Genomic DNA, 56,901 nt, shown 5'->3' with positions numbered 1-56,901 from the left:
GGCCCACGCTGTCCCCGCAGCAGTTCCTGCGTGAGCTGCTGGGGTCGACCAGGCGGCTCAAGGACGCCGGAGAGCAGGAGCTGTCACCTGACGAGCTCAAGCTGCTGTACCGGCCGGCGGCCCGGTACATCGGCGACGAGCCATGGACGGTCGAGGACGCGTTCCTCCTCCATGAGGTGCGCGCCCTGATCGGTGCTGACTACCAGCGGCGGTACGCGCACATCGTCGTCGATGAGGCGCAGGACCTCAGCGCAATGCAGCTGATGGCGCTGGAGCGGCTGTCCGAGAACGGGGCGATGACGCTGGTCGGTGACATCGCGCAGTCGACCGGTCCGTTCGCCCGTGACTCCTGGGATCCGATCATGACGGCGCTGCACCGCGACGGAATGCCCGCCTCCCGGCAGACGCTCAAGCACGTCTACCGCGTGCCGAGCGAGATCTTCGACGTGGCGAACGCACTGCAGGACGAGGTGGCACCGCACCTCGACCCACCGCAGTCGGTCCGCTCGACGGGCGTGCCGCCGACCGTCGTGAACGCGGACGCGGAGGTCGTCGCCCAAGGGGTGGCGAACCGCGCTCGCACGCATGCGGGCAGTGGGCTGATGGTCGGCGTTGTCGCGGCTGCCCCACTGCTTGCTCAGATCTCGGCCGTCCTCGACGCGGAAGGCGTGCGTCATTCGCTGCCCGAGAACGGCAGCCTCGGCACCAACATCAACCTGCTCGCACCCGATCAGGTGAAGGGCCTGGAATTCGACGCCGTGGTCATCGCGGATCCGGACGGGATCTATCGCACCGACGACGGCGCGCGGCTGCTGTACATCGCCCTGACTCGCGCCACCGCACGGCTCGACCTGGTGCTGGCCGAGAGCCGGGTCCCGGCCCCGCTGTCCGAGGTGCTCGCCGGATTCGAATGGACCGAGCTCCGGGCACCAGAGCCGCAGCCTGAGCTCGAGTCCGGGGCTGTCGCGGGTCCGGGGCCGGAGGTGCTGAATGAGAAGTTGCCGCCGGACCGAACTGCGGCAGAGGCGGACCATCCCGTCGTCGAATCGACCGCGGCGGCCGATGCCCACGGCGCTCCGCTCGCAATGACAGCATCGTCCGCTGTCCCCGCGAGCGAGCGCCGCGAGGAGGCTGGGCCCGGAGCCCTACTGCAAGAGCAGGAGCCCGGTCGCCGCGCGGTGCAGCACGAACCCGGCCTCAATACAGGAGGTGGGCAGCCCGTACCGGCAGCACCCTACCTGGCCGGGTCGCTCACCGATTCGATGGCCGATGCTGCCGCAGCACTGCTGATCCAGCAGGTGCAGAGCATGGTGGCCCCGGGCTTGGTGCTGCCGGTGGTCGAGCGGATGCTGGTGAAGCTCAGGGAGGAGCAGGTCGACAGGTGACGCCGGCGCTATGAGCGAGGAGCCATTGCCGGGGATCGCTCGTCCGACTCTGCGACCCCGGCGCCGGCGCCATCCCCAGGCTCGCCTGCAGGTGCCTGCGCCGTGGCTCGTTCTCTCATCACCGTCCGCACCTGGGACACGAACTCCTCGATGATGGCCCGGAAGTCGTCGTGGTTGCCGACCGGGTCCTCCGGGTGCCACTGCAGACCCAGGGCCCACCGCGCGCTGGTGTGCTCGACTCCCTCGACGGTCCCGTCGAGGGCACGGGCGACCACGCGCAGGTTCTGACCCGGTTCCTCGACCGCCTGGTGATGCCCCGAGCGGACCACCACCTCCCGCCGCCCCAGGATCCGCCCGATCTTCGACTCCGGATCGAGGTGGATCTCCTCGTCGACGAACATGGGTTCTCCCTTGGCGCCGTGGTGAAGGTCGCCGGGCACGAGGTCGGGGATCAGCGTGCCGCCGAGCGCCACGTTCATCACCTGGGATCCGCGGCAGACGGCCAGCAGCGGCGCGTCACGCTCCAGCGTCGCCCGGATACCGGCGACGCTGAACTCGTCGGACTCCCGATCAACTCCCGAGGACTTCGCCACCGCCTCGGCGTCGCCGCCGTACAGGCGCGGATCGATGTCGCCGCCGCCCAGGTACAGCACCCCATCGGCGCGTTCGATGTCCTCCAGGCGCCGCGTCTCCGGGTTGCCCGGATCGACGACCACCACCCTGGCACCCGCGGCATGCAGCGCGCTCACGGTGGAGGCAGCGTAATCCCGGATGAGCTCGTACTCCTCCTCGCCGAAGCCCGGATAGTACAGCGGCGCGACAACCGCGACCTCCGGCGCATCGGCGGGGAACTCGGGCATGTCCTCCGGGAACAGCTCGTGGAGCGACACCCGCCGATGGTCCCCGGTGCTCCCGGAACTCACCGCGTCGGCCGCCGCCTCGGCATCCCCGGTGCGGGCCGCCTCGGCCAGCCAGTCGAACAGCACCTGGTCGTCCCGGTCGGTCCGCGCCCGGTCCTCCGGATGCCACTGCACGGCGACCAGCGGAGCACCGGCGAGCTCCAGCGCCTCGATCGTGCCGTCGCTCGCCACCGCTGCCGGCAGCAGCCCCTCGCCGAGGCGCCCCGCCGCCTGGTGGTGGTACGAGGACACGTCGACGTTGGGCTTGCCGAGGATCCGGCGCACCAGGGTGCCGTCCTCGAGCTCCACCGGGTGGATCGAACCCACATGCTCGGAGCTCGTGTCGATGTGCTGGATCAGGTCACCGCCGAAGGCCACGTTGAGCAGCTGCATCCCGCGGCAGATCGCCAGCGTGGGCAGCCTGCGGTCGATGGCACCCCTGAGCATCGCCAGGTCGTACTCGTCCTGATAGTCGACGTCCGTGAGGGTCACGCCCTCGATCGGATCCTGACCGTACAGCCGGGGATTGATGTCCGACCCGCCGGGAACGACGAGCCCGTCGAGCCCCTCCCAGTGGTCGTCGGATGCGGGATCGCCGCCGGGGAAGAGGATCCGCGGCTCCGCCCCGGAGCGCACGATGGCCTCCAGGACCGCTGTCGCCACGACCGCGCCGGAGAAGCGCAGGCCGTTGATCGAGCTCGACACCATGCCGGTGACGCCGATGATCGGCTTGTCCAATTTCACTCCTTGCACAGAAGAATCAGCTTCAGGTCCATCAGGAGGTGCCGCCGCGCAGCGCTTCGGCGGGGAACGGCAGGTGCGGCATCCACTTCTTCCACACCTCTTCGAGCCGGCCATCCGCGATCACCCGGGCGAGCGCGCCGTCGATCTCCTCGAGCACCTCGGGCCGGTCCTTGGCGACGCCGACTCCCCAGGGGTTGCGCGTCTCCGCCGTGAACGCCAGGTCGAACTCCGGCTGGTCGCCCAGTGGGACGGTGACGACGTCGTCGTCGACCATCGCGTCGACGGTGCCGCTCCGGACCGCCTCGATCATGTCGGCGAACACGTCATCGCTCGACGCGAAGGGCACGAGCTCGACGTCCGGGAAGGTCTCCGCCAGGCGCATGTTCGCGCTGCCGGTGATCGCCGCCACCCTGTACCCTCGCAGGTCCTCCGGAGCCCGCGCGGGGTCGCCGGAGCGCACCAGCACGGACTCGTTGAACACCGCGTAGGGGCGGGTGAAGTCGACCTGCTCCTGGCGGGACGGAATGATCCCCTGCCCGCACCAGACGCCGTCGGCATCGCCGCGCTGGACCGCCGGGATCATCTCGTCCCACGGAACGATGACCCATTCGAGCGTCCGGCCCAGTTCGTCGGCGACCAGCTGCGCGGCCTCCGGCTCGAAGCCGGTGCGGGTCCGGCCGCCGTCGCCCGACAGGTCGAACAGCGGCGCGGCCGCGGAATCGATGCAGGAGAAGCGAATCGCTGCCATCAGGGGATCGCCTGCCAGTACTGGTCGTGCTCCCACTGAGTCAAGACTCCGCAGTACTGAGCCCACTCGTTCGCTTTCATCTCGAGGTAGACGTCCCCGAGCTCCTGCGGGAGGTTGGCGCGCACGAAGTCGCTCGCGCGGAACGTCTCCACCGCTTCTCCGAGGGTCCGCGGGAGGTCTGCTCCCAGCGCACCGGCCGGCGGCGGTTCGATCTGATTGCCGATGCCGTCGGCGATCGCCGCGATCAGCAGGGCATGCGAGAGGTACGGGTTGACCGATGCATCCGGCACTCGCACCTCCGCGCGGCCATTGCTGGAGATCCGGATCGACGACGCGCGGTCGTCGAGGCCCCAGTCGGCGCGTGCCGGTGCGAACTGACCCGGGTCCCAGAACCGCTTGTAGGAGTTCACGGTCGAGGCCATGATCAGCATCATGCCGGGGGAATGCTTGATGATTCCGCCCACCGCCCAGCGGCCCAGCTGCGACAGGTGCAGCTCCGTCTTCCCCGGCACGGCGAAGGTGTTGTTGCCGTCCTCGTCCCAGAGCGAGATGTTGTGGTGGCAGCCCGCACCCATCTCCCCGAGGAACGGCTTGGGCATGAAAGAGGCCTCGACACCGAACTCGCGGGCGACCTGCGAGCAGATCTGGCGGTAGGTGACGACGCGGTCGGCGGTGCGCTCGATCTCGTCGAACATCCAGTTGAGCTCGATCTGACCGCGGTCCTCGTAGTCGCCCTCGATCATGTCGAAGCCCAGCTGACCCGCGTACTCGTGAACGCGCTTGTAGATCGGCCGCATTCCCTCGAGGTATTCGACCTGGTAGGCCGGATTGTAGCCGGGAATGGTCCGGGGGGTGATGGATTCGCCGACCCACACCATCTCCGGCTCGGTGCCGGACCTCATCGTCAGGCCGAAGACATCCTTCAGGAGCTGGTGGGCCCGTCGCATATTCGCCCGGGAGTCGAGTGCATTGGGGCGGCCGCCGATCGCGCCCAGGTGCTCGGGCTCATAGGCGGTGCAGAAGATGCGGCCCACCTGGTTGTCCCAGGGAAGCGCGTCGAAGCTCTCCGGGTCCGGCATGGCGACGAACTCCTTGGCGTGGATGTCGGCGCCGATCGGGTTGCCGAACACATCGTTCTGGAAGTCCATCAGAGCGTTCCGGGTGAAGTTCACACCCTTCTCCAGATTGCGCACGATGTGCTTCGCCGGCACCATCTTGGCCACCGTGCGGGAGCGCAGGGTCGGCAGCATGTAGTAGAGGTACTCCACGCCCGAGCGCTCGATCTTCTCCTTGAGCTGCTCGACCGTGTCGTCGTCGAGGTTGCGCTCCCGGTGCCGGTTGAGGGCGTCGTTGTCATTGAGCGCCCCGCTGATGCGCCGCTGGTACAGCTCGGACAGATTGCAGCCGTGGGTGGTCGACTGCGCCTGCAGCTGGTCGAGGAACGGTTCGATGGCCGGTTCGGTCGTGGTGGGTTTGGTGATGGTCATGGCTTCGCCTTCTGTCGTCATTTCCCGACCTCGTCGCCGGGAAGATGTGGATCGTGCGGGAGGGGCTGTGTCAGCCCCGCTTGTCAAAGGTGATCGGGTAGCGGATGGGGCCGGTGTTGCCCGAGTCGGGCAGCCATTCGTCTCCTCCGGCGCTGCGGATGTTCGTCATGCGTGAGGCGAGCACCGGCAGCGCCTGGCTCATGTCGGCGCGGGCGATGTAGTGCCCGAGGCAGTGGTGGACGCCGCCGCCGAAGGTGAAATGAGGCTTCCGGTCCTCTGCGGTGATGTCGATCTCCGGATTCGGGTACGCCTCGGGGTCGGTGCCCGACGAGGCGGTGAAGAGGTGGACCGTGGTGCCGACCTCGAACTTCATCCCGTTGTACTCGAAGGGCTCGATGACTTCTCGGGTGACCCAGCGGGTCGTCGGGTTCACGCGCAGCACCTCCTCGAGCGCTGCCGAGGCCAGCTCCGGGTTCGCGGCGAGCTTCTCCCACTCGCCGGGATTGTGGATGAAGGTCTGGAGGCCCAGGCCGAGCTGGTTGCGCGTGGTGTCCATGCCGCCGAACAGCATGAGCACCAGAGCGTTGCGCAGCTCCTCGCCGGAGAGCTTGTCCCCGCCCTCGCTGAACTGCACGAGCCGGGAGATCACGTCCTTGCCCGGGTCCGCTCGCCGCTCCTCGATGAGCTCCTCGACGAAGTCGTAGAGCTCCTTGACGGCGACGTCGATGCGCTCGATGTCCTCCTTGATGCTGACGCTCAGCGCATAGCCGACGGTGTTGGCGCGGCTGGCGATGAACTGCCAGTGCTTGTGGTCGAGCCCCATCATGATGCACAGGGCCCGCGTCGCGAACGGCTCGGAGAAGTCGCGGACGAACTCGCATTCGCCGCGGTCGATGAACCCGTCGACGAGCTCCTCGGCGAGCGCTGCGAACTCCGGCTCCAGCTTGCGCGCCATCGAGGGCGAGAATGCCGGGTTGAGGAGCCGGCGGATGCGGTGGTGCTCGTCGCCCTCGAGCACGAGCAGGTTCTTGCTCCACCACTCGTAGAAGATTCCGGTGTGCACGCCGTGGTGCTCGGGCCACTTCGCGCTGCCCTGGGACAGCTTCGGGTTCTTGAGCAGCTGTGACACCTCCTCGTAGCGGAGCACGGCGTAGCCGTAGTTGGTGCGGGCGATCCACGACTTCTCGCGAGCCTCGCGCACAGCTTCCGACTGCATCGCGAAAGAGGGATCGGCAATGTCGAAGTACGGCAGGTCGGTTGTCGGGGTGGTGGCGCTCATCGGCATCCCTTCGGGCAAATCCTCGTTGATTGCTCAAGCGGTCTCTTAAACCTTCGTTGGTGAATGAATCCAAGCACAGCTCGGGTGCTCGCGCAAGACCCAGATCACATCACCGGGGGCGGCGGAGCAGGAGAAGGGCGTCCTCGGCCTGAAGAATCCGGGGTTCTCAGGAAATCGGGACTTGCCGCGCGGCATGATCATCGGTAATCATTGAGAAACAGATCTTTTAGCGATCCGGACCTCCTGCAGCGAAGCAGTGCGAGTCCGCCACATCGTTCCAGGCCGCTGTATCAGTGAACCTGGCGGAAGGATATGCAGATGAGCACTCCCACCTCAGTGCAGAGTACGGACCAGCCGGAGCAGTCGCCGCGGCCGGCGCAGTCGCCGCAGTCGGCTCTGCAGCCGACACCGCAGCATATTGCGATCGTCGGCAGCGGTCCCAGCGGCTGCTTCATCGCGCAGGCGCTGCGGCGGGCCTGGCGCGATGCCGAGATCACCGTCTTCGATCGCCTCGCCGTGCCGTACGGACTCATTCGCTACGGCGTCGCCGCCGACCACCAGCACACCAAGGCGATCACCCGGCAGTTCGATCGCGCCTTCATGGGCGGAGACGTGCGGTTCGCCGGCAATGTCGAGATCGGCAACGACCTGAGCCTCGAGGAACTGCGCTCGTGCTTCGACCTGGTCGTCCTGGCCAGCGGCCGGTGGCGGGACCGGCGGCTCACCGTCCCCGGCGCGCGGCTGCCCGGCGTCGTGCCCTCGGGCGACATCATCAACGCCCTCAACGCCGTCCCGCGGCCCGGCCTCCCGATGCCGGAGATCGGCGAACGTGTCGTCGTCGTGGGAGGAGGCAACGTCGCTATCGACATCGTCCGGTTCCTCGCGAAGAGGGCCGAGGACTACGCCGGAAGCGACGTCGCCTCCACCGCGCTCGACCGGTATCTCGTCGCACCCGCTAGGCAGGTGACCGTCCTCAGCCGTTCACCGATCGCATCCGCGAAATCGGATGTCGCGATGGTCAAGGAGCTGGGACGGATCCCGCGCGTTCGCTACACGTACTCCAACTCGAGCCGCGCCTCCGAGGACAACACCCTCGGCCGGAAGCGCGAGGAGGCGTTCGCAGCGCTCGCCGCGCTGGAGGCGCCGGATCCGCGGCTGCACGTGCACTTCGTCTTCGGCGCCGTCCCGGACCGCATCACCGGTGACCAGCGCGTCGAGGCCGTGCGCCTCGCCGCCGCCCCGGCCGGAGAGCCCGGCACGGTCCCGGCGGATACGGTGATCTCGGCGATCGGATTCGACGTCAACGCGCCCGGCCACAACCACTATGCGGAGCACCTGGACTTCTCGCCATCGGAGGACAGCGGGCGGATCGAGCCCGGGCTTTACCGCGCCGGGTGGCTCAAGCGCGGCCCGGTGGGAGCCATCCCCGCCAATCGTGCCGATTCGAACGAGGTGGCCAAGGAGATCATCGCCGACGTCGAGTCCGGTCTCACCCCGCTCACCGGTGACAAGCACGGCTTCGCGTCGCTCCCGGCCCGGGTCCGGGAGCAGGCCGTGTCGTTCGAGGCGTGGCAGCGGATCGACGAGGCCGAACGAGCCGCTGCCCCCGAGGACCGCGTGCGTCACAAGCTCGTCGACCATGACGCCATGGTCGCGATCGCCCTCGCCGAGGCGGCAGGCGCCTCGGTCCGGGCCGGCACCGAAGCCGGCGTGCCGGCTGCCACCGCCCACTGACCCCTGACCTTCACCGAGAAAGAGACCACCATGCGCATCACAGTTCTGTACGGAACCGAGTCCGGCAACTCCGAGCTCATCGCCCAGGACCTGGGCGACGAGCTGCAGAAGGAGCACGACTCCGAGGTGTTCGATCTGCAGGACTTCGATCCCGAGCAGATCACGCCCGAGAGCTTCTACATCATCGTGTGCTCGACCCACGGCGAAGGCGACCTGCCCAACACCGCCATCCCGTTCTTCGAGAAGTTCCAGCAGTTCGACGGGGACCTCTCCGGGGTGCGCTACGCGATGTTCGGGTTGGGAGACACCTTCTACGAGGAGACCTACAGCCAGGGCAGCGAGCACATCGACCGCAGGTTCGCCGAGCTCGGCGCCACCCGGGTCGGCGAGTACGGGCGGCACGACGCCTCCTCGTGGGACCTGCCGAGCGACGTCGCACTCGAATGGCTGCCGGGCGTGCTCGCGGCCGCGACAGAGCTCGAGCCCGCGGGTGGCCAGTAGAATCGCCGCACCCGGGCGGATCGCGCCGGGTAGGATCGTCCTGACGCCGACGCGGAGGGACCCTGCATTGACCCAGCAGTTTCCGTTCATATCCGACGGAGTGAGCCGCACCGTGCCATTCGGCTACGGTGACCCGCTCGCCGACCAGATCGTGTCTGCGATCGCGCTCGGTTCGATCTCGGTCGGCGAGCGGCTCCCCTCGGAGAGCGAGCTGGCACGTCACTTCGGCGTCGCGGTGGCCACCCTGCGCAAGAGCCTCGCGGTGCTGCGCGCCAACGGAATCGTGGAGACGCGGCGCGGCCGGGGCGGCGGGACCTTCATAGTGAAGGTCCCGTTTCCCAGTGACGAGCAGATCAGAACTTACCTGTCCCGACTCACGATCGTGCAGATCCGCGACTACGGGGATGAGCACACCGCCGTGTCCACGGGCATCGCCCGGCTCGCCTGTCAGCGCGCACATGACCAGGCTGTCGAACAGCTCCGCCACGCCGCCGACCGCCTGGCACGGGCGGAGTCTCCCGCGGAATCGGCGAGCGCGGACAGTCGCTTCCATCTCCAGGTCGCCATCACCTCCCAGTCGCCGCGGCTGCTGCGCACGGAGATGCGCCTCCAGAGCGAGATCCTCTCGCTGAAATGGTCGCGGGCCGGCGCCGCTGTCGCGTCCGAGGATGTGCACCACGATCACCTCACCATCATCGACGCCATTGCGGCAGGGGATGCGGAGCGCGCCGAGCAGGCGACGGAGAACCACATCAAGAGCACCGTGTACCGCCTGATCGACGTCAAGCTCACGCTGGAGACCATCGGCGCGGATTAGACTGCAGTCGGGATCGGCGTCAGGGTTTGAGCTCCGGGCCGGTGGGAGAACCGACTTCTGCAGAAGGTGGATCGTGACACGCAGCGAGGCAGTGGAAGCGTCCCAGGTGATTGCGGCATGGCTCGACTCTCTCTTCGAGCGGCTCGAAGCTCTGGGCGATGCGCTCACTGCTGAGCTCGCGGAGTGCTTCGCCGGGGAGCCGCCCTACGAGGTCAGCCGCAAGGCGAGATCCCAGCTCGAAGTCAGGGTCGGCGAGTTCCTCAAGGAGAATCCGCACCTCGACGGCGCGGGGCTCATCTTCCAGCTCGCCCTCCTCAAGCCGAGCAAGGCCAAGCTCGAGTGGTGGGTGCGGGACGGCGACAGCTACTCGCGCCAGGACTTCATCCTCGACCCGGACTCCGAGCGGTTCTACGACTACGAATACCTCGAGTGGTTCCGTGGCGGCTTCAACTCGGAGGTGCGCACCATCGCCGGTCCCTACATCGACCACCTCGGAATCGACGACTACGTGGTGACGATGACCGTGCCCGCCTACGTGGCGGGGGAGAAGGTCGGAGTCGCCGGCATGGACATGCTCATGCGCGACGTGGAGAGCACGCTGCTGCGAATGCTGGCCCCCCTGGGGCAGGGTGCGGCCGTCCTGAGCCGCCACAACCAGGTCCTCGTGGGCACCTCGGGCGAATTCAGCAGCGGGGTGCGGGTCTCGGCCGTTCCCGAGGGCTATGGCCGGATCCCGATCAAGGCCGATCAGCTCGGCTTGAGCCTGCTCTACCGCACCTAGAGCGGTCCTCGCGCACGCCGCGCCTCGACGGCAGTGCGGGACCGAGGCGGCCGCGGGCACCGGGAGCACGCAGGAACTCCCCGGGGATCAGCCGTTCGGCTCGCTCCCCGGGGAGTCGTCATGAGGGGGCGCTCCGCCTCGCCCTCGGAGTGGTGATCAGTGGCGCGGACCCTGGTCCCGCGGTCCCTGATTGTGCGGGTAGAGATGTGGCTTGCCGCCGTCGAGCCGAACGGCCATGTCGACGATCTCCTCAGTCGGCGCGATCGGGGACGAGTACACCAGGTCAGCGCCATTGGAGGTGGCATCTCCGGCAGCGCCCCCGCCTTTCTCGTGGGGCCGGGCGGCGAACAGGTAGATCACTCCGGTGCCGACCACCAGCAGGCCCATGAGGGCGACGAGCCACGCTTCGTACCACGGTGCTCCCGCGACCGGCCAGGCCACGATGACCATGGCGAACAGCTGATAGGCGAACGCCGCGATCGCCACGACCCAGCCCCAGTTGCCCAGGCTGAACTCGCCGCCCGGCTTCCAGCCGAGTGCACGAGCTCGGATCGCCGCCAGCACCACCGAGGAGAAGGCCAGGTAGATGCCGAACGATGCGAACGAGATGATCGCGATGAGCGCGTTCTCGCTCAGCAGCGAGATGAGCACCACGATCGCCGGCAGGACTCCCGCAGCGAGCAGGGCGTACGGCGGGACGGCGCGCTTGGCGCTGAAGAGCTTGAGGAACCGGGCCCCCGGCAGCTGGTTGTCGCGGCCCATCGAGAACATCAGACGCGATGCCGCTGCCTGCAGCGAGATGGTGCACGACAGGAACGAGATCAGCACGATGGCCATGACGAGCTTGAAGCCCACGGGTCCGAACGCCTCAAGGAAGATCGCGGAGATCGGATCCGGGATGGTGCCGTTCATGATGTCCTCGAAGCTGCCGACGGCCAGGATCAGGCCGAGCGCGATGAACATCGAGGCCAGGCCGCCGATGTAGATCGTCATCCGCATCGCCTTGGGGATGACGCGTCCGGGGTTGCGGACCTCCTCGGCCACGTCACCGTTGGCCTCGAAGCCGTAGTACAGGTAGATGCCCATGATCGCCGCTCCCAGGAACGCCACCGCGAACGGGGTGCTGTCCTGCAGCTCGGCGGGGCGGAAGTCCTGGAACAGGACCGAGAGGTCATGCTTGCGGACTGTGAGCAGCAGCCAGACGCCGATCACCGCTGAGGCGATGATCTCGACGACGAAACCGACGAACGCGACGTTGGCCAGGAACTTGGTGCCGGCGAGGTTGGCGAGCGTAGCGAGCAGGATGATTCCGAGCGCCAGCATCACGTTCGCGCCGGCGCTCATCTCGAGCCCGAGCAGCGCGCCGAGGAACGGACCCGCACCATAGGCGACGGACGCAATCGTGGCGTTGATCGCGATCATGTAGGTCCAGCCGCTGATCCATCCCCACTTCTTGCCCCACAGGCGTCGGTTCCACGGGTAGATGCCGCCCGCGACGGGGTACTGGGACACGACCTCGCCGAACACGGTTGCGACGAGCAGCTGCCCTGCTCCCGCGATGATGAGCATCCAGAATGCCGGTGGGCCGGCGATCGCGAGGGCGGCCGCGAAGGTCGCGTACACGCCGACGACCGGCGAGAGATAGGTGAATCCGAGGGCGAGGTTTCCCCAGAACCCCATGTCACGTTTGAATTCGGTGGCGTGCGCTTCTCGGCCTGCGGCCGGCCGTTCGGCCGCCGGGCGGGTGGCCTCCGTACGCTTCATGTTGATGTCCTTCGAAAGAGAGCGGGGACGGCCGCGGGAGTCAGCAGCGTTGCCGCATCCGAACCGTCGCTGGAGCCGATAACCTTCATAAACTGATGATTGATTTCGGCGAAAAGAATGACTGGACTGTATTGACTGGAGTTGCTGGAGCGCCGAGGTTGTCAGTCAGATCAGTGACTGACTCGCTCTGTGCTCCGATCTCGGGTGTGGATCACCGGTGATCACCGAGCCCGAGCGCGTGAAAAGAATACTAGCAATGTTAGATGTTTAGTCAATGGTGTTTTTCCACTGAGTTCCGGATCTGCGGTCGCGACTGCGGAGTCCAGCACGTGATCGAACTGAGCGCGGTCAGTTGCCGATCGGCGGCGGGGCGACATCGCGGCGCTCCGGCCGCTGCGACTCGGGCTCCACCTCCACCTTCTTGTCGCGCGGCACGGTGAGGATGATCGAGGCGATTGCGACGGCAACCATGAAGACGTTGAACAGGAGGCCGATCGCACCGCCGAAGCGCAGTGCCACGTTGTCCTGTCTGCCGATGAACAGACCCCACGACTGGATGAGGTCGGGGTCGACGGTCTGGCCGGCCACGTAGAGCGCCGCGGAGATGGCCACTCCGATCGCATTGCCGAGCGAGGACGCCATCTTGTAGATTCCGGACGCGGCTCCCACCTGGTTGTCGGGCACGTTCGACAGGGCCGCATCCGTCGACGGGGTGGCGTAGAAGCCCAATCCGATGCCGAACAGGGTGAAGCCGATGACGGCGAGGACGATGTACTGCTCGAGCAGCAGGAACGTGGGGGAACACAGCAGGATGCCGATCCCGGTGATCGTGCTGCCCCACAGCATGGGCTTGCGCGGACCGAACTTCTGCAGCAGCTTCTCGCCCACACGGATCGTGGCGAGGATCGCGACCAGATAGCCGATGGTGAGCAGTCCGGACTGCAGGGCGCTCATGCCACCGGCGACCTGCACGAGGCCCAGTGCCACGATGAGAGTGCCTGCGGCGCCGTTGAGCAGGAAGTTCGACAGCGTCGCGCCGGTGAAGGTGCCGTTGGCGAACAGCTTGAGGTCGATGAAGGAGAATTTCCGATGGGTCTCGATCTGCAGGAACAGCAGGCCGGAGACGACCGTGACGAGGATCAGCAGCAGACCCGGCAAGCTCAGCCAGCCAATGTTCGGGCCCTGGGAGATGTAGACATTGATGGCGAGCAGTGCGATGACGAAGGTTGCCAGACCGCCCCAGTCGAAGCCGTGTGCTGCCGCCTCGGGATCCCGCTCGGCCTTCGACTCAGGAGTGCCGCGCAGCAGGAACAGGGAGAGCACGGCCAGCACGATCGATATCCAGAAGATCGAGCGCCAGCCCAGGAACGTGGTGGCCATGAAGCCGCCGAACAGTGAGCACAGACCGGAACCGCCCCACGAGCCGATCGACCAGAAGGAGAGGGCTCGCTGTCGCTCAGCTCCGTCGTAGAAGGTCTTGATGAGCGCCATCGACGAGGGCATGATGCACGCGGCCGACAGTCCCTGGACAACGCGACCGCCCAGGAGCATGGCCGAGGTCAGCCCGCCCATGTTCTCCGGCGTCAGAGCGATGAGCAGTGAGCCGACGATGCTGAGGATGATGCCGATGTACAGGATCCGCACTCGGCCGATCCGGTCGGCCAGTCCGCCGGCGACGACGATGAAGATGCCGGAGAACAGCGAGGTGATGGACACGGCGAGGTTGGCCACCGTCGGCGCGACGCCGAGTTCGCCCTGAATGCCGGGAATGACGTTGAGCAGCGTCTGGGCGAACAGCCAGAACGTCACGACTGCGAGAACGACGCCCAGCAGCCACTTGTCGGTGGGCTTCCAGTCGGTCCGTGCAGGAACCGGGGCGGCGGTTGCCATGGCTACTCCTCAGATGATGCCGGATCCAGCGGGCCGGCGTGGATGGATCGGATCGGTTCGGGGGCCGTCCGGGGTGCAGCAGATGCCGAGTCGGACGCAGGACTCAGTGGCGAGTCAGGGTCGGGCCCGGCCGCCCAGGTACGCCACGGCCGCCACCACATGGGCCCGCGTCGCGGTCTCCAGGGTGGGATCGATCGCCGGGGCGAAGAACGGGGAATGGTTGGCCGGAATGTCCTGGGCGACGGTGCCGCGCTCGAGCGCAGTGCGGTACTTCTCCGCGGGCACCGAGCCCACGGTCCAGTACGTGTAGGGGACGCCGAACGCATCCGGGATCCGGCTGAAGTCCTCCGACGCGGTGACCGGCGTCGCCTCGTACACGCGTTCGGCGCCGAAGTGCTCGGTGAACGCAGCCGTGACCGTGTCAGTCACCTCGGCGTCGTTGCGCGTCAGCGGGAACTGGTCGTAGTACTCGAATTCGGGCTCGTGGGGCGAGCCCGCCGCCTCGCATTCACCGCGCACGATCCTCTCGATCGATGCGAGTACGCGCTCGCGCACTGCATCGTCGTAGGTCCGGACATTGAGCAGCAGCTCGGCTCGGTCGGGGATGATGTTGGACTTGAAACCCGCATTCGAGGCGCCGACCGTCACCACGGCGAACTCGCCGGGCTGGGTCTCGCGGGAGACGATGGTCTGCAGTCGCAGCACGATCGATGCCGCCAGCACCACCGGGTCGACCGCGTTGTGCGGCATCGAGCCGTGGGCACCGCGGCCGTGGACCGTGATCCTCACCGAATCGCCGGCCGACAGCACGGGCCCGACGACCGTCCCGATCGTGCCTGCCTCGGTGGGCATGACGTGCTGGGAGAGCGCCACGTCGGGCGCGGGCAGCTTCTCCGTCAGCCCGTCATCGACCATCGCCTGGGCGCCGGCGGCCGTCTCCTCGCCGGGCTGGAACAGCGCGATGTACGTGCCCGACCATGCGGCCCGGTTCTCGGCGAGCGCGGCCGCCGCCCCGAGCAGGGCGACGGTATGCATGTCGTGGGCGCAGGCGTGCATGACCCCGTCGACCTCGGAGGAGTAGTCGAGACCGGTGTTCTCGGAGACCGGCAGCGCGTCGATGTCCGCGCGGGCCAGCACGGTGGGGCCGTCGCCGTTCTCGATCACTGCGACCACCCCGGTGCCGCCGATCCGCTGGCACGTGAGCCCGAGGCGTGCGATCTCACCCTCGATGCGTTCGGCCGTCCGGTGCTCCTCCATGCTGAGTTCGGGTGTGCGATGCAGCTCCATGTACAGCTCGCGCTGTGCTTGAAGCTGCCGGTCCAGGCTCTCGAAGATCTCCGTGGCCAAGGGGGTTCCTCTCAGCGGGTTCCCGGTGGGGAACGCCTGATTACTGCCTCTTCACATGACTTTAATGACTCACGGCGATATGTCGAGAGGAGATGGGGTGCTTTCGCGGCTGGAACGAGGGAATTCGGTCTCGGCTGCCGTGGGGCTACCGTGGGGGTTCCAGGCAGCATCCGCCCTCGGGTGGCGCCAAGCATGCTTCGAGGAAGCGGGAGAGTCATGAGGATCTGCGTCGTCGGAGCGGGAGTGCTGGGGCTGACTGCAGCATATGAGCTGGTCAGCCGGGGTCATCAGGCCACGCTGGTCGACCGGGAAGGCCCGCTCGCCGGTGCGAGCCACCGTTCATTCGCGTGGCTCAACGCCAACAACAAGTTCCCGTCGTCATATCACCGGCTCAATGCGTTCGGCATCGAGGAGCACGATCGACTGCAGGAACGCCTCCCCGACGCGACGGCCTGGCTGCACCTGAACGGCAGCATCCTGGCCGACTTCTCGGACGCCCGGAGGGACACCTACGCCACGCGGCTGGAGTCCGCGCAGGCCGAGGGCTACCCGGTCCGCGAAGCTCATCGTGAGGACCTGGCTGCGCTGGAGCCGAGCATCGGGTGGCCGCAGGAGCTCGACGGCGGCCTGTACTACCCCGGCGAGGGCTATCTCGACACCGACATCTTCGCCGAGGAGTTGGTCCGGGCGCTGGCGGCGGCGGGTGCACACCTCGAGCGGCGGGAGGTGGAGCGGGTCGAGAGCAGCGCCGCGGGTGCAGTGGTAGTCACCACCGACGGTGAGCGCGGAAGCTTCGACCGCGTGGTCCTCGCAGCCGGCGCCTGGTCGCGTCAGCTCGGCGAGAATTCGGAGTTCACGATCCCGGTGGCCGATCTGAGTGCGGCCAGCACCCGCACGCACAGCCTCCTGGGGCTGACTGTCCCGACAGACATCGGTCTGCGGCGGGTGCTGATCTCGGACCGGATCAACGTCCGGCCGCGGCACGACGGGCGGATGTGGGTGCAGGTGCCGCACGTGGAGCAGCGGGTTGCGGAAGGGGAGTCCCCGCGGCTGCTGGCCGAGGTCGCCGCGACGATGAAGGGCGAGCTGGAGTGGCTGTTCGAAAGGCCGGTGCCCGTCGAGAAGGTGTGGTTCAGCGGGCGCAGCCTCCCTGAGGACGGGTTGTCGATCATGGGCTTCGTCGACGAGGAGCAGAAGGTCTACTGCATGGTGACGCACAGCGGTATGACCCTGGCCGCGCTCTTGGGCCGGCTCGCTGCGGAGGAGCTTGCAGGGCAGGCCTCCGAACTCCTCGGCGATTTTCGGCCCGCGCGGTTCAAGGACGGGATCCCGGAGTTCGCGGACTGCGACTTCATCGGCAGGCAGTGACAGTCGGAAGCGGTCGCGCCGCCTCCGCATGTGGCCGACATCAGCCGCCCGAGGTGAAGATCGGCTTCCCGTCCTCGCCGTAGGTGATGGTGTCGCCGTGCTCGCGCGCGATCCGCACGCGATCAGCCTCGCTCAGCTCCGGGTTCTTCTTGGCGCGGTCGGCGTCCGTGCCGCGGTTCGCCGGGCCGAGGATTCTGAAGACGAACCTGTCGATCATGTCGATGAAGCGGTAGCCGCTGGAGTCCGTTCTCCTGACGTCCGGTCGCTGGGTGTCCACTGCGATCACCTCGTTTGTTGCTTCCATTGTTCTGTGCTAGTCTACGCGACTCCTGTGGGAAATGCCTCTGCTGACCCTGCCCCGCGGAGTCATGCCGATCGACCTTCGTGCGGGCCGCTGCAAGCCTGCTTGCTAGAATCACCTGGTGGCCTCGCAGGATGCGGTGGCTGGACGACGCAGCGCTCATCGGAGAGTGCTGGGAGGTGAAAGTGGAGAATCTGCTGACCGAGGCGCTGGAGATCCTCGGCGATACCGATGCCGACGATTCCACCGCAGAGGCACGCGGACGGCGGGCGCATGCCCGCGTCCTCGCGATGGTCGAGATGACGAACGAGGCGGCCCTGGCGCGGCGTGAGCAGCGGATTGCGAATCTCCTGGCGTTGGCACAGCTGGACAAGAAGGATTCGGCGTGGGCGCTCAAGGAGGCCCGCGAGATGCTCAGTGACAGCACGGCGGCCGCCCCGCTGTCGGTCGTGTCCTAGACGCCCGGCCGCGGGCGGAGCCGTTCAGCGCTCGTCGGAGATGGCGATCGGGTTGCCGTCCGCGTCAGTCGAGGGCGTGTCACCATGCTCTCGGGCGACCTGTTGCCGGTCGCCCTCCTGCATCGGCCGACCTTCGTGGTCCTGCTGCGCGCGCTCCTCGTCGGTGCCGCGGTCGGCGGGACCGAGCACCTTCTTGGCCGCTTCGTTGAGCTTGTCGAGGGGGCCGACACCGCTGGATTCGGACTGCTCGCTGTTCATGGTTCTCCTCTGTACGGCCGTCTGCTCGAGAGGCCGGCTGGGTTGCTGTGTGCTGTGGACCCACCCTACAAGTCCGAACGTTATCCGTCAGGGTGCCTTTCCAGAATTTTTGCCGCTGACCCTGTTCAGCGGCCCTGCTCTCTCCCTAGGCTGGAGCCATGACAGATAACGCGAGCAATGAACAGGCATCCGTCCGTCACGATCAGCTGCAGGCCATCTTCGACCGCGTGCAGTCCTGGCAGGAGAGCGCCCCGGACTCGACCGTCCGGGACGAGCTGAAGAAGGCGATCGACGAGTCCGGCTTCGACAACCTCGACGATCAGTCCTTCGATGCGATGGTCGATCACATCGAGAACGAACGCGGCCCGGCCGATGTCGCGACCGTGGTCAACAGCGAGGTGCTTCGATGAGCGCGGAGACCGACGCCACCGCACTGGCCCAGGCCGCCAAGGACATCCGCATGTGCATGTTCACCACGCTGGACGAGAACGATCGGATCGTGTCCCGGCCGATGGCGGTCATGGACGTCGACGACGCGAACCACTTCTGGTTCCTGACGGCAGCGAACTCCCCGAAGGTCGAGGATCTCCTCGACAATCGGGAGGTCAATCTGGCGTTCGCCGGCAAGCAGGACTGGATCTCGATCGCGGGCCGCGCGCTGCTCCATCGCGATGCGAAGAAGAAGGAAGAGCTGTGGGGGCTCGGGGCCGACGCGTGGTTCGACCAAGGACCCGAGGACCCCTCCGTGCTGGTGCTGGAGGTCGTCCCCGACACAGCTGAGTACTGGACCTCGCCGGGCAGGGCCGCGACTGCGGTGTCGATGCTGAAGGCAGCGACCATCGGCGGGGAGCCGAAGGCGGGCGAGAGCGGCGAAGTCAGGATGTGACACGCCAAACCCCGGATCGCAGCTGATCTGAGCACAGCCGGCCGAGCCGCCGGCTGTGCTCAGTCGTTCTCCCGTCGTGCCCCGTGTCCGTGGTCTGCGCAAGAATGATGACGACCGGTCACCCGCGCGCAGAGGAGCGGCATGAAGCGCACAGTTGCAGGCATCACCATCTCCCCGTCGGACGTGTGCTCCTGGATGGACTGCCAATGGGCAGTCATCCGCCATCTCGACGGCATTCTCGGGCTGACCGATCCCGTGGGGACAGATGCGGATGCCATGCTCGAGCGCACCGCACGCCTGGGCGCTCAGCACGAAGCGCGCTACCGTGCGCAGCTCCGACGCGAGCACCCCGGCAGCATGATCGAGTTCACCCGGGACAACCCGGGCAGCCGTGCTGCGACCATGGACGCCTTCGAATCCGGCGCCCGCGTCATCTATCAGCCAGTCTTCTCCTCGTCGGGATTCGAGGGCAGACCGGACTTCCTCGTCCTCGACGATGACGATCGGTACCGGGTCCTCGACACTAAGCTCGCGCTCTCCGCCAAGGTCTCTGCGCTCATCCAGGTCGCAGCCTACGTCGATTGGCTTGAGCAGGCCGGGATCCCGGTCTCGCCGTGGGCGGTCCTCGTCCTCGGCGACGGAACCGAATCCGCCCATGACACCCGCCGGATCGCTCCGGTCTACCGCTCGCAGCGAGCGGCGCTGCGCGACGCGATCACTCTGCGGCAGACCGCCTCGGCTCCGGTGGAGTGGGGCGACGAGCAGTTCGCCGCCTGCGGGCGGTGCTCACTGTGCGCGTCCGCCGCGGAGGAGCACCGCGATCTCGTCCTCGTCGCCAGACTCCGTGTCTCCCAGCGCGCCGCCTTCCGCGCCGCCGGCATCCCGACGATCGACGCGCTCGCGGCAGCCGGTCCGGAGCAGCTCGACCGCGTGCGCGGGATCGGCCGGGACACGGTGCAGAACCTCCACCGTCAGGCGCGTCTGCAGATCGCCTCGGAGAATGCTGCGGGAGGCGGTGTCGGCGGATCGCCCGGTGCCGGGGAGGCCGCCGGGGGCTCACCGGTCGCGGTCCCGCCCGTCTTCGAGGTCATCGACCCGGAGCACTTCCGGCTGCTGCCCCAGCCGGACCCCGGCGACATCTTCTTCGACTTCGAAGGCGACCCCCTGTATCAGGAACGGGGCCAATGGGGCCTCGACTACCTGTTCGGCTACGTCGACACCCAAGAGCGATTCACCTCCTACTGGGCTCACGACCTGGATGAGGAGCGGCAGGCGCTGATCGACTTCCTCGCGGACGTCGAACGCAGGCTGCAGGCCAATCCGAATCTGCACATCTACCACTACGCCCCCTATGAGAAGACGCATCTGCTCTCGCTGGCAGGCCGGCACGAGTACGGCGAGGACATGGTCGACGACCTGCTGCGCCGGGGCGTGCTCGTCGACCTCTACCCGGTGGTGCGGCAGGCGCTGCGGGTGGGATCGCGCAGTTATTCGATCAAGAAGCTCGAACCGCTGTACATGGGCGCCGACCTCCGCGACGAGGACGGCGTGACGGACGCCGCCGCGAGCATCGACGCCTACGCGGAGGCCATGCTCGTGCGCAGCGCCGGGGACACCGCCCGGGCCGGGAAGATGCTGGCGGAGATCGCCGACTACAACGAGTACGACTGCCGGTCCACGCTGCGGCTGCGCGATTGGCTGCTCGACCTGGCCCGGGACGCGGGCGTCCCCCCGCAACTGCCCGAGCAGGCGACAGAGGCGGCGGCCGCGCAGGAGGCCGCCCGGGAAAGCGCGAACGAGGAGAATCAGGCGCTGCTCGCCGGCTTCGATTCCGCGCTCGCCGGCACGGACCCGCTCAATCGCACGGCGGAGGAGACGGCATTGGCACTGGGCCGGGCGTCGCTCCTGTACTACGAGCGGGAGGCCAAGACCTTCTGGCAGGAGCACTTCTCACGGCTGACTGCGCCCATCGACGACTGGGCGGACGCCCGCGACGTCTTCACCGCCGCGCACGCCGAGGTCGTCGAGGACTGGCATCCGGTCAAGAAATCGCAGGCGCGCACGCTGCGGCTCACGGGGCAGTTCGGTCCGGGCAGCAAGCTGTCGCCGGGCACGGCGATGTACGCGATCTTCGACCCGTCCGCCTCCACCGCGCTGTGGTCTCCTGTCCCGGGCGGCCGCGCAGCCTGCAAGGCGACGGTGCTTGACATCGGCCACGCGGTCGCCGACACCCAGCTGCTCGTGGAGGTCAAGGTCGGCCCCAAGAAGGAGCCGTTCGAGGACCTGCCGGTGGCGCTGACGCCCACCGAGGGGCCGTCCGCTCAGGCGAAACTCGCGGCGATCCAGCAGCGCTGGGCACCGAAGATCCTCGGCATGCCGACAGCCGACATCAGGGACCCCGCCTTCGATCTTCTGGTCCGGCGCCCTCCGCGCGGCGCCATCGCACCGGCCGGCGCGGACGGCGCCGCCGAGGCGATCCTCACCACCCTGCGCTCGTTGGACAACTCCTACCTCGCGGTTCAGGGCCCACCCGGAACGGGCAAGACCTTCACCGGCTCGCACGTCATCGCCGCGCTCATCGCAGCCGGCTGGACGGTGGCGGTCACCGGACAGTCGAACGCGGTGGCGGAGAACTTCCTGGCCGCAGTCGCCAAGCGCGGGGTGCCGGCGGAGAAGCTGCTCAAGAAGACGAGCGATCCCGACCTCCAGGGGACCAATCACTGCGGCTGGACAGGATTCGCCGACTGGAAGAAGCTGTGGGCCCACGTCGATGAGCAGCCCGGCGGATGCCTCGTCGGCGGCACCTCGTGGATGGCCGGGCAGGACCGCGACTTCGACCTCGTGGTGATCGACGAGGCCGGCCAGTACGCCCTGCCGGACATGATCGCCATCTCCACCCTCGCCCCGCGGCTGCTGCTGCTCGGCGATCCCCAGCAGCTGCCCAATGTCACTCAGGCAGCCCATCCGGAACCGGTCGACCGCTCAGCGCTCGGCTGGCTGTCGGACGGCCACGACGTGCTCCCGCCGGAGTTCGGGTACTTCCTGCCGCGCAGCTACCGCATGCATTCGGAGGTCACCCACCCGGTGTCGCGGCTGTCCTACGAATCCCGGCTGGACTCCTGCGCCCCCGCGCGCACCGTCGAAGGAGTCGCCCCGGGCCTCCACGTCATCGACGTCGAGCATTTCGGCAGCACGACCCTGTCCGAGGAGGAGGCCGCCGCGGTCGTGGCCATCGTCAGGAACGCCGTCGGCCGCAGGTTCGCCGAGGTCACCGACACCGGGGTGGCCGAACGGCTCCTCGAACCCGCGGACATCATCGTCGTCGCTCCCTTCAACGCACAGGTCAATACCATCCGCGAGGAGCTCGATGCCGCAGGTCTGAGAGCGACTCCCGTCGGCACCGTCGACAAGTTCCAGGGCCAGGAGGCCGCCATCGCCATCATGTCGATGACGACCTCGGCTGCGTCGGAGGTTCCGCGCGGACTCGACTTCCTGTTCTCCCGCAACCGACTCAACGTGGCGATCTCGCGGGCGCAGTGCGCGGCCTTCCTCGTCCAGTCGCCCCAGTTGGAGCTGGCCGTGCCGTCGAGCGTGAAGACTCTCGACCTCGTCTCCGGCTACATCGGCCTGCTGGAGTCGGCGTCCTCACGCTCGGCGCTCCTCCCCGACGACGACGCGCTCGCCCTGCGCTGACCGGGTGTTACGTTGGATCGGACGCGACACCAGTCGCCTGGTCTTGATCGGAGGATTACGTGAACGGTGCAGAAAGCCTGCTGGAGACCCTCGAACACAACGGGATCGACGTCTGCTTCGCCAACCCGGGCACCTCGGAGATGCACTTCGTCGCGGCCCTCGACCGCAGCCCCGGCGTGCGCGGAGTCCTCGGGCTCTTCGAAGGAGTCGTCACCGGTGCCGCAGACGGCTACGCGCGCATGACCGACAGGCCGGCTGCCACCCTGCTGCACTTGGGCCCGGGGATGGCCAACGGCCTGTCCAGCATGCACAACGCGCTGCGGGCACGCTCCTCGATGGTCAACATCATCGGCGATCACGCCGGCTACCACCGAGCGCTCAACGCCCCGCTGACCTCGGACATCGAGGGTGCGGCGCGGCCGTTCAGCCACTGGGTGCGCACCTCGCCGTCGGCGAACACGATCGCCCAGGACGCCGCTGACGCGATCGGTGTCAGCCGGCCCGGGCGCATCGCCTCGCTCATCCTCCCCGCGGATACCGCGTGGAGCACCGCCGCCGCCTACACCACCCCTCCGACCGCTCAGCCGCTGCCGGAGATCGCCATCGATGAATGCGTCATCGAGGCCGCCGCGCGGAACCTGCGGATCAACGGGAAGCGGACGGCGATCCTGCTGGGCGGGCGCGCCCTGCGCGCCGAACAGCTCGCGCTGGCCGGGAAGATCGCTCAGGCGACCGGTGCCACCCTGCTCTCGGACACCTTCGCCCCGCGCACGGAACGGGGTGCCGGCCGCCACGCGACCATGCGTGTCCCCTATCCGGTCGACGCTGCCCAGCAGCTCCTGAGTCGGTTCGACGCGCTCGTGATCGTCGACTCCAAGGCGCCGGTGGCGTTCTTCGCCTACCCGGACAAATCGAGCGTGCTCACCGCAGCCGGCACCACCTTCTACGAGGTGAGCAAGCCGGAGGCCGACTCCGTGGCGGCCCTGGAGGCGCTGTGCTCGGCAGTCCTGGGGGAAGGCGCTGCTGCCGCGCCGTCGACTCCCTCCCGGTTGGCGCCGCCGGCCCTGCCGACCGGCACGATCACCGCCGACAAGCTGGCGGCCTGGCTGGGCAGCGCGATCCCGGAGAACGGGATCGTGCTCGACGAGTCCGTCACCACCGGCAGGAGCTTCTTCGAGGCCACGATGAACGCTCAGCCGCACGACTACTTCACCCCGACCGGCGGTGCGATCGGCTGGGCGCTGCCGTTGGCCGCAGGAGCGGCGATCGCGTGCCCCGATCGCAAGGTCATCGCCCTGGAGAGCGATGGCTCCGGCATGTACATGCCGCAGGCGCTGTGGACGATGGCACGGGAAGGACTCGACGTCGTCAGCCTGATCTTCGCGAACCGGAAGTACCAGATCCTGCGCAACGAGATGCACAACGTCGGCGTGCACGACTTCGGCGCCAAGGCCGAATCGCTGCTCGACATCGGCAGCCCCGTGATCGACTGGGTCGCGGTGTCGCAGGGAATGGGAGTGCCGGCTCAGCGAGTGGAGACGATCGAGGAGCTGTCGAAGGCGTTCGAAGCCGCACTGAGCGACAGCGGCCCGCGCCTCATCGAAGTGGTGCTCTGAGCGGCTTCGCACCTCATCCCAGCAGGCGCCGGACGAACTGCGAACTCGGATCGCCGAGCACCGCGTCGACCGACCCTGTCTGCGCGATGCGGCCCCTGCTCATCACCGCGATGTGGTCGCAGAGGGCCCACAGGTCGCCCGCCTGATGCGACACCAGGACGACGGTGTGCCCGGCCAGGGCCCGGCGCACCGTCTCCCGGAACTCCGCAACCGCCTCGGCGTCCACCGCGGCGAACGGCTCGTCGAGCAGGATGACGTCCGGTCCGGCCGCGACCGCGCGGGCGATCGCGGTGCGCGCCTGCTGGCCTCCCGACATCTGGTGGGGCTTGCGGTCGGCCAGCTGAGCGATGCCCATGTCGGCGAGCAGCTCGGAGGCCCGGTCGCGCGCCGCGGCCTTCCGCAACCCCGCTGCCCGCAGGCCGAACGCCACGTTGTCACGGGCGGTCATCGAGGGGAACAGGGCAGGGTCCTGCAGCAGCTGGGAGACGCCCCGCCGGTGCGGAGGCACGAACACCCGCCTCGCTCCCGCGTCACGGGGCACCCGCGTGAGAATGCGAGCACCCACGCTGACCTCGCCGGCAGCGGGGATGAGCAGTCCCGATATCACCTGCAGCACCGTCGACTTCCCGACCCCGTTCGGCCCCACCAGGCCCAGAATGGTGCCGGCCGGCACCGTGAGGTCCGCGGCGACGTCCCGCTCGGGCACCTCGGCGAACACTCGCAGGTCGGCTGCTGACGCCTGCTCGGATGGGGGCGCCTGCTTGGCTGCTGACGCCTGCTCGGCTGCGGGCGCCTGCTCGGACGCGGGCACGGTTCCCTCCGGCTTCCGCGGGTGCCCCTGGCCCCGGCTCATGGCCGCAGACCCCGGTAGCGGGCGGGCAGGCGGTAGACGGACGCGACGATGACCACTGCGATGAGCACCAGCAGCACCGACAGCGCGATCGCCGCATCCGGATCCGCCTCCCTCTGCAGGTAGATCTCGAGCGGCAGTGTGCGGGTCACCCCCTGCAGGGATCCGGCGAAGGTGATGGTGGCGCCGAACTCGCCCAGGGAACGCGCGAACGCGAGGATCCCGCCGGACAGGATCGCCGGCATGAGCGACGGTACGGTGACCATGAGGAGCGAGCGCCACGGCGAGGCGCCCAGGCTCGCCGCGGCGATCTCGTACTTGGTGCCCATCGACAGCAGCGCGCTCTCGATCGTGATGACGACGAACGGCATCGAGACGAAGATCTGCGCCAGCACCACCGCGATCGTGCTGAAGGCGATGTCGATCCCCACCGCCGAGAGCGGTGCGCCCACCACCCCCCGCCTGCCGAAGGTGTACAGCAGGGCCAGGCCGCCCACGACCGGTGGCAGCACGAGAGGCAGCAGCACGAACGCGCGCGCAAGCTGCCTGCCGGGGAACTCGATGCGGACCAGTGTCACCGCCAGGGGAACTCCGAGGAGCACGCAGAGCACGGCCGCCGAGCTCGCGGTGATGAGGGACAGCCGCAGCGCCTCGAGCGAGGGGACCGAGGTGATGAGGGAGAGGAACTGGCCCATCGGAAGGCGTGCGAGCATGCCGACCAGCGGCAGCAGCACCACGGCCGCGGCCACCACGGCAATCGGAATCAGCCACGCCGGAACGCCCGGCTGATAGGTCTGCGAGCTCCTCACGGGACGCCGAAGCCTGCCTCGTCGAAGACTCCGCGAGCGGAGTCCGCCAGGATGAAGTCGACGAATTCGGCGGCGGCCTCCGGGTCGGCTGCAGCCTGCAGCGCGGAGATCGGGTAGCGGTTGAGCACTGAGGCGGACTCGGGGAGATCGACGGCCTGAACGCCCGAGCCCTCGGCGGCCGCGTCGGTGGTGTAGACCAGGCCCGCGTCCGCCTGGCCCGTCGCGACCTTGGAGAGCACCCCGGTCACGGCGTTCTCCTCGCTGACCGGAGACACCTCCACCCCCGCCCTGTCGAGGAGCTGAGCCGAGGCGGTGCCGCAGGGGACCTGGACCGCGCAGACCACGGTCGTGATGTCTTCGGCGGCGAGGTCGGACAGTCCGCTGATGCCCAGCGGGTTCCCCGGGGCCACGGCGATCGTCAGGGAGTTGGTGACGAAGACCTGCGGCGCCTCGGCGAGCAGATCCTCGTCGGTGAGCCGGGTCATGTTCGGCTCGTCGGCCGTGGCGATGACGTCAGCGGGCGCTCCCTCCTGGATCTGGGAGACGAGATCCGAGGAACCCGCGAAGTTCAGTTCGACCGTCGTGCCCGGGTTCTCCTGCTCGTAGACGTCGGCGAGTTCGGTGAAGGTCGCGGTGAGGGAGGCCGCCGCGAAGACTCGGAGGGCGGAGTGGCTGTCCCCTGATCCCCTGTCGGCAGCGTTTCCACTGCCGCCGCACCCGGAGGCTCCTGCGAGCAGCAGAGCCGCGGCGGTGAGTGCGGGCCAGCGCTTCATGGTGCTCCTTCGGATGGCGGATCGGCACCTCGGTTTGCGCGGAAGCCGGTGCCGGCCAACCGGCGTCAAGCGAGCTGCCACTCGCCGGCGTTCCGCATCTGAGTCGTCGTCTGCAGTTTAGCTGCGCATCTGCGGAAGAACCACCGGTTCTCGGTCGTGCTGCGCGACCTGTTCAGGTGGTCCACGGGAGTCGGAGACAGCTGACGCTTCCGCGGGGCGCAACCGGCGACGCCGGCAGCACCACGAGCCCGTCGGCATGGGACAGCCCGCGCAGCATGTTGGGACCGGTCTTGTCGCACAGCTCCCACGCTCCACTTGCTGCGCCGGTCTGGTCGGTTCCGGCAGCACCGGCATCGCCAAGGGTCACGCCCGGCCGACCGCTGCGCCGCGCCGGGGTGAGGCGCTGGACCCGCGCCCCTGGCGCGCCATCGGCCAGGCGCACCGTCTCGATCACCTCGGGGGGCAGGCCGCGCAGTGTGCGCATGAAGGGCTGGACGACCACCCGCATCGCCACCATCGCCGCCAGCGGATTGCCGGGCAGCCCCACCTGCCAGCAGGCCGCCCCCGGCAGCCGGGTGAACATCGTCGGATGCCCCGGCCGCATGTCGAGCTCGCCGAACAGCACCTCGTCCGCCAGCGCCTCGACCTCCCGGCGCACATGGTCGGCCGCGGACCGCCCGGTGCCTCCCGTCGTCAGCACCAGGTCCACCGCGTTGCCGCCCGACACCGCCTCGATCGCGGCTCGGGTCTGGGCGGCATCGTCGCCGATCCGGACCTGCGAGACCACATCGCCGCCCAGCAGCCGGACATATGCGGGAAGCTGGGGGCCGAAGGCGTCGCGCACCTCGCCGGCAGCCGGAATGCCGGTTCCTCGCACCTCGTCCCCGGTCTGGATCACCGCCACCCGTGCCCGGCGCCGAACCGGGAGGGTGTCGAAGCCTGCCACCGCGGCGTAGGCGATGTGTGCGGGAGTGAGCACAGTTCCGGCCGTGGCGACCGCCTCGCCGAGCGCGGATTCGCGGCCCGCCCGCCGGATGTGGCGCCCGGTTTCCAGCTCCGTGTCGGGGCAGCCGGCGATCAGGTCCAGGCGATCACCGGTGGCCTGCGCATACTCTCGGCGGACGATGCCGGAGGCGCCGGCCGGCACCGGCCCGCCGGTCACGATCACCCTGGCCCGGCCTGCTCCGAGAGCCGGCACCTCCGCTCTCGCCATCGACCCGGTTTCAGTGGGCAGCTCGTTCTCGAGCGTCCACGGCGGTGGTCCTGCGACCGCGAAGCCGTCCATCGCAGAGGAATCGAAGTGCGGGATCGGGATCGGCGTATGGACTGTGCGGGCGAGCACCTCACCGGGGCATTCGGCAAGCGGCGCCTCGACGATCGGCAGGGGAGCGGGCTGGGCGGCCGCGATGGCCATCGCCTGCTCCCAATCGGGGCTGCCGCAGCGGTGCACGGCCTCGCGGCTCACCCGTGCCTCTCCTGCGACTGCTCGCCCTGCACCTGCTCCGTGTCCTGCGCCTGCTTCTCCTGCGGCGAGTGCAGCCCCAGCCGTTCGGCGTCCGCCCACGTGTCGACGTCCGCCGCCGCGCCTGCGGGGAGATCGACATGGGCGACGGTGAGCCGCGACAGCAGGGCGCGGACGGACATCCCCTCCGGGTCCAGCCCGCGCAGCGCGTCGGCCAGTGCCGAGGCGCGGTGCAGGCTCATGAGGTTCTCCACCCGTTCCTCCTCGCCGGGCGCGGATGCCCGGGACACGCCGACCCACGCCTCGGGTGCGGGTGGGGAAGCCGGACCAGCCGCGGCAGCGGCGTCCAGGAGGGCGCGAACCCCCGGCTCCAGGTTCGGCATGTCGCAGGCGAGCGTGAGCACGAACTCCAGGTGACCGCGCTGCCCGCCGCGGGCGGCCGCCATGCCGGACAGCGCCACGTCCGCGGCGAGCGCCTCGAACCCGGCGGCGATGCCAGCGACCGGACCGGCGAACGGCGGGTCCTCGCGGACTACGGTCAGGTCCCGGAACCCGGAGCCGGTGAGGACATTCGGCGGGCCGACCACGACGATCCGGTCCGCCGCCACGCCGATGTCGGTCAGCGCTCGCAGCGTCAGTCCGAGCAGCGTGGTGTCACCACCGCGCAGCAGCGGCTTGGGGAATTCGTCGAGCCTGCGCGAGCGACCGCCGGCGAGCACGACCGCACCCACCGTGGACAGGAACGCCACCTCAGCCGCCGGAGAACGGGGGGAGGACGTCGACGACGGCTCCCGGCTCGACCGTGGTGCCCGGTCGCATCGCGACCCCGCTGACGAGCAGGCTGCTCTGGGCGAGCACGGTGGACAGCGCCGGTTCGCCGGCCGGCGCCTCGGGATGGCGTTCGACGAGCACCCGGATGAGATCGTCGCGGTCCAGCGGCGAGCTGATCGGGATCTCCTCGGTCTGCCGGCTGGTGGCCGCGCGGGCGGCCGCGAAGTATCGAACGGTGAGCATCTCAACCCCCAATGGCGCTCATCGAACGCTTCGGCTGCACATAGTCCTCGCTGTCGAGCCCGGGATGGCCCATCCCGTGGGCCTTCGGCTTGAGCCACATCGCCTGCCGCCACGCCTGCCCGATCTCCTCGTCGGTGGCGCTCGACCGCAGCAGCGCTCCGAGGTCGAACTCCTCGTGCGAGAACAGGCACGAGCGGACCTTGCCCTCGGCGGTGATGCGGGTGCGGGTGCAGGCGGCGCAGAACGGCTCCGTGACCGAGGCGATGACGCCCACCCGGCCCAGGCGCTCACCTGCCGGCGACTCGACGATGTAACGCTCGGCGGGCGCCCCGTTCCGGGGTTCCTCGTCGGGACGCAGGCGGAAGCGGGTGGACAGCGCCTCGCGGATCTCCGCCGCCGTGACCATGTTCGTGCGCGTCCAGCCGTGGGCTCCGTCGAGCGGCATCTGCTCGATGAACCGAAGCTCGAGCCCGTGCTGCAGCGCGAACTCGAGGAGATCGGGGGCCTGGTCGTCGTTGACGCCGCGCATCAGCACCGCGTTGATCTTGACCGGGCTCAGTCCGACGGCCTGGGCGGCCGTGATGCCGTCGAGCACCTGCTGCAGGCGGTTGCGGCGGGCGAGCGCGGCGTAGGTGTCGGCATCGATGGTGTCGAGTGAGATGTTGATGCGGGTCAGGCCCGCAGCGGCGAGCTTCGCGGCGCGGCGGTCGAGGCCGATGCCGTTGGTGGTGATCGAGATCGGCAGCTGAGGGTGATGCTCCCGCAGCAGGCCGATGATGACCTCGAGGTCGGGGCGGATGAGCGGCTCACCGCCGGTCAGGCGCAGCTCCCGGATGCCGAGGTCGCGGACGGCGATCGTCACCAGGCGCAGCACCTCGGCGGGGGTGAGCAGGGAGTCCTGCGGCATCCAGGGCATGCCCTCGGCGGGCATGCAGTAGGTGCAGCGAAGATTGCACTTGTCGGTCAGCGAGATCCGCAGATCCTCGCCCACGCGGCCGAACTGGTCGAGCAGCGGACCCGAGCGCGGCGCCTTCGCCGCCCGGTTCCCGAGCTCCTTCTGCACAGCGCGGGCCACGGACTCCGGATCGCCTTCGCCCGGTCGCACTGAGGGGATGCCCAGTTGTACCGACATGTCAGCGAGTCTACAGGTGTCTCTGCCGCAAATCAGCCGAATATACGGAACCACGAAAGTTAAAGTTTCCGAAAAATTAACTATTCAAACATCAAGCAGTTTATGCTCAGAAGGTTCCCAGGTGATTGCCGGGTACTCCCTTTTCTACTTCGAACCAATCAGGAGCTTCGATGTCCGTTCCCCCCGCTACAAACCAGCAGAGCCCAGGCGGCTACCCGCAGTACAACCCCGGTCCTCCCCAGAATTCTCCGAAGAACGGGCTCGGCATCGCTGCCCTGGTGCTCGGACTGGTTGGGATCGCTCTCGCATTCATTCCGTTTGTGGGCCTCTTTCTCTCGATTCCGCTGGGGCTTATCGGTGCCGTCCTCGCGATCTTCGGTCTCGTCCGGGTCTCCAAGGGAGTAGCAACCAATAAGGTGATGTCCATCTTCGGCCTCGTCACCTCGATTCTGGCGATCGTCATCGCAATCACTTCGTCTGTTGCGACCGGTGCGTTCATCGGCGCTGTGGCGGAATCCGTTGAATCCGGATCGTCCTCCGATGGCGCCGCGATGGATGAGCAGGGTGAAGGTTCTGCTGTCGAGAACGAGCAGTTCCCGGGACAGCAGGAAAGCGACATCGTCGGCCAGGCGGGTGACACGCTTGAGGCTCGCGGCGTGGTCGTGACCGCTGGAGCCCTGGAAGAGGAATCCGATGACTTCGGCACCTACCTGTGCTCCAACGTGAAGTACGAGAACAACGGCGATGAGCGACTGAGCTACAACACCATGGACTGGTCCCTGCAGGAGCCGGGTGGCAACATTCAAATGACTACGATCATGGGTGGCGACGAAGAGCTTTCGGCCGGCGAGCTCGCTCCCGGTGGCTCCACCGAGGGATTGGTGTGCTTCGAGACGACAGATGCAACCGGCACCCATGTCTTGCTTTTCGAGGGCTTCCTTAGCCTCGACACTTCGCGTGCAGTCTGGATCAACGAGCTCTGAGCTCAAAGAGTTGAGCTGGTGGATGAGTGGGTCAGTGATCCTGTGTTCGTCCTCGTCTCCCAGGTCCTGCCCCTGTCGGCGATCATCCGATCGTTGGCAGGAGCAGGGCTTCTGCTTTCCCGAACCATTGACGCTCGACGGGTGAGCGTCGCGTAAGACAATGGGGAACGTCACAAGTAAACTCTCGTATATCGGCGTGATTCGCAAACAATGAATCTGATGCCCAGAAAGGCCTGGGCAATCATGCAGCCTCAATCTCCACTGGAGTTCCTATGTCACACCCACAGCCGCCCTACTCCCACGGACCGTCCCAATATCCTCAGTACGGGTTCAACGGATCGGGGTACTCGACTGGACCCATTCCGACAGCACCCAAGAACGGGTTCGGAATTGCGGCGCTGGTGCTTGGGCTGATCGGTCTTGCACTCGCTTTCATCCCATTCCTCGGGCTGTTCTTCTCGATCCCTTTGGGGATTGTCGGTGCGATACTCGGCATCCTCGGTCTGGTCAGGGTTTCGAAGGGCGTCGCGAACAATCAGGTGATGACCGTCATCGGTCTTGTTGCTTCTGCTCTCGCCATCATCTTGTCAATTACCTCGTCAGTTGTGACAGGAATCTTGATTGGCGGTGGGTCTGATTCTTCCGGTGCCTCGTCAAGCACCACCGACGACGCCGTTGCCTTCAAGCAAGAGCCGGAGGATGGAGATGGAGGCGATGAACCGGCGTCGACTCCAGCTGACGACGAAGCGGCGGAGCCTTCGACCGATGATGAACCGGAGCCAGTGGAGACTGAGGACGAACAGCGATTCTCGGGGCAACAGGATGATGACATCGTGGGTGACCCAGGGGACACTCTCGAGGCCCGCGGTGTCACGGTGGCTGCAAGCGAATTGGAAGAACGCAGCGGCTTTCTCGGTGAGTACCTGTGCTCCATCGTCGAGCTCGAAAACAACAGCGACGAAAGGGTCAGCTACAACTCGCTCGATTGGTCCCTGCAATATCCCGATGGCAACATCCAGATGGCGACCTTCTCAGGTGAGGACGACGAACTGTCTGCTGGTGATCTGGCTCCTGGCGGGACTACCGAAGGTGCAGTCTGTTTCGAACATTCGAGCGAGAGCGGAATGTACGTTCTCCTGTTTGAAGGCTTTTTAAGCTTCGACAATTCGCGGGCCGCTTGGATCAACGAGCGCTGAGCGTGAGGCGCAACACTCTAGCTCGGGTAGCTCTGGTCGATTCGGCCGTCGCCACCAAAGTCTTCTTTCAGCCGTCGCACGAATAACCCACTCCCACTAGAATTTGTCTAGCAAGTCGCACTCGCGCACTCCGTGCCGTGCGCGGTCCAAATCGAATTCCGGAGTGCAGGCTCTGTCATCGTCGAACTATCGTCTGCAACTCTCGATCCGCGCACCCGCTTGTTGGTCGGAGGACCGCCGGGGTTCTCCCCGCCGATCCTTCAGCCTCATACTGCAGTCATGCCGATGACGCTGATACGCGGTGGTCCGACCGCCCTCACCCGCGCCGAGCTGCTCCGGCTGCGGATGCGCAGCCAGGGCCTCGTCCGGTCTGCCGGCGGCAAGGAATCCCAACGCGGTGCGCCGGCGCTGGGCACTCCTGCAGCCGCGGCAGAGCGGCTGTTCGCCTGGCAGGGGCAGGACCTCGGCAGTGCTCTGTGGGCGCTGGGCGTCCGCGCCCCGGGTACCACTCGCGAGGAGGTGCGGGCTGCGTTCACCGCAGGCCGCCTCGTCCGCAGCTGGCCCTTCCGCGGCACCCTGCACGCCCTCGCGGCAGCCGACCTGCCGTGGATTCTTGAGCTCACCGGGCCGCGCACCCTGGGAGGCCTGACCCGACGCAACGCGGAACTCGGGATCACCGAGGCGACCGTCGATTCCGCCCGGGCGCTCGCCTCCGAGCTCCTGCGTGGGAGGAAGCACGCCTCCCGTCGTCGGCTCCTCGACGCCTTCGAGGACGGCGGACTGGCCACCGCCGGCCGCGGTTCTCATCTCATCAGCCGCCTCGCGCTCGAAGGCACCCTCGTCTTCGGTCCGTTCGCCGGCGGCGAGCACCAGCTGGTGCTGGTGGATGAGTGGATCACCGAGTCCCGGCGCTTCGACACCGAGGGTGCCGTCCGCGAGATCGTGCGGCGCTATCTGGCCGGGCGCGGACCAGCAGCGCTCAGCGACCTGGCGTGGTGGGCCAAGCTTCCGGTGCGCTGGATCCGCTCCGCGGCCATGGAGCTCGGCGACGAGCTCACGACCTTCGACTACCAGGGAACCGAACTCTGGGGGCATGCACCCGCCCTGGATTCGACGACCGGGCTGGCGCCTCGGCAGGTGCTGCTCCCGGCGGGATTCGACGAGGTCCTGCTCGGCTACGCGGACCGGTCCGCAGTCCTGCCCGCGGAGCACGCCGGCAAGGTGGTGCCCGGCGGGAACGGGATCTTCAAGCCCGCGGTCCTGGTCCGGGGGCGGGCGATCGGCACCTGGCGGGCCAAGCCGGGCGCTCGGCAGGTCAGCGTCGCCGTGATCCCGTTCGAACGGCCGCCGGCGGATCGGATCGTCACAGCGATCCGCACGCAGGCACGGGCGTACGCCGCCTACCTCGGGCTCGACCTCGCCGAGCTGGTGATCGAGCACTAGGCTGATCGTATGTCGATACCGAACGTGGACAGGCGGTCGCAGGACCAGTCGTGGGACGGCCCGCGGACCCTGGCGGAGCACCGCGGGCAGGTGCTCGACGTCCTCGCCGTCCGTTCGCCCGGCGCCGAGGTGACGGTCCGTCTGGCCGAGGCGCACTCGCGCGTGCTCGCCTCCGAGGTCCGCGCCGACATCGACCTGCCGCCGTTCGCCAACTCGCAGATGGACGGTTTCGCAGTCGCGGCCGCATCCACCCCGGGCACGCTCCCGGTCGGCCCCACCGTTCCCGCCGGTGTCTGGCCGGAGCCGCTCGCGCCGGGGACTGCAGTCCCGATCATGACCGGCGCCCCGATCCCGCCCGGCGCCGACACCGTCGTCCCCATCGAGGAGACACCCGAGCGCAGCTTCGACGCCGCGACCGTGACCCTGTCCGAGGCGCCCGCCGGTCGCTTCGTCCGCCCCCAGGGCAGCGACCTGACCGCCGGCGAGGTGCTCCTGTCGGCAGGTTCCCGGCTGAGCGCCGTGGCACTCGGGGCGCTCGCCGCCGCGGGACTGCCCGCCGTGGCAGTGCGGCCGCGACCGCGCGTCCTCATCTACACCGGCGGTGACGAGGTCGTCCTGCCCGGCAGCGACCGAGGGCCCGGCCAGATCTACGACGCCAACGGGGCCATCCTCTCCGGCTTCCTCGCCAGGGTCGGCGCCGAGGTCGTGGGCGTGCGCCTCATCGACGACACCCCCGCCGCCTTCGCCGGCCACCTGCAGCAGGACCTCGCCGAGCTCGACCCCGACCTCGTCCTCACCTCCGGCGGCATCAGCGCAGGTCGCTTCGAGGTTGTGCGGACCGCGCTCACCTCGGACCAGCTGCCCGGCGCGGAGGTGAGCTTCGGCTCCGTCGCCATGCAGCCGGGCGGCCCGCAGGGGCTGGGCGTGCTCGGCGGGACGGTCCCGGTCGTCTGCCTGCCCGGCAACCCGGTCAGCACCTGGGTCAGTGCCGTGATCTTCCTCCAGCCCGCGCTGGCGGCGCAGTGGCAGACGCTGCCGCCGCAGACCGTTCCGGTGCGGCTCACCGAGGAGGTCGCGCCGCTGCCTGTGAAGGTGCAGGTGCGACGCGGCGTCTACGGCTCGGGAGCCCGGGATGCCGAGGCGACGGGCGCCTCGGGAGTCGCCTCCGCCTCGGGAGCCTCCCTCGCGTCGGGAGCCTCCCTCGCGTCGGGAGCTGCCCTCGCCTCGGGAGCCGCCCCCGTCTCGGGAGCCCCGTACGATGTCCGCCTGCTGCCGGGCACCAGCTCGCACCTGCTCGCCGAGGCGGCCCGCGCCGAGGTGCTCGTCCCCGTTCCGGCAGGGGAGCAGCCGCTGCCGGCCGGCACCGTCCTCGAAGGGATCCAGCTATGACGACCGGCGACCGAACAGGTCACACCGACGCCCGCGTCGAAGGGCGACTGACGCACGTGCGCGCCGACGGCTCGGCGCACATGGTCGACGTCAGCGACAAGCCCGTCACCGCCCGCACCGCGACGGCCGAGTCGACGGTGGCCACCCGGCCGGAGGTCGTGGCCCAGATCTTCGACGGCGACCTGCCCAAGGGAGACGCGCTCGCAGTCGCCCGCGTCGCCGGGATCATGGCCGCCAAGAAGACCCCGGAGCTCGTGCCGCTGTGCCACCCGCTGCCGATCAGCGGCGTCACCGTCGACTTCGCGCGGCCGGCTGATCGCGACGACGCCGTGCACATCCGCGCCACGGTCAGGACGACGGGCGTGACCGGGGTGGAGATGGAGGCGCTGACGGCCGCCTCGGTCGCGGCGCTGACCGTCTACGACATGATCAAGGCGCTCGACCGCGGCGCGCAGATCACCGCCACGCGGGTGGTCGAGAAGGCCGGCGGCGTGTCCGGGGACTGGAGCCGAGGATGACCGCGAACTGGCCGAATCAGCAGGCCGACTTCGGGGCGGGCCGCAGCGCCGCCGTCATCGTCGCCTCGACGAGTGCCGCCGCCGGCCGGGCCGACGACGTGACCGGACCCCTCCTCGTCGACTGGCTGTCGGGACGCGGCTACGACTGCCCGGCCCCCATCGTCGTCGCCGACGGCCCACCCGTTGCCGAGGCGCTGTTCCACCTGCTCCTGGAGCTGCCCGAGGACGACCGGCCGCGGATCGTCGTCACCACCGGCGGGACGGGGCTCAACCCGGACGACCGGACCCCGCAGGTCACGCAGCCGCTGCTCGACTACCCGACGCCGGGCATCATGCACGCCCTGTGGAGCGAAGGCCTCAAACACGTTCCCACTGCCGTGATGAGCAGAGGCGTCGCCGGGGTCCGCGGCAGGACCTTCATCGTCAACCTGCCCGGCTCCAAGGGCGGCGTCCGTGACGGGATTGCCGTGCTCGACCCGATCATCCACCACATCCAGGCGCAGATCGAGGACGTTCGCGACCACCCGCCGCGCCTCCTGACGGAAGCCGCCGTGACGGAGCGCCGGGACGAGGATGAGGACGGCGGCCCGGTGACGTACCACCCGGCAGCCGACCGGAAGCAGGCCGCCACCCCCACCCCCGCATCCGCCACCCGCGGCAGCGATACCGTCACCCGCGGCCCCGCCTCCGCCGCGCAGCCCGTCACCCGCCCCGGGGAGAACATCCCGCGGCCCTTCGTCCACGCCGCCATCACCACCGAGGCGATCGACGTCGGGGCCGTCCAAGCCGCAGTCACCACCCCGGAGACCGGCGCCGCGGTCGTGTTCCGCGGCATCATCCGCAACCACGACGAGGGCCGCACCGACGTCATCGCCCTCGACTACACCAGCCATCCCGACGCCGAGGCGATCATGCGGCGCGTCGTCAGCGGTGTCGCGGCCGACCATCTCGAGGTGCGCATCGTGGCCGTCCACCGGATCGGTCCGCTGGCCATCGGCGAGGACGCGCTGGTGGTGGCGACCGCCTCGGCGCACCGCGCGGAGGCCTTCGCATGCGCGGCGGAGGCAGTCGATGCGATCAAGGCCGAGGTGCCGATCTGGAAGCAGCAGCGCTACGCCGCCGGCGACCACTCCTGGGTGGGACTCGCCGATGAGTGACCGCTACGTCCGCCAGACCTCGGTGCCGGGAGTCGGCGCGGAGGGACAGGAGCGGCTCGCCGCCGCCCGGGTGCTGTGCATCGGCGCGGGCGGGCTCGGCGCGCCGGCCGCGCTGTACCTCGCCGGAGCCGGGATCGGCACGCTCGGCATCGTCGACGACGACACCGTCGAGCTGTCCAACCTCCACCGCCAGGTCATCCACCGGACGGCCGACATCGGCACCGCCAAGGTCGATTCGGCCCAGCGGGCGCTCACCGCCCTCAACCCGGAGATCACCGTCCGGACCCACCGCACGCGGCTGACCCGCGACACCGTGCTCGAGGTGTTCCGCGACTACGACATCATCGTCGACGGGTCCGACAACTTCGACACCCGCTACATCACCTCGGACGCGTGCACGCTGCTGGGCATCCCGCACGTGTGGGCCTCCGTGCTCGGGTCCGGGGGACAGCTCAGCGTCTTCGACTCCACCCGCGGACCCGTCTACCGCGACCTCTACCCGGACGTCCCGGCGCCCGGCAGCGTCCCCTCGTGCGCAGAGGGCGGCGTGCTCGGAGTCGTGCCCGGGATCCTCGGCGTCGCGATGGCCGCCGAGGTGCTCAAGCTCGTCCTCGGCTACGGCACCCCGCTCATCGGGACGGTGCTCATCTACGACATGACGACCGCCGCGTGGGAGCAGGTGCCGGTGGCCCCGAACCCGGACGTGTACCGGCCGCAGTCCGAGTCCGACATCGGGGCGGGGCTGCGCTCCACCGTCACCGTCCGCGAGCTCACCGAGGCGCTGGCCGACCGCGCCCGAGGCGCCCGCGAGTTCCAGCTCATCGACGTCCGCGAGCCGTGGGAGGCCGAGGTGGCCGCGATCCCGGGTTCGCGGCTGGTCCCGCTGGGCCAGCTGCTCGACGGCTCCGCCGAGGTGCCGGCGGGCGCCGATGTCTACGTCTACTGCAAGGCCGGCGGCCGCTCCGCCCGGGCCGCCGCGGCCCTGAGCCGGCGCGGCATCACCGTGCACGATGTCGTCGGCGGGATCGACGCATGGGCCAGGCAGATCGAGCCGGACATGCCGCGGTACTGACATGCCGCGCTACTGAAATGCAGGAGTGCTGAGATGCGGAGGTGCTGAGAGATGGTCCGGAAGACCGTGCGCACGCGGGTGCGCCGCTTCGACGCCACCGGCGAGGTCACGGCCCGCGCGGACAAGCTCGCCGGCGAGGAGCCGCTCGAGGTGCAGCTCGACGGCGACCAGTTCACCGTCACCATGCGCACGCCGGGCAACGACGTCGAACTCGTCGCCGGCTTCCTGCTCTCCGAGGCGGTGATCACCTCGAAGGCCGACATCGTCACGATCGACTTCGCCTCGGGTCTGGATCCCGATGGCAGCCGCAACTACAACGTCGCCCGGGTGGAGCTGGTCCCCGGCGTGTGGAACCGCGAGCAGTACGGCGCCCGTCAGGTCTACACCTCGAGCGCCTGCGGGATCTGCGGGACCGCCTCGATCGAATCGGTCCGCAAGGAGACCCGGCACCCGGTCGGGCCCCCGGAGCCGCTGATCTCCCCGCGCGCGGTGCTCGGGCTGCCGGACGCGCTGCGCGAGCAGCAGCAGCTGTTCACCGCCACCGGCGGCGTCCATGCTGCGGCGGTGTTCGCGGTGGCCGACGACGGGGCTGAGGCAGAGCTGCTGGCGGTGCGAGAAGATGTCGGTCGCCACAATGCGGTGGACAAGGTGCTGGGCTGGGCGCTGCTGGAGGACAGGCTGCCGTTGCGCCGGACCGTGCTGCAGGTGTCGGGCCGGGCATCCTTCGAGCTCGTGCAGAAGGCGGCGATGGCCGGGATTACGGTGCTGTCGGCGGTGAGCGCGCCGTCCGGGCTCGCCGTCGACCTGGGCCGGGACACCGGGGTGACCGTCATCGGCTTCAACCGCGGCACCACCTTCAACGCCTACAGTCACCCGAGTCGCATCTTCGGCGCCGCCGACGACGGCCAGTAGCTACTCCGTCACCCGCTTCCGGCCAGCCGGTCGGCAGCTACCCCGTCACGCGCTTCCATGCCCGGCCCAGGCGGACGGCGCCCTCCTCCAGGTCGGTCACGCTCGGCGCGGCGAAGGTCAGGCGCAGGCAGCCGCTGGTGCGGGCCGGTTCGCCGACTCCGAACCATTCGCCGCGCTGGTACACCAGGCCTTCGTCCTGCGCGGCGTCGTACAGCCGGGCGAAGTCGGCGTCCTGCTCCCGGAAGCGCGCCCACAGGAAGAACCCGCCCTGCGGCTCGATGATCTCCAGCTGCCCGGGCAGCTCGCGGTGCAGCGCATTCGTCAGCGTCCGCGCCTTCTGCGCGTAGGCGGCTCCGGCCGCCCGGGTGACTTGCGCGAACTCCGGCCGGGTGATGATCCGCTGCGCGAGCTCCTGCAGCACGCCACTCGTCTGCCCTTCGATCCGGTTGCGCATCTTCACGTACTGCCCGCTCAGATGCGTCGGCACGACGAGCCAGCCCAGGCGCAGCGCGGGGCCCAGCGTCTTGGCGAAGGTGTGGATGCCCATGACATGCTCGCTGTCGCGGACCCAGGTGTGCTCCGGCACCTCGACACCGGGGAACGCGAGCTCCTGATAGGGGTCGTCGGCGAACACGATGAAGCCGTACTTCTCCGCCAGCTCCGTCAGGTGTCGGGACTTCTCCAGCGACAGCACCGCCCCGCTCGGATTGTGGAAGGTCGGCACCGTGAACACGGCCTTCGGCCGCAGCCCCCGAGCCAGCTTCGCCTCGAGCTCGTCGACGTCGAACCCGTCGGCCTCCACCCCCACCGACTCGATCGTGACCCCGGTCAGCAGGTCCAGGGTGCGCAGGAACAGCGGGTAGACCGGGTCGTCGACGACGATCGTGTCACCGGGATCCAGCGTGCCGAGCACGGCCAGCGCCAGCCCGTGGGCGCCGCCGTTGGTGACGATGATGCGCTCGAGGTCCACACCCTCCCGCTCAGCGAGGGTGGCACGCAGCGAAGCGATCCCGGGAGCGGGAACGTAGCCGAGGGTGGAGGCGTACCCGGCGCCCTCGAAGTAGTCGCGCGCGGCCTCGCGGTGGAGCTCGGCTGGCAGCAGCGAGGTGTCGGGATTGCCCCCGCTGAGATCGATCGCACCCTCGCCGGCCGTGACGAGGCTCGCGTCGCCGAAGCCCTGTCGCCCGGGCAGCCTGCTCAGCAGGGAGCTGGCCCCGCCGAGGCGCCCGCCGGCTCCCACGGCCCCGCCGGCTCCCGCCGCTGCGCCGGTGCCGATGTCCTCGGCATTCATGCCGCTGTCGTTGCTCATGCGATTCCCTCCCTGACCGGGCTCCTCGCCGGCCCGGTCCTCAAGTTCCCATCGACCATACTGCGCTCGCAGAGGTCGTTGTCATGGTCATGGTCGTGGTCGTGGTGCGGTGCCTCAGTCGATGAAGCGCTTCGCGATCCAGTTGCCGAGGAACTGGACAAGCTGCACCAGCACGATCAGCACGATGATGATCAGCAGCATCACCGCCCAGTCGAACCGCTGGTAGCCGTACGTCAGGGCCAGGTTGCCCAGGCCGCCGCCGCCCACGGCGCCCGCCACCGCCGTGGCGTCGATGAGCGAGATGGAGATGAACGTCAGCGACAGCAGCAGCGGCCCGAATGCCTCCCGGACCACGAACCCGAACAGGATGTGCAGCGGCCGGGCGCCCATCGCCTCGGCGGCCTCGACGACTCCGGGATCGACGGCGACGAGGTTGGATTCGGCGACCCGTGCGATCCCCATCGCTCCGGCGATCGTCAGCGGCGGGATCGCCGCGGTCGGGCCGATGCTCGTGCCGATCAGGGCGCGGGTGAACGGAGTCAGCGCCACCAGCAGGATGATGAACGGGATCGGCCGGAAGGTGTTGACGACGAAGTTGAGGCTGAAGTGGACCACCCGGTTGCCCAGGATCTGGCCCGGGCGGGTGGCGAACAGGAAGATGCCCAGCGTCAGGCCGATGATCGAGGCGAGCACGAAGGCCACCGTGACCATGTACAGCGTCTCCGCGGTGGCCTGGGCCACCTTGGGCAGGACTGTGGCGAGATCGATCACCAGCGCGTCACCTCCGCATGCGTGCTGAGTTCGGACACGAAGGCCTCGATGGCGGACTCCTCGCCGTGCAGGGCCAGGCTGAGCTGCCCGTAGGGCTGGTTCTTCACCCGCGCGACGCCGCCCTGGATGATCGAGAAGTCGACGGTGTGGCCACGGGCCAGCCGGGACAGGATCGGGGTCTCGACCAAGGCGTCGTCCACCGCCACGGAGATGCGGTGCTCGCGGAACTCCTCCCGCAGCGCCGCCTTCTCCTCCTCGGTCAGCGAGGTGCGGGTGTAGGACTGGACGAGCGCGGCGGTCAGCGGGTGCTGCGGCTTGGACAGGATCTGCTGGATCGGCCCCAGCTCCACGACCTCGCCCTGGCTGAGGATCGCCGCCCGGTCGGCCAGGCTGCTGACCACGTCCATCTCGTGGGTGACCACGACGATGGTGATGCCGAACTCCTCGTTGACGCTGCGCAGCAGCGCCACGATCTCCGCGGTGGTCTGCGGGTCGAGCGCGCTCGTGGCCTCGTCGGACAGCAGGATGTCGGGCTGGTTGGCGATCGCCCGCGCGATCCCCACCCGCTGCTTCTGCCCGCCGGACAGCCGGCGCGGCTTGACGAACGCCTTGTCGCCGAGGCCCACGAAGTCGAGGAGGTCGGCCACCCGGGTGGCGATGTCGTCCTCCTTCCAGCCGGCCAGCTTGAGCGGCACCGCGATGTTGCCGAACACGGTGCGCGAGTTCATGAGGTTGAACTGCTGGAACACCATGCCGATCCCGTGCCGCATCTTCCGCAGCCGGTCCCCGGACACCTGCGCGAGGTCGACTCCGTCGACCTGCACCGAGCCCGAGGTGGGCCGCTCCAGGGCGTTGATCATCCGCAGCAGGGTGGATTTGCCCGCCCCGGAGCGGCCGATGAGGCCGAAGATCTCACCCGACTCGACGTTCAGGCTGACGTTCCGCAGGGCATCCGTGTGCACGCCCGTGTCGGTCGTGAACGACTTGGACACCTCGGACAGGACGATGCGAGACATCATTCGCCGGCGCTGAGCTCTTCGAGCACGTTGACGAGCTCGCTGCGAGGACGATCGACATAGGCGGCCTGGCCGTTCTTCTCCTCGTTGAAGGCGTCGATCACGCGCTGATCGCGATAGGTCTCCTCGAGCTTCTCCCACACCGGATCCTCGGCACGGTCCGGCAGCGTCGCCACCACGATGGTGTATGGGACCGAGGAGGGCGCCTCGGGATCCTCGACCTGGAGGGCGTCGGCGGTGGTGATGCCGAGCGCGGGGTCGAAGTCGTCGGTGGCGACGACGAGCGCGTCGACCGACGGGTCGTCGTAGGCGGTCTGCACGGATTCGTGGGCGAGCCGGACGAACTCGATGTTCTTCGGGTTCGCGGTGATCTGCTCCTCGGTGGGGTAGAAGCCCTGTTCGTCGCTGATCTCGAGCAGGCCGGCGCTCTGCAGGATGAACAGGCCGCGGGAGAAGTTCGAGGGGTCGTCCGGCATCGCGATCCGAGCGCCGTCCGGGATGTCCTCGACCGAATCGAGGGTGCTGGAGAAGAGACCCCACTGGGAGATGTTGGTCGAGAACAGCGGCGTGATGTCGGAGCCGTTCTCGGTGTTGAAGGCGCTCAGCCAGGCGATGTGCTGGAAGGAGTTCGCGTCGACCTCGCCCTGCAGCAGCGCGGTGTTGGGCAGGTAGGGATCGTCGAAGTTGACGAACTCGAGGTCGAGTCCGTTCTCCTTGCCGACTTCGACGATCGCGTCCTGGTAGTCGCTCTGGGCGGTGTCGGCGATCTTGAGGGTGGTGGTCTCAGCGCCGGCGCCGCGCTGCAGGAATGCGATGCCGAAGACGGCGATCAGGGCGACGACGAGGATGACGGCGCCGATGATCAGGCCCTTCCTGCGTCCGGCGCGGCGCTTGGCGAGCTGCTCCTGGACGGAGGCGTGGGTGGAGCTGGATGAAGCGGATGAATTGGGCACGGTGACGTCTTTCGTGGCGGGTGGCGCGCCTCGGCGGCGGGCGGAGACTCGCGGAGCAGGTCCGGCGGGTGGCCCCGCGGAAGCGGCGGGCGCGGTGAAATGCGGATCGAAGGTGGCGCGCGAGGATGGCGCGTTCGGAAGGCGCGCGGCAGGTGCTGTGGTGCGCTCAGAGGCATCAACGCTGCCCGGCGGGCCGGGCGTCAGCGCTGCCTGCCAGACCGGAGGCGTCAGCGCGCGGGCCGGCGTGAGACCGTCAACAGAGGACGGTGGTGAACCGCATGAGGTCGATGTGGAGGCGCCGCCACGACAGCAGGCCCGGAGAGTGCGTGGTCACCCATGAATTGAAGCCCACCGTCACTTGATATGTCAAACGACGGTGGGCCGGAGTAGACGCGGACGTGGGGACGGGCTCAGCTCACCGCTGCTTCGCCGCCCGGCTGATCTGGATCCCGAGGAGGATCGCGGCGATTCCCTCGACGATGAGGAAGATCGCGAGCAGCCACAGCAGGGAGATGATGCCGGCGCCCGGGTTCATCAGGAGCAGGATTCCGACGATGACGCCGAGCGCGCCGGAGATCAGCAGCGCCCACCAGAACCGCGCCCCCAGCTTCCTGAGACCGAACGCGCCTGCGAACTGGACGATGCCGACCACGATCGCCCAGACCGCGACGAGGATCACGATCGCGAAAGCAGCGGCGCCGGGCAGGAAGATCACCACGATCGCGGCGAGGATGGCGAGGATGCCGCTGATGAGCTGCCAGGCGGAGCGGGTCGCCTTGCTCTGCCAGAACCAGCCGATGATCGAGAACAGGCCGTCGATGAACAGCCAGGCGGCGAACAGAGCGATGAATGCGAAGACCGAGGGGCCCGGCCACACCAGCATGACGATGCCGACGATGATCGCGAGGATGCCCTGGATGATGAGGGCAGTGCGGGATCTGCGCTGGAATTCGGTGAAGGGGAGTGACATGAGAAGTACCTTCCTCGTGCTGTCGGGCCGTGCGGCCGGAGGTCGGGCTCGCACCCCCGGTCTCGGTCTCCTATCAACAGTAGCGCCGCCGGGGTTGACCCGCGATCACCGAAGGCGGATCATCGGCTTCCATCGGAGCACTGCCGCTTTCTGCCGTCCGGGTCCCGAGGGTCGGCTCCTGCCGCCTGAGCGTCAGCCGGACGTCGTCCGCGGCCTGACGGGGAGGCGGACATGGACGTCATCGACCTTGCACGGATTCCTCCTGGCCGGACGGATCTCGTCGGCGGCAAGGCCGCCGGCCTCGCCGGCCTGATCTCCGCAGGGGAGCGGGTGCCGGACGGCTTCTGCCTGACCACCGAGGCGCACCGTGCCGGCATCATCCCCGAGGCGGCTGTCGTGGCCGCCTACCGACGCCTCGGGAGCCCTCCGGTCGCCGTGCGGTCCAGTGCCACGGCCGAGGACCTGCCCGACGCCAGTTTCGCCGGCCAGCAGGACACCTTCCTCGACGTCACGGGCGAGGATGAGCTGATCGACGCGATCCGCAGGTGCTGGCGCTCTCTCGACAGCGACCGCGCCGTCGCCTATCGGGCGGCACACAGCGCGGACGCCGAGCCGCCGAGCATGGCAGTCGTGGTCCAGCGGATGATCGCCCCGGCAGCCGCCGGCGTGATGTTCACGGCCAATCCGCTCACGGGCACCCGCACCGAGACCGTCGTCGATGCGGTGGAGGGCCTGGGCACCGGCGTCGTGGACGGCACTGTGGACCCCGACCACTATGTGCTGCCGGAGCGGGGGCCGGTGCCTGCCTACGGCTGTCTCTCCCCGGATGAGCTGCGCCGACTCCGCGCGACCGGCCTCCGGGTGCAGCGCATCTTCGACAGACCCCAGGACGTCGAGTGGGCGCTGGATGCGGAGCGGACGCTCTGGCTGCTGCAGTCCCGTGCGATCACCACGCTCTTCCCCCTGCCGCCTGCCCGCGATGACCTGCGTGTCTACCTGGAGGTCGGGCACGTGCAGGGTCTGCGCCGGCCGCTCACCCCGATGGGCATGTCGGTGCTGCGCGAGGTCTCCGGCCGCTGGTTGAACCTCGTCGGCGCCGATGACGCGGTCCTCGACTCGCTGCTCGTCGACATCGGCGGGCGGATGTTCATGGACCTCACCGGCTTCCTCCACAGCCGGCGGCTGCGAGGACGGGTGCCCGAGATCGTCCGGGTCTACGGTCCCGCCATTGCGCGAAGTGCGGCGAAGCTTCTCGACGACCCCCGCTTCGCACCACGCCCCGGCGGGCACCTGTTCTCCCGGAGGGCGGCCTCTCGGCTGCTGCTGACATCGGTGCCCAAGGCCCTGGTCGGCGCGCTGTGGGCCCTTGCTCGGCCGAGCCGGGCGCGGGAGCGCGCATTCCGCGAGCTCGATCGGGTGCGCAGCGAGCCGACTGCTGACCCGCCGGACACGAGCAGTCGCATCCGCGCGGCAGTCAGCGTCCAGGACCCGGCCCTGACAGGGCCGATGATGCGCTCGCTGCCTCCGCTCTGGGCCGCGCTGCTGGCCCAGAACGTGGCGAACGGACTCCTCACCGGCATCATCCGCCCGGGGGAGCTGAATGCGGTGCTCCGGGGCATGCCCCACAACGTCACCACGCAGATGGATCTTGAGCTCTGGTCGGTCGCCCGGGCGGCCGCGCCCCACCGTGAGCTCCTGATCAGCACCGCTCCGGAGGAGCTCGCCGCACGCTTCCGGCAGGGGCTGCTGCCCGAATTCGGGCTCACCGCCTTCCTTGCGGAGTACGGGATCCGCGGCACTGCGGAGATCGATGTCGGTGCTCCGCGCTGGGCCGAGGATCCTGCGCCGGTGTTCGCCGCCCTGGCCGGATATCTGCTGGTCACCGACCCCGATCAGGCTCCGTCTGCGAGGTTCGCCCGCGCCGCGGCCGAGGCGGAGGCTTCCCTGCGGGAGCTCATCGGACGAGCCGAGCGGGTGCGTCCGCTGCGCGCCTGGATCGTCGGTTCGCTGCTGCACCGGACCCGGGAACTGGCGGGCCTGCGCGAACTGCCCAAGTTTCTCTGGCTGACCCCGATCAGCGAAGCGCGCAGGCAGCTCCTGGCGGCGGGCGCCGAACTCACGGCCGCCGGGCTGCTGGACGCCCCGGGCGACATCATGTTCCTGACCCTCACCGAAGCCGTCGCCGCCGCCCAGGGTGCCGATCAGCGCACACTGGTGTCCGACCGGCGTCGGGAGCACCAGCGGGAGGCCCGACGCCGGCAGATCCCGGGCCTGCTGCTGTCGGACGGTACGAACCCGCTGACGCTGCCTGACGCGGCACCGTCCGAGCACGGACCGGACATCCTGGTGGGAGTGCCGGCAGCGACCGGCAGTGCAACCGGCCCGGTGCGCATCGTCCACCAGCCGTCCGAGGCGCGGCTGCGGCCCGGCGATATCCTCGTGGCGGCCACGACCGACCCGGGCTGGACGCCGCTGTTCCTCACCATCGGCGGTCTGATCACGGAGACCGGCTCACCGATCGCGCACGGGCCGACCGTGGCCCGCGAGTACGGCATCCCCGCCGTCGTCTCCGTCCCCGAGGTCACGACGCGGCTGACCGAGGGTCAGACCGTCACCCTCGACGGGGCCACCGGAGTCATCAGGATGCACACGGCGGAAGGGGAGCGTCCGGAGCAGCCCTCAGCCGCTGTTCGGGTGGGCTGAGGCGGCGTAGCGCTCGAGCTGCCCGCGGATCTTGTCGCCGGTGCGCGGTTCGACCGTGCTCGACCGTCCCACCGCCTTCGCCCGGACCGCTCCCGAAAGAATCTGGGACAGCGGCAGGGCGGGGGAGGCGGTGCCGTCCGCCGCCACGTGCTCGAGGTAGGGCAGCGAATCCTCGGGCGTGACCCGCCGGGTCAGCGCGGCCGGGTCGACGATGTCGATCCGGCCGCCCGCCAGCCGGACGAACACCTCGGCGATGTAGCGGGCCGCCTGCTGGACGAACGAGGACTCGAAGTCGGCCTTGATGTCGGCCTTGTCCGGGTAGCGGTCGAGCAGCACCTGCTCGAGCCGGTCGAGCGATTCCGCGGTGAAGTCGAGCTTCGTGCCCTGCTCGGCCAGCGCGGTGGTGAAGCGCTCGAGTTCGCCCTGATGGTGGGCGAGGTAGTCCCGCAGTGCGGGGTTGACCGCTGCGGGATCCGCGACGCCCATCGCGGTGATCCCCGACGATCGGCGCAGCGGGCCCGCGTCGCCGAAGCTGTTCCGGATGGCGGTGGTGAGATCGCGGAAGTAGTGTCCCGAGCGGGTGCCCGCAGCGCCGGTGAGCGTGGTGTAGATGTTGACGGTGCCGCCCCGCAGGTAGCCCTCCGGGGAGTCGACGCGCACGAACGGGAGCCCGGCGCCCGGGCCGCCCTGCTCCCAGAGCTCCTCCCACTCCCATTCGCCGCCGCAGGTGCGGAGGATGACCTCACCGACGTAGCGGAAGACGTCGAAGAAGAAGGACCGGGGGCCGGCGTCGTCGAGGTCGGCCGGTGTGCGTACGCGCTCGAGGTACAGCGCCTCGATCTCGTCGAGGGATTCCACGGAGTAGGCCGGTGCCTCCGGTCGCGGTGCGATCGCTGCGAGGAAGCCGTCGAGGCGCTCGGCGCAGCTGTCCTGGAAGTCCCAGAAGTACTGCTCTGCCTCCGCCCGAGGCGGTCGCCGCCGGACCTCGACGAGATCCTCGACCTGCCCGTCATCACTCACGCGCATCCCCCTGTTCGCTCGCTGTGGTTGGTCGTGCTGTGCTCGAGCCTAGTCCGATTCACTTGAACGTCGTCCCCGTCACCTCGTAGCTGATGCCCGCGTCGAGCAGGCGCCTCTTGGTGCTCGCCGTGGGCTCCTGGGCGAAGACGTAGGTGATGTCCCAGCCCTGCTCGGCCAGCGCGGAGTCCTTCGCCAGCTGCCCGGAGTCGGCCTTCGGCTGACCGGACTTGAGCTCGAAGGCCTCCTTGGTCTCCGGGTTGACCGCGTCGAAGTAGCGCTTGTCGCTGGAGTGGTACCTCGCGGGGTCGGTCTTGTCGGCACCGGCCGCGACCGGCAGGCCCTCGTCCTGTGCCCCGGGCCTGGGGTTCTGCCAATTGGAGGTCGGATCGCCCTCCGGCCCGAACCGGTCCTCGTTGGCCCGCCACCACGACTCCTCGAAGGCATAGCCCTTCTTCGAGTTGAGGTAGCGCGTGTCGTAGTCGGCCTTCCAGGTGTCGAAGTCGAAGTTCGCACCCTGCGAGTTCCTCTTCTTGAGCATGTCCGCGGCCATGTGGTCGGCCGAGCCGTAGTCGGCCTTGGTGTGCGTGGTGACGCCGGCCTCGTCGGCCCAGTCCAGGAGATCGTCGACGTCGTCGATGTCGCCGATCTCGTCGAGCCAGGGCCGCCTGACCGGGATCTCGACGCCCGGGGTGTTCGTCGGGATGTGTGTGCCGACCTTCGCGGTCGGGGTGTCGAACACGTCGATGCGCTTGCCGAAGCTGCTCATGTCGACGGCGGCATCGCCCACGTGCTCCAGGCCCTTGAAGGCGTCGGCGACGTTGTCGAGGTTCTTCGCGGCATCTGCCGCGAGGTCGATGCCGTCGATGGCGCGCCGCGCGTCATTGAGGTTGTCGAGGTGCTTGATGCCCTTCGCGCCGGTGGCTCCCCAGCCGAAGAACGGGATCATCGCAGCTGCCGACAGACCGGCGTTGGCCCAATCACCCTCGACGACGTAGATGCCGGCGTTGATCCCGTCGGCGATCTCCCCGAATCCCGGGATCAGTCCGGCGGCATCGAGGAGTCCGTGGACCCAGGCGCTGCCGTTCGACGGCTGCTCGGCCTCCGCCTGCGCGATCTGCTCCTGGACCTTCGCCTCGAACTCGGTGATGCGGTTCGAGATCCGCTGGCCCGCCTCAAGGCTCGGTGCGTCCGGTCCCATGGCGCCGGTCAGGGCGGCCACCAGCGTCTCGCCCTCGTCCTGCGGCCACGGCCGGAGCATGAGGTATTCGAGCAGGCCCTCGGTCGAGTACCTGCGGTCCTCGGGGTTCGGATTGCCGGGGCTCGCAGGACCAGGGCCGAAGCTGATCTCCCGACCCGCCTGCTCGTCGAACAGCTCCTGGGCCAGCGCGGGGTTCCCCGCCGCCTGGGTCAGCACGGCGGCGAGCGGGTCCTGCATTCTGTCCCCGCCGGGCATCGTGAACTGGCCGTCGCCCTGCCAGGTCCTCGGCCCGTCGCCGGTGTGCTGCTCGGTGGCGTAGATGTGCTCGACCGTGGATTTCACGACGCCCGGATCCCACGATCCGAAGGTCATCAGCCAGCCGAGCGCCTGCGCGTTGTCGCTGATCCCGTACCCCTGCGGCGAGAACTGGGCGGTCCAGTCCGAGTGCTGCTCCTGCGTCCAGGCGAGCTCTGCGGTGAGCGTCGAGGAGTTGCCGTAGCTGCGGCCCAGATATTCCGCGATCAGCGCGTACTGCTCGTCGAATGCGGTGAGGGCCTCCTGCTCAGCCGCAGTGGGTGTGCCCGGCGGGCCGTATCCCGCGCCGCGGAACGGATCGGGGGTCAGGAGGTCCCGACCCTGGCCGAGCCGGCGGACGAACTCCGCGAGCTGTTCGGGGGAGACCTGCTTGGCCAGCTGCGCGTCGAAGTACGGGTCGCCCGCGTGCTGCCGGAGATGGTCGAGGACCTCGACCGGGATCTCCGACGCCGGCCCGTTGTCCAGGTAGGCCGCGATCGCCTCGGCGGTGTGCCCGGCGGCCCGGCGGGCCTCCTGAGGAGTTGCGGTCGGCAGCATTCCCTCGTCAATGACGACCTCGGACTGCAGGCCGGGGGTCTGCCGTTCGATGTGCTCTGCGAGCGCCAGGCGGCGCTGCAGGTCGGGGATGCGCTCGTCGATCCACTCGCAGACGCGGTCGGCGCTGTCGGAGAAGGCGGAGCTGAGCTTGAGGTCCTGGAGTTCGCGGGACAATCCGCGGATGTCGCCGCGGATGTCGTCCTTGGCGGTGGTCAGCTGCTCGATGAGCCGGGTCATCGCGGGGATGTTGATCGCTGCCAGCGCCATCATCGGCTCCAGCGGGCGCGCCAGTCGAGGGGCTCGACCTCGAGGGGCTCCCCGGCGAGCTGGTCGGGGATCTCCGACTTGGCGATGTCGGCGGAGATGTCGAGCTGGCCGATCTCGTGGGTCATCTCCCCTCCGAACTGGTCGGACTCACCGCCGATCCAGGCGTCGCCGGCGAAGGTGCTCTTCGCGGCGTCGAGGCGGGTCGCCATCGAGTTCGCCGAGGTGTCCACGCCGGGGCGGCTGATCTCGAGGTCGATCTTGTACAGGTTGGGGAGCTTCTCCGCGGTGGGGCCGGTCATGGCGAGGGGGATCCTCCGGGCTGAGGGGGGTGGGGATGCTACCCGACCACCCTATTGCCGAGGAATCGGCAGAAGCAGTTAACGACGGATGAAACATCAGCCGATTCGGGAGTGGTCCGGCCGCGCACCGGCCCGCTCGATGAACGGCCGGTGAACCGCGCGGCCGACCCGCTCAGTGGACCCCCAAGCGGACCTGCTCAGCCGCGGGATTCGATGGCGCGCAGCCGGACGCCGGCCGGATAGGCGTCGAGGGTGTCCGGCAGGGCGGCCCGGCGGCCGGACATGTAGGTCGCGAGTACTCGGCCGGCCGGCGCCTCGGCGGGTGCCGGGGGACGCTCATCGGGATCGATGCCGAGGCGCCGCAGCGTCTGCCGGGCCACCGCGACCGGCGAGTCGTGGAGTGCCGAGGTGCTCGGCCGGCGCGCGAGGATCCGGTCCTCGACGAGCCCGTAGTGGGTGCAGCCGAGGACGATCGCCTCGACGTGGTCCGGGGTCTCGGCGACGGCGGCGTCGATCGCGGCGTCGACGGCTGCCAGATCGGCGGCGTCGATGGCCTCGGCCAGGCCGGGGCAGGGGACGGCATGGACTTCGGCCTCCGCGGCGAAGGCGTCGATGAGGCCGCGCTGATAGTCGCTGGCGGTCGTCGCCTGAGTCGCCCAGACGGCGAAGGGGACCTTCGAGTCGGCCGCGGTCTTGACCGCCGGCACCGTGCCGACGACGGGCACGTCCGGCTCCAGCACCTGCCGGAGCGCCGCCAGGCCGTGCACAGAGCCGGTGTTGCAGGCGATGACCACCGCATCGGGCTCCCAGGGCTCGAACACGTCCGCCGAGGCGATGATCCGTTCGGCGACGACGCCCGGCTCGAGCGCGCCGTAGGGCATCCAATCGGGATCCATCGACAGCAGCAGGTCGGCCTCGGGGAGCAGCCGGTGGAAGGAGTCGGCGAAGTCGACCAGTCCCAGACCGGAGTCGATGAAGCCGACCAGAGGGCGGGCGCGGCGTGTCATTCGTTCTTCCTTTCACGGATGTTCCGGGTGCTGTCCTTCGTCGAGGCCGGCGGCTTTCGCGTCGCGGGCTTGAGACGGACGAGCGCCCGCGGACGCAGGGCGACGGTGGAGAGGGGAGTGAAGCGCGGGTGGCTGAAGGCGCGGATGGCCTCGAAGTGCTCCTCCCCGAGCCCGCGGGAGAACTCGGGGGCGATCAGCAGCAGCCGGCCCGCGTACTTGGTGGAGAAGTAGTCGCGGGTGACCGGCGCCGCCAGATCGTCATCGATCCAGATCGCCCGCGCATCCGAGTTCTCCGCCAGCCACTCCTCGACCGCGATGGCCTTCCACCAGGTGTGCGGATCGTTGGCGAAGCGGTTGTAGGAGTCGTCGGGCATGGGGATGATCGGGTACCGATTGCGGAACCCGAATTTCGGCTCGAGCTCGCTGCGGCACCGCTGCGACCACGTCGACAGCCAGACGATGTCGACCTGGCGTCGTTCGGCAAGGCGTTCGAGGAGCCGGATGATCCTGGGGCGGAAGTGAAGTTCGTAGTGCCAGGCGCGGACGCGCCTGCGGCGCTCGCGGAGGAACCGCAGGCCGGTGACGGGGAAGGAGTTGAGGACCCCGTCGACGTCGAGGAAGAGGGTCACGTGGCGAGCGCGCCTGCGTGCTGATTCCTCGAAGTCCATGCGATCGTCCCGGCCCTGCGTGCTGCCGCCTCCCTCGTGCACCAAGCGTATCGTCCCGTGGCAGACTGGGCGCATGAGAGACCTGCATCACATGACGGTTATGGAAGTGCTGTCCGCGTTCCGCTCGCTGGAGCTCTCCCCGGTCGACTACCTCGACGCGCTCATCGAGCGGATCGAGGCCCTCGACGGCACGGTCAACGCGGTGATCGACGTGATGGGGGAGCCGGCGCGGGAGGAGGCGGCGGAGGCGGCGCGGGTCTACGCGGCGCAGTCATTCGGGCGCGGGGTCGATGGGCCGCTGCCTCCGCTGCTCGGCCTGCCGCTGCTGGTCAAGGAGCTGCACGATGTCGAGGGGATGTCTGCCACGCGCGGCTCGCGCGCGCTGGCGGGTGCGGTGGCGGACGCCGACCACCCGATCGTCGACCGGCTGCGCGCTGCCGGAGCGATCCCCTTCGCCCGGACGACGACGCCGGAGTTCTCCTGCGCGACGTTCACCCAGACCGCCGCGTGGGGGATCACCCGGAATCCGTTCAACCCGGACTTCACCCCCGGAGGCTCCTCCGGTGGTTCGGCGGCGGCCGTGGCTGCCGGTTTCGGTCCGCTGGCGACCGCCTCGGACATCGCCGGGTCCACGCGCATCCCCGCGGCGTTCACCGGGCTGGTCGGGTTCAAGACGCCCTACGGCCGGACGCCGGCGGTGCCGCCGCTCAACGCGGACTGGTACCGCGGGGACCACGTGCTGACCCGCAGCGTCGCGGACTCCGCCCTCGCGACCAACCTCATCGTCGGCACGCACCCGCGAGATCACGTCACGATCGGGCCGGCGCACGTGCTGCCGACCGAGTTCACCGGCGCGGCAGGGGTCGCCGGCATGCGAGTCGCGGTCTCCCGCGACCTCGGCTGCTACGACGTCGACGCCGAGGTGCTCGCCGGGCTGGACTCGGTCGTGGCAGCGCTCGCCGACGCCGGCGCCGAGGTGGTCGAAGTCGACGTCGGCCTGTCCCTGGCCGAGGTCAACGAGGTCTCGAGTGCGCACTACGGACATCTCGCCGCCGCGAACATGCTGCGCGCCGCAGGCGGCGACATCGGCCTGCTGGAGCCGTACTCGCAGCGGTTCGTCGAATACACGCGTGCTCACGCGGAGCGGGTGAGTCTGCTGGACTCCCTGCTCATGGAGAGTCGCATCCAGCAGCAGATCGCGGCTGCGATGGCTGGTTTCGATGTGCTGGTGACCCCCACCTCGGCGATCGCGGTGCTGGAGGCGGGCCAGGACTACCTGGAGCCGCTCGATCGGCCGGCGGGGCAGCTCGACTTCTACTGGCAGGCGCACATGGCGGTGCCGTTCAACATCGCCAATCGCCACCCGGTGCTCGCCGTGCCCAGCGGCGTCGGTCCGACCGGCGTGCCCGTGGGTGTGCAGATCGTCGGGCATCCCTATGCCGACGACTCGGTCTTCACCGTCGGCGCGGCGATCGAGGAGCTGCTGCCGTTCCCGCAGAGCCCGCTGATGGGCGGGTGAGTCAGCCGGGTCAGTCGGTGAGTCGGTGTCGGCTGGACGGCGACTCTCGGCCGGTGAGCCGAATCAGGCGGAAGCCTTCTCCTCGACCATGTAGGTGCGCAGGTATTCCTTGTCCTTCTCGCTGATGGGCGTGGGCTTCAAGGTCTTCGGCTCCACGGTCACCATGACGTTGAGGGCCTCGAAGACGACCTCGTCCTGCTGGATTCCGGTGGTGTGGATGGTGAATGACGTGTTGCCCACCCGCGCGATCCGCAGCTCCAGGGTCAGCTCGGGGCCGTAGAGCACCGGCTTCTTGTAGTCGAGCTCCAGGCGAACTGCCAGCTTCGGGGCACCGATGGAGTCCCTGCCGCGCATGCCGACCAGCCAGTTGATCCGCCCCTCCTCGATGAGGGTGACGATGCGGCCGTTATTGACGTGGCCGAGGATGTCCTGGTCCGACCAGCGGATCTCGGGCTTGTGGATGAAGACCTCGGACATTGCACTTCCTTCGCTGAAAACTGTTGTTGGCGGTGTGGCGGAACTTCGTCGGGGGGTATGGCGGAACTGCCTTGCCCGGTTGTGGCCGCCCCATTTCGAGGCTCCCAGTATTGCGGACTCCGGCCCGGCACTCTAGTCTCAACTTAACAAGTGTTCGGTAACGTGCTGGAAACGGGGTCGCCGCAGAGACGCGTCGGGTCCGGCCCACCGGAAGTCCGCGCGGAGCCGCGGAGCATCGCCATTGAACCATGGAGGAGACATCATGGCCGCAGCAGAGTCCACCCCCACCGCGCCGCCCGCACCGCTCGCAGGAGTGCGCATCGTCGACTTCGGAGGCATCGGGCCGGGCCCCTTCGCCTCGATGGTGCTCGCCGACCTCGGCGCCGAGGTCATCCGCCTGCAGCGTCCCTCGGAGCTCGACTCGGCCAACAGCCCGGTCCTCGACCGGGGAAAGAAGTCGCTGGTCGTCGACCTCAAGAAGCCCGAGGGTGTCGAGGTCGTGCGCAAGCTGGTCGCCGGCGCCGACGGCTGCCTGGAGGGCTTCCGGCCGGGAGTCGCCGAGCGCCTCGGCCTGGGGCCGGATGAGCTGCTGGAGCTCAACCCGCGGCTGGTCTACGGCCGCATCACCGGCTACGGCCAGACGGGTCCGCGCTCGAACATGGCCGGCCATGACATGAACTACATCGCCTCCTCCGGTGTCCTCCACCAGCTGGGTCGCGCCGGTGAGGGCCCGCAGTTCCCCGCCAACCTGCTCGGCGACTTCGGCGGCGGCGGCATGCTGCTGGCCATCGGAATGCTCGCCGCCCTGGTGCGAGCGAAGTCCTCCGGAGAGGGCACCGTCGTCGACGCCGCAATGGTGGACGGCGCGAACCTCCTGTGGGCGATGATGCACGGCTTCTCCGCGACCGGCGACTGGCAGGAGGAGCGCGGCACCAACATGCTCGACTCGGGAGCGCCCTTCTACGATCGCTACGAGACCAAGGACGGCCAGTGGGTGTCCGTGGGCTGCATCGAGCCGCAGTTCTTCAAGATCTTCATCGACAGCCTCGGGATTGAGGACAGGATGCCCGGTCCGTTCGGCACCTTCGACTACCGCAAGAAGGACACCTGGCCGCAGATCCGCACTGCCTTCACCGAGGCGATCGCCTCTCGGACGCGCGATGAGCTGGTCGAGATCTTCGACGGCACCGACGGCTGCGTGTTCCCGATCCTCAACTTCGACGAGGCGGAGGCCGACGCCCACAACCAGGCGCGCAAGGTCTTCTACCGCGACGATTCCGGCGTGCGCCAGCCTGGCCTCGCACCGCGGTTCGCCGCGCGTGGAGGAGCCAGCTGGGCGGGTGGCGAGTCGGATGGCGAGCCGTACGCGCAGCCCGCCCCTGCCCCGCAGACCGGGGCTCACACGGCCGAGGTGCTCGAGTCGGCCGGGTTCAGCCCTGAAGACGTCGAACGGCTGGCCTCCGACGGCGTCGTCGCCGGGGGAGTGCCGGTCGCCGGACGCTGAGCAGAGACTTACCGAAGAAGTTCACACCACCGAGAACCACGATCAGGTTCAGCAATCGAGAACCACGATCACGCCAAGGAGGGCGAGATATGAAGTTCGCAGAAGAAACCACAAGCCAGAGCCAAGTCGGAATCGCAAGCGCGGATCCGCAGGATGCGCTCAACGACCTGCGCATGTCCGAGAAGGCGATGCCGCTGCTGAATCACGTCAAGCGGTTCATCGCGGAGACGGTCGATCCGATGTACGAGGAGTTCGTCAGGCTCGGCGAGGGCCACGAGGACCGCTGGAGCTTCGCGCCGGGCCAGCTCGAAGTCCTGCAGCAGGCCAAGGACAAGGCGAAGGAGGAAGGTCTGTGGAACTTCTTCCTGCCCGACGCGGAGACCGGTGAGGGCCTGTCGAACCTCGACTACGCCTACATCGCCATCGAGCTGGGCAAGAGCCCGCTGGCCTCGGAGACGATGAACTGCTCGGCGCCTGATACCGGCAACATGGAGGTCCTCGAGCGGGTCGGCACCCCTGAGCAGAAGAAGCAGTGGCTGCAGCCGCTGCTCGACGGCGAGATCCGCTCCGCCTACGTCATGACGGAACCGGACGTCGCCACCTCCGACGCCAAGAACGTCAAGACGTCTGCGGTCCTGGAGAACGGGGAATGGGTGATCAACGGCGAGAAGCACTACATCTCCGGCGCAGGTGATCCCCGCTGCAAGATCATGATCATGATGGTCAAGACCAATGACGGCGACGACCGCAGCCGCAATCACTCGCAGATCCTGGTTCCGATGGACACCCCTGGCGTGGAGATCGTCGGCCCCATGCATGTCTTCGGTGAGGACCACGCCCCGCGCGGCCACATGCACATGCGCTTCACCAACGTGCGGGTCCCGGAGTCCAACATGCTCCTGGGCGAAGGCCGCGGCTTCGAGATCTCGCAGGTGCGACTGGGCCCCGGTCGCATCCACCACTGCATGCGCACCATCGGCAAGGCCGAGGTGGCCCTGGACTACATGGTCAAGCGCGGCACCTCGCGGACTGCGTTCGGCCAGCCGCTGGCCAAGCTCGGGGGAAACCTCGAGAAGATCTCGCGCGCGCGGATCGACATCGAGTCGATGCGCCTGCTGGTGCTCAAGGCGGCCAAGGCTATGGACGTGCTGGGCAACAAGGAAGCCCGCGTGTGGGTCTCGATGGCAAAGGCCCAGGTCCCGGAAAAGGCCTGCCAGATCATCGATCAGGCCATCCAGATCCACGGTGCTTACGGCATGTCGCAGTTTACGCCGCTTCCTGAGCTCTATGCGGACGTGCGTCACCTCCGCTTCGCGGACGGCCCGGACGAGGTGCACCACATGGTGGTCGGCCGCCACGAGCTGTCGCAGCACTGATCCAGGCAGGCTGCCGCCAATCCGGAATTCGCTGACAGCCCGAAGTCTGCCGACAGCTGATCTCAGGGTTGCGCTTCCAGGATGAGGGCAACCAGGGCCCGGGTACCGATATCGGTACCCGGGCCCTGTCGTCGTCGGTGCCGGTAGGCGGGGAGATGCCCGGCAGGCGGGGACATGCCTGGCGGCAGGATTTCAGGAATCCTCCCGTTCGGGTATTCCCTGTCTCCGTCGGTCTTGCTAATATAGAACACATGATCGAATCACTGCAGTTGGCTGGTCACGACGACGTGGCTGTCGTGCGTGATGCGCTGGCACGGATGGAGCCT

General features: G+C 68.7%; 51 protein-coding genes (1 of these 51 only partly in view). 24 read left to right on the top strand and 27 right to left on the bottom strand.

Annotation, left to right across the window (positions count from 1 at the left end; all coding sequences use genetic code 11):
- On the top strand, nt 1–1,385 hold the 3' portion of the coding sequence (locus LXN01_RS14965) for a HelD family protein (protein WP_236866456.1). It extends 1,123 nt beyond the left edge of the window; only the last 1,385 of its 2,508 coding nucleotides appear in the window; its start codon lies off the left edge, out of view; the stop codon is at nt 1,383–1,385.
- 8 nt (nt 1,386–1,393) lie between these two features.
- Here LXN01_RS14965 and LXN01_RS14960 read toward each other — a convergent pair whose 3' ends face one another.
- The 4 genes from LXN01_RS14960 to LXN01_RS14945 all read right to left on the bottom strand — a co-directional run bounded on the left by LXN01_RS14960 (nt 1,394) and on the right by LXN01_RS14945 (nt 6,542).
- Entirely contained in the window at nt 1,394–3,022 is a 1,629-nt protein-coding gene (locus tag LXN01_RS14960; protein WP_236866454.1) for a gamma-glutamyl-gamma-aminobutyrate hydrolase family protein, read from the bottom strand.
- A 37-nt stretch (nt 3,023–3,059) separates the two neighbouring features.
- Nucleotides 3,060–3,776 carry an ABC transporter substrate-binding protein gene (locus LXN01_RS14955; RefSeq protein WP_236866452.1) on the bottom strand — a complete coding sequence of 239 codons (717 nt, stop codon included), beginning with the start codon at nt 3,774–3,776 and terminating at the stop codon, nt 3,060–3,062.
- Nucleotides 3,776–5,263 (bottom strand): glutamine synthetase family protein, encoded by a 1,488-nt coding sequence (locus LXN01_RS14950; RefSeq protein WP_236866450.1) that lies wholly within the window; start codon nt 5,261–5,263, stop codon nt 3,776–3,778. Before LXN01_RS14950 ends, LXN01_RS14955 begins: the two co-directional genes overlap by 1 nt.
- Nucleotides 5,264–5,333: 70 nt before the next feature.
- Nucleotides 5,334–6,542 carry a cytochrome P450 gene (locus LXN01_RS14945; protein WP_236866448.1) on the bottom strand — a complete coding sequence of 403 codons (1,209 nt, stop codon included), beginning with the start codon at nt 6,540–6,542 and terminating at the stop codon, nt 5,334–5,336.
- Between the two features lie 318 nt (nt 6,543–6,860).
- On the opposite strand from LXN01_RS14945, the gene LXN01_RS14940 reads away from it, so the two are divergent.
- From LXN01_RS14940 to LXN01_RS14925, 4 genes are all read left to right on the top strand, one after another.
- Nucleotides 6,861–8,276, top strand: coding sequence for an FAD-dependent oxidoreductase (locus LXN01_RS14940; RefSeq protein ID WP_236866440.1), 1,416 nt, complete (start codon nt 6,861–6,863; stop codon nt 8,274–8,276).
- Between the two features lie 30 nt (nt 8,277–8,306).
- On the top strand, nt 8,307–8,777 hold the full coding sequence (locus LXN01_RS14935; protein ID WP_236866438.1) for a flavodoxin domain-containing protein: 471 nt from the start codon (nt 8,307–8,309) through the stop codon (nt 8,775–8,777).
- Nucleotides 8,778–8,844: 67 nt separating this feature from the next.
- Entirely contained in the window at nt 8,845–9,594 is a 750-nt protein-coding gene (locus tag LXN01_RS14930; RefSeq protein WP_236866436.1) for a FadR/GntR family transcriptional regulator, read from the top strand.
- Nucleotides 9,595–9,667: 73 nt separating this feature from the next.
- A complete protein-coding gene (locus LXN01_RS14925; RefSeq protein ID WP_236866434.1) occupies nt 9,668–10,375 on the top strand; it encodes a cache domain-containing protein in 708 nt (235 codons plus the stop codon).
- Nucleotides 10,376–10,531: 156 nt separating this feature from the next.
- Here LXN01_RS14925 and LXN01_RS14920 read toward each other — a convergent pair whose 3' ends face one another.
- From LXN01_RS14920 to LXN01_RS14910, 3 genes are all read right to left on the bottom strand, one after another.
- Entirely contained in the window at nt 10,532–12,139 is a 1,608-nt protein-coding gene (locus LXN01_RS14920) for an APC family permease (RefSeq protein ID WP_236866426.1), read from the bottom strand.
- Nucleotides 12,140–12,487: 348 nt separating this feature from the next.
- On the bottom strand, nt 12,488–14,029 hold the full coding sequence (locus LXN01_RS14915) for an MFS transporter (RefSeq protein ID WP_236866424.1): 1,542 nt from the start codon (nt 14,027–14,029) through the stop codon (nt 12,488–12,490).
- 114 nt (nt 14,030–14,143) lie between these two features.
- On the bottom strand, nt 14,144–15,316 hold the full coding sequence (locus LXN01_RS14910; protein WP_236866482.1) for an amidohydrolase: 1,173 nt from the start codon (nt 15,314–15,316) through the stop codon (nt 14,144–14,146).
- Nucleotides 15,317–15,592: 276 nt separating this feature from the next.
- On the opposite strand from LXN01_RS14910, the gene LXN01_RS14905 reads away from it, so the two are divergent.
- Nucleotides 15,593–16,744: an NAD(P)/FAD-dependent oxidoreductase gene (locus LXN01_RS14905; protein ID WP_236866422.1), complete on the top strand. Its 1,152-nt coding sequence runs from the start codon at nt 15,593–15,595 to the stop codon at nt 16,742–16,744.
- Between the two features lie 40 nt (nt 16,745–16,784).
- Here the strand turns inward: LXN01_RS14905 and LXN01_RS14900 are convergent, their stop codons facing one another.
- Entirely contained in the window at nt 16,785–17,048 is a 264-nt protein-coding gene (locus LXN01_RS14900) for a hypothetical protein (RefSeq protein ID WP_236866420.1), read from the bottom strand.
- Nucleotides 17,049–17,179: 131 nt separating this feature from the next.
- On the opposite strand from LXN01_RS14900, the gene LXN01_RS14895 reads away from it, so the two are divergent.
- On the top strand, nt 17,180–17,503 hold the full coding sequence (locus tag LXN01_RS14895) for a hypothetical protein (RefSeq protein WP_236866418.1): 324 nt from the start codon (nt 17,180–17,182) through the stop codon (nt 17,501–17,503).
- Nucleotides 17,504–17,527: 24 nt separating this feature from the next.
- Here LXN01_RS14895 and LXN01_RS14890 read toward each other — a convergent pair whose 3' ends face one another.
- The gene (locus LXN01_RS14890) at nt 17,528–17,761 is read right to left on the bottom strand and encodes a hypothetical protein (protein ID WP_236866416.1); all 234 of its coding nucleotides are present in this window, start codon (nt 17,759–17,761) and stop codon (nt 17,528–17,530) included.
- 158 nt (nt 17,762–17,919) lie between these two features.
- On the opposite strand from LXN01_RS14890, the gene LXN01_RS14885 reads away from it, so the two are divergent.
- The 4 genes from LXN01_RS14885 to LXN01_RS14870 all read left to right on the top strand — a co-directional run bounded on the left by LXN01_RS14885 (nt 17,920) and on the right by LXN01_RS14870 (nt 23,956).
- Nucleotides 17,920–18,171 carry a hypothetical protein gene (locus tag LXN01_RS14885; RefSeq protein ID WP_236866414.1) on the top strand — a complete coding sequence of 84 codons (252 nt, stop codon included), beginning with the start codon at nt 17,920–17,922 and terminating at the stop codon, nt 18,169–18,171.
- Complete coding sequence (locus tag LXN01_RS14880) at nt 18,168–18,647, top strand: pyridoxamine 5'-phosphate oxidase family protein (RefSeq protein ID WP_236866412.1); 480 nt, start codon at nt 18,168–18,170, stop codon at nt 18,645–18,647. Before LXN01_RS14885 ends, LXN01_RS14880 begins: the two co-directional genes overlap by 4 nt.
- 141 nt (nt 18,648–18,788) lie before the next feature.
- The gene (locus tag LXN01_RS14875) at nt 18,789–22,340 is read left to right on the top strand and encodes a TM0106 family RecB-like putative nuclease (RefSeq protein WP_236866410.1); all 3,552 of its coding nucleotides are present in this window, start codon (nt 18,789–18,791) and stop codon (nt 22,338–22,340) included.
- A gap of 59 nt (nt 22,341–22,399) precedes the next feature.
- A complete protein-coding gene (locus tag LXN01_RS14870) occupies nt 22,400–23,956 on the top strand; it encodes an acetolactate synthase large subunit (protein WP_236866408.1) in 1,557 nt (518 codons plus the stop codon).
- A gap of 13 nt (nt 23,957–23,969) precedes the next feature.
- On the opposite strand, the gene LXN01_RS14865 is transcribed toward LXN01_RS14870, so the two are convergent.
- From LXN01_RS14865 to moaA, 7 genes are all read right to left on the bottom strand, one after another.
- Nucleotides 23,970–24,767, bottom strand: coding sequence for an ABC transporter ATP-binding protein (locus tag LXN01_RS14865; protein WP_236866406.1), 798 nt, complete (start codon nt 24,765–24,767; stop codon nt 23,970–23,972).
- Between the two features lie 38 nt (nt 24,768–24,805).
- Nucleotides 24,806–25,615: an ABC transporter permease gene (locus LXN01_RS14860; protein WP_236866404.1), complete on the bottom strand. Its 810-nt coding sequence runs from the start codon at nt 25,613–25,615 to the stop codon at nt 24,806–24,808.
- The gene (gene modA / locus LXN01_RS14855; RefSeq protein WP_236866402.1) at nt 25,612–26,388 is read right to left on the bottom strand and encodes a molybdate ABC transporter substrate-binding protein; all 777 of its coding nucleotides are present in this window, start codon (nt 26,386–26,388) and stop codon (nt 25,612–25,614) included. Before modA ends, LXN01_RS14860 begins: the two co-directional genes overlap by 4 nt.
- 172 nt (nt 26,389–26,560) lie before the next feature.
- Nucleotides 26,561–27,853: a molybdopterin molybdotransferase MoeA gene (locus LXN01_RS14850; RefSeq protein ID WP_236866399.1), complete on the bottom strand. Its 1,293-nt coding sequence runs from the start codon at nt 27,851–27,853 to the stop codon at nt 26,561–26,563.
- On the bottom strand, nt 27,850–28,599 hold the full coding sequence (gene mobA / locus LXN01_RS14845; protein WP_236866397.1) for a molybdenum cofactor guanylyltransferase: 750 nt from the start codon (nt 28,597–28,599) through the stop codon (nt 27,850–27,852). The genes LXN01_RS14850 and mobA overlap by 4 nt, the downstream gene beginning before the upstream one ends.
- Nucleotide 28,600: 1 nt before the next feature.
- Nucleotides 28,601–28,864, bottom strand: coding sequence for a MoaD/ThiS family protein (locus tag LXN01_RS14840; RefSeq protein ID WP_236866394.1), 264 nt, complete (start codon nt 28,862–28,864; stop codon nt 28,601–28,603).
- Nucleotide 28,865: 1 nt separating this feature from the next.
- Nucleotides 28,866–29,996, bottom strand: a complete 1,131-nt coding sequence (gene moaA, locus LXN01_RS14835) for a GTP 3',8-cyclase MoaA (protein WP_236866391.1) — start codon at nt 29,994–29,996, stop codon at nt 28,866–28,868.
- 170 nt (nt 29,997–30,166) lie between these two features.
- Here moaA and LXN01_RS14830 point away from each other — a divergent pair, with 170 nt between their 5' ends.
- The 8 genes from LXN01_RS14830 to fdhD all read left to right on the top strand — a co-directional run bounded on the left by LXN01_RS14830 (nt 30,167) and on the right by fdhD (nt 38,666).
- Nucleotides 30,167–30,979, top strand: a complete 813-nt coding sequence (locus LXN01_RS14830; protein WP_236866389.1) for a DUF4190 domain-containing protein — start codon at nt 30,167–30,169, stop codon at nt 30,977–30,979.
- A 272-nt stretch (nt 30,980–31,251) separates the two neighbouring features.
- Nucleotides 31,252–32,175 (top strand): DUF4190 domain-containing protein, encoded by a 924-nt coding sequence (locus LXN01_RS14825; protein ID WP_236866387.1) that lies wholly within the window; start codon nt 31,252–31,254, stop codon nt 32,173–32,175.
- Between the two features lie 279 nt (nt 32,176–32,454).
- Nucleotides 32,455–33,618, top strand: a complete 1,164-nt coding sequence (locus LXN01_RS14820) for a winged helix DNA-binding domain-containing protein (RefSeq protein WP_236866385.1) — start codon at nt 32,455–32,457, stop codon at nt 33,616–33,618.
- Nucleotides 33,619–33,627: 9 nt separating this feature from the next.
- Nucleotides 33,628–35,007 carry a molybdopterin molybdotransferase MoeA gene (locus LXN01_RS14815; protein ID WP_236866383.1) on the top strand — a complete coding sequence of 460 codons (1,380 nt, stop codon included), beginning with the start codon at nt 33,628–33,630 and terminating at the stop codon, nt 35,005–35,007.
- Entirely contained in the window at nt 35,004–35,525 is a 522-nt protein-coding gene (moaC, locus tag LXN01_RS14810) for a cyclic pyranopterin monophosphate synthase MoaC (protein ID WP_272902531.1), read from the top strand. Before LXN01_RS14815 ends, moaC begins: the two co-directional genes overlap by 4 nt.
- Entirely contained in the window at nt 35,522–36,682 is a 1,161-nt protein-coding gene (locus tag LXN01_RS14805) for a molybdenum cofactor biosynthesis protein MoaE (protein ID WP_236866381.1), read from the top strand. The genes moaC and LXN01_RS14805 overlap by 4 nt, the downstream gene beginning before the upstream one ends.
- Nucleotides 36,675–37,754 (top strand): ThiF family adenylyltransferase, encoded by a 1,080-nt coding sequence (locus LXN01_RS14800; protein WP_236866379.1) that lies wholly within the window; start codon nt 36,675–36,677, stop codon nt 37,752–37,754. The genes LXN01_RS14805 and LXN01_RS14800 overlap by 8 nt, the downstream gene beginning before the upstream one ends.
- 51 nt (nt 37,755–37,805) lie before the next feature.
- Nucleotides 37,806–38,666, top strand: coding sequence for a formate dehydrogenase accessory sulfurtransferase FdhD (gene fdhD / locus LXN01_RS14795; RefSeq protein WP_236866377.1), 861 nt, complete (start codon nt 37,806–37,808; stop codon nt 38,664–38,666).
- Nucleotides 38,667–38,703: 37 nt separating this feature from the next.
- Here the strand turns inward: fdhD and LXN01_RS14790 are convergent, their stop codons facing one another.
- The 5 genes from LXN01_RS14790 to LXN01_RS14770 all read right to left on the bottom strand — a co-directional run bounded on the left by LXN01_RS14790 (nt 38,704) and on the right by LXN01_RS14770 (nt 43,685).
- A complete protein-coding gene (locus LXN01_RS14790; protein WP_236866375.1) occupies nt 38,704–39,975 on the bottom strand; it encodes an aminotransferase-like domain-containing protein in 1,272 nt (423 codons plus the stop codon).
- Nucleotides 39,976–40,089: 114 nt separating this feature from the next.
- The gene (locus LXN01_RS14785) at nt 40,090–40,746 is read right to left on the bottom strand and encodes a methionine ABC transporter permease (RefSeq protein WP_336885284.1); all 657 of its coding nucleotides are present in this window, start codon (nt 40,744–40,746) and stop codon (nt 40,090–40,092) included.
- Nucleotides 40,743–41,765 (bottom strand): methionine ABC transporter ATP-binding protein, encoded by a 1,023-nt coding sequence (locus LXN01_RS14780; protein ID WP_236866372.1) that lies wholly within the window; start codon nt 41,763–41,765, stop codon nt 40,743–40,745. The genes LXN01_RS14785 and LXN01_RS14780 overlap by 4 nt, the downstream gene beginning before the upstream one ends.
- Complete coding sequence (locus LXN01_RS14775) at nt 41,762–42,715, bottom strand: MetQ/NlpA family ABC transporter substrate-binding protein (RefSeq protein ID WP_236866370.1); 954 nt, start codon at nt 42,713–42,715, stop codon at nt 41,762–41,764. The genes LXN01_RS14780 and LXN01_RS14775 overlap by 4 nt, the downstream gene beginning before the upstream one ends.
- A 415-nt stretch (nt 42,716–43,130) precedes the next feature.
- Nucleotides 43,131–43,685, bottom strand: coding sequence for an HdeD family acid-resistance protein (locus LXN01_RS14770; protein ID WP_236866361.1), 555 nt, complete (start codon nt 43,683–43,685; stop codon nt 43,131–43,133).
- Nucleotides 43,686–43,916: 231 nt separating this feature from the next.
- Between LXN01_RS14770 and LXN01_RS14765 the strand changes: the two genes are divergently transcribed.
- Entirely contained in the window at nt 43,917–46,388 is a 2,472-nt protein-coding gene (locus tag LXN01_RS14765) for a PEP/pyruvate-binding domain-containing protein (RefSeq protein ID WP_236866360.1), read from the top strand.
- Here the strand turns inward: LXN01_RS14765 and LXN01_RS14760 are convergent.
- The 5 genes from LXN01_RS14760 to LXN01_RS14740 form a co-directional block, all read right to left on the bottom strand.
- On the bottom strand, nt 46,365–47,408 hold the full coding sequence (locus LXN01_RS14760) for a hypothetical protein (protein ID WP_236866358.1): 1,044 nt from the start codon (nt 47,406–47,408) through the stop codon (nt 46,365–46,367). The genes LXN01_RS14765 and LXN01_RS14760 overlap by 24 nt on opposite strands.
- Nucleotides 47,409–47,466: 58 nt before the next feature.
- A complete protein-coding gene (locus tag LXN01_RS14755; protein WP_236866356.1) occupies nt 47,467–49,728 on the bottom strand; it encodes a hypothetical protein in 2,262 nt (753 codons plus the stop codon).
- Complete coding sequence (locus LXN01_RS14750) at nt 49,725–50,024, bottom strand: hypothetical protein (protein ID WP_236866354.1); 300 nt, start codon at nt 50,022–50,024, stop codon at nt 49,725–49,727. Before LXN01_RS14750 ends, LXN01_RS14755 begins: the two co-directional genes overlap by 4 nt.
- A 197-nt stretch (nt 50,025–50,221) precedes the next feature.
- Nucleotides 50,222–51,031 carry a glutamate racemase gene (locus LXN01_RS14745; RefSeq protein WP_236866352.1) on the bottom strand — a complete coding sequence of 270 codons (810 nt, stop codon included), beginning with the start codon at nt 51,029–51,031 and terminating at the stop codon, nt 50,222–50,224.
- Nucleotides 51,028–51,699, bottom strand: a complete 672-nt coding sequence (locus LXN01_RS14740) for an HAD domain-containing protein (RefSeq protein WP_236866351.1) — start codon at nt 51,697–51,699, stop codon at nt 51,028–51,030. Before LXN01_RS14740 ends, LXN01_RS14745 begins: the two co-directional genes overlap by 4 nt.
- A 73-nt stretch (nt 51,700–51,772) precedes the next feature.
- Here LXN01_RS14740 and LXN01_RS14735 point away from each other — a divergent pair, with 73 nt between their 5' ends.
- Complete coding sequence (locus tag LXN01_RS14735) at nt 51,773–53,218, top strand: amidase (RefSeq protein ID WP_236866349.1); 1,446 nt, start codon at nt 51,773–51,775, stop codon at nt 53,216–53,218.
- A 63-nt stretch (nt 53,219–53,281) separates the two neighbouring features.
- Here the strand turns inward: LXN01_RS14735 and LXN01_RS14730 are convergent, their stop codons facing one another.
- Nucleotides 53,282–53,695 carry an acyl-CoA thioesterase gene (locus tag LXN01_RS14730; RefSeq protein ID WP_236866347.1) on the bottom strand — a complete coding sequence of 138 codons (414 nt, stop codon included), beginning with the start codon at nt 53,693–53,695 and terminating at the stop codon, nt 53,282–53,284.
- A 262-nt stretch (nt 53,696–53,957) separates the two neighbouring features.
- On the opposite strand from LXN01_RS14730, the gene LXN01_RS14725 reads away from it, so the two are divergent.
- From LXN01_RS14725 to LXN01_RS14715, 3 genes are all read left to right on the top strand, one after another.
- A complete protein-coding gene (locus LXN01_RS14725; RefSeq protein ID WP_236866345.1) occupies nt 53,958–55,199 on the top strand; it encodes a CaiB/BaiF CoA transferase family protein in 1,242 nt (413 codons plus the stop codon).
- A gap of 89 nt (nt 55,200–55,288) precedes the next feature.
- The gene (locus tag LXN01_RS14720; RefSeq protein ID WP_236866344.1) at nt 55,289–56,575 is read left to right on the top strand and encodes an acyl-CoA dehydrogenase family protein; all 1,287 of its coding nucleotides are present in this window, start codon (nt 55,289–55,291) and stop codon (nt 56,573–56,575) included.
- Between the two features lie 68 nt (nt 56,576–56,643).
- A partial coding sequence (locus LXN01_RS14715) for a hypothetical protein (RefSeq protein WP_236866335.1) occupies nt 56,644–56,901 on the top strand: 258 nt, incomplete at its 3' end.

The organism is Brevibacterium daeguense (assembly GCF_021729135.1).
GTDB classification, from domain to species: domain Bacteria; phylum Actinomycetota; class Actinomycetes; order Actinomycetales; family Brevibacteriaceae; genus Brevibacterium; species Brevibacterium daeguense.
The sequence above is the reverse complement of the archived record's forward strand: the minus strand, read 5'-3'. Positions and strand labels throughout refer to the sequence as shown.

Excerpts from the sequence above, each read along its gene's own strand:
- LXN01_RS14745 (WP_236866352.1), bottom strand. The coding sequence starts at position 51,031 with ATGACACGCCGCGCCCGCCCTCTGGTCGGCTTCATCGACTCCGGTCTG.
- LXN01_RS14940 (WP_236866440.1), top strand. The coding sequence starts at position 6,861 with ATGAGCACTCCCACCTCAGTGCAGAGTACGGACCAGCCGGAGCAGTCG.
- LXN01_RS14905 (WP_236866422.1), top strand. The coding sequence starts at position 15,593 with ATGAGGATCTGCGTCGTCGGAGCGGGAGTGCTGGGGCTGACTGCAGCA.
- LXN01_RS14920 (WP_236866426.1), bottom strand. The coding sequence starts at position 12,139 with ATGAAGCGTACGGAGGCCACCCGCCCGGCGGCCGAACGGCCGGCCGCA.
- LXN01_RS14735 (WP_236866349.1), top strand. The coding sequence starts at position 51,773 with ATGAGAGACCTGCATCACATGACGGTTATGGAAGTGCTGTCCGCGTTC.
- LXN01_RS14910 (WP_236866482.1), bottom strand. The coding sequence starts at position 15,316 with ATGGAGCTGCATCGCACACCCGAACTCAGCATGGAGGAGCACCGGACG.
- LXN01_RS14755 (WP_236866356.1), bottom strand. The coding sequence starts at position 49,728 with ATGATGGCGCTGGCAGCGATCAACATCCCCGCGATGACCCGGCTCATC.
- LXN01_RS14725 (WP_236866345.1), top strand. The coding sequence starts at position 53,958 with ATGGCCGCAGCAGAGTCCACCCCCACCGCGCCGCCCGCACCGCTCGCA.
- LXN01_RS14915 (WP_236866424.1), bottom strand. The coding sequence starts at position 14,029 with ATGGCAACCGCCGCCCCGGTTCCTGCACGGACCGACTGGAAGCCCACC.
- LXN01_RS14935 (WP_236866438.1), top strand. The coding sequence starts at position 8,307 with ATGCGCATCACAGTTCTGTACGGAACCGAGTCCGGCAACTCCGAGCTC.
- LXN01_RS14765 (WP_236866360.1), top strand. The coding sequence starts at position 43,917 with ATGGACGTCATCGACCTTGCACGGATTCCTCCTGGCCGGACGGATCTC.
- LXN01_RS14900 (WP_236866420.1), bottom strand. The coding sequence starts at position 17,048 with ATGGAAGCAACAAACGAGGTGATCGCAGTGGACACCCAGCGACCGGAC.
- LXN01_RS14825 (WP_236866387.1), top strand. The coding sequence starts at position 31,252 with ATGTCACACCCACAGCCGCCCTACTCCCACGGACCGTCCCAATATCCT.
- LXN01_RS14820 (WP_236866385.1), top strand. The coding sequence starts at position 32,455 with ATGCCGATGACGCTGATACGCGGTGGTCCGACCGCCCTCACCCGCGCC.
- LXN01_RS14800 (WP_236866379.1), top strand. The coding sequence starts at position 36,675 with ATGAGTGACCGCTACGTCCGCCAGACCTCGGTGCCGGGAGTCGGCGCG.
- fdhD (WP_236866377.1), top strand. The coding sequence starts at position 37,806 with ATGGTCCGGAAGACCGTGCGCACGCGGGTGCGCCGCTTCGACGCCACC.
- LXN01_RS14880 (WP_236866412.1), top strand. The coding sequence starts at position 18,168 with ATGAGCGCGGAGACCGACGCCACCGCACTGGCCCAGGCCGCCAAGGAC.
- LXN01_RS14890 (WP_236866416.1), bottom strand. The coding sequence starts at position 17,761 with ATGAACAGCGAGCAGTCCGAATCCAGCGGTGTCGGCCCCCTCGACAAG.
- LXN01_RS14790 (WP_236866375.1), bottom strand. The coding sequence starts at position 39,975 with ATGAGCAACGACAGCGGCATGAATGCCGAGGACATCGGCACCGGCGCA.
- moaA (WP_236866391.1), bottom strand. The coding sequence starts at position 29,996 with ATGTCGGTACAACTGGGCATCCCCTCAGTGCGACCGGGCGAAGGCGAT.
- LXN01_RS14780 (WP_236866372.1), bottom strand. The coding sequence starts at position 41,765 with ATGATGTCTCGCATCGTCCTGTCCGAGGTGTCCAAGTCGTTCACGACC.
- modA (WP_236866402.1), bottom strand. The coding sequence starts at position 26,388 with ATGAAGCGCTGGCCCGCACTCACCGCCGCGGCTCTGCTGCTCGCAGGA.
- LXN01_RS14750 (WP_236866354.1), bottom strand. The coding sequence starts at position 50,024 with ATGACCGGCCCCACCGCGGAGAAGCTCCCCAACCTGTACAAGATCGAC.
- LXN01_RS14770 (WP_236866361.1), bottom strand. The coding sequence starts at position 43,685 with ATGTCACTCCCCTTCACCGAATTCCAGCGCAGATCCCGCACTGCCCTC.
- LXN01_RS14805 (WP_236866381.1), top strand. The coding sequence starts at position 35,522 with ATGACCGCGAACTGGCCGAATCAGCAGGCCGACTTCGGGGCGGGCCGC.
- LXN01_RS14895 (WP_236866418.1), top strand. The coding sequence starts at position 17,180 with ATGCGGTGGCTGGACGACGCAGCGCTCATCGGAGAGTGCTGGGAGGTG.
- LXN01_RS14830 (WP_236866389.1), top strand. The coding sequence starts at position 30,167 with ATGTCCGTTCCCCCCGCTACAAACCAGCAGAGCCCAGGCGGCTACCCG.
- LXN01_RS14840 (WP_236866394.1), bottom strand. The coding sequence starts at position 28,864 with ATGCTCACCGTTCGATACTTCGCGGCCGCCCGCGCGGCCACCAGCCGG.
- LXN01_RS14740 (WP_236866351.1), bottom strand. The coding sequence starts at position 51,699 with ATGGACTTCGAGGAATCAGCACGCAGGCGCGCTCGCCACGTGACCCTC.
- LXN01_RS14945 (WP_236866448.1), bottom strand. The coding sequence starts at position 6,542 with ATGAGCGCCACCACCCCGACAACCGACCTGCCGTACTTCGACATTGCC.
- LXN01_RS14720 (WP_236866344.1), top strand. The coding sequence starts at position 55,289 with ATGAAGTTCGCAGAAGAAACCACAAGCCAGAGCCAAGTCGGAATCGCA.
- moaC (WP_272902531.1), top strand. The coding sequence starts at position 35,004 with ATGACGACCGGCGACCGAACAGGTCACACCGACGCCCGCGTCGAAGGG.
- LXN01_RS14885 (WP_236866414.1), top strand. The coding sequence starts at position 17,920 with ATGACAGATAACGCGAGCAATGAACAGGCATCCGTCCGTCACGATCAG.
- LXN01_RS14875 (WP_236866410.1), top strand. The coding sequence starts at position 18,789 with ATGAAGCGCACAGTTGCAGGCATCACCATCTCCCCGTCGGACGTGTGC.
- LXN01_RS14950 (WP_236866450.1), bottom strand. The coding sequence starts at position 5,263 with ATGACCATCACCAAACCCACCACGACCGAACCGGCCATCGAACCGTTC.
- LXN01_RS14815 (WP_236866383.1), top strand. The coding sequence starts at position 33,628 with ATGTCGATACCGAACGTGGACAGGCGGTCGCAGGACCAGTCGTGGGAC.
- LXN01_RS14730 (WP_236866347.1), bottom strand. The coding sequence starts at position 53,695 with ATGTCCGAGGTCTTCATCCACAAGCCCGAGATCCGCTGGTCGGACCAG.
- LXN01_RS14955 (WP_236866452.1), bottom strand. The coding sequence starts at position 3,776 with ATGGCAGCGATTCGCTTCTCCTGCATCGATTCCGCGGCCGCGCCGCTG.